Source organism: Dietzia sp. JS16-p6b (assembly GCF_003052165.1).
GTDB lineage: Bacteria > Actinomycetota > Actinomycetes > Mycobacteriales > Mycobacteriaceae > Dietzia.
In genome coordinates this window covers 2905452-2962307 of record NZ_CP024869.1, presented here as the reverse complement: position 1 = coordinate 2962307, position 56856 = coordinate 2905452, and the positions used below count along the sequence as shown (strand labels likewise).

Below are 56856 nucleotides of genomic sequence, written 5' to 3'. Positions count from 1 at the left end.
GGGCGGAGTCGTCATACAGGGCCGTCGCGGACGTGTGGCACTGTTGGGGACATGACGAGAATCGCAGTGGTCGGTGGCGGACGCATCGGCGAGGCCCTCATCGCAGGTCTCCGCAAGTCGGGGACGGAGCAGTCGGACATCGTGGTGATCGAGGCCGTCGAGCCCCGCGCCTCGGAGCTGGCCAAGAAGTACTGCATCCTCTCGACCAGCCTGGACATCGGCTGCGAGGGGGCGGATGTGATCGTGGTGGCCGTCAAGCCGGGTGACGTCCCCGCGGTGGTCGACCGGATCGGCGACGCCATCTCCGACAGCGTCCACGAGTCGATCGTGGTGTCCCTGGCGGCAGGTGTGCCCACATCGGTGCTGGAGAACAAGCTCAGCGCGGGGTCCCCGGTCGTGCGGGTGATGCCCAACACGGCGATGCTCGTGGGGCAGGGCGTCTCGGCCGTGTGTAAGGGGCGCTACGCGCGTGACGAGCACCTGGAGAAGGTGGTCAAGGTCATGGAGAGCGTCGGCGCCGTCGTCGTCGTCGACGAGTCCAAGATGGACGCCGTGACGGCCGTGTCCGGCTCGGGCCCCGCCTACTTCTTCCTCCTCGCCGAGGCGATGGTGGACGCGGCGGTGGAACAGGGCCTGCCCCGTGACGTCGCGCTGCGGCTCGCGACCGGCACCGCCCTCGGCGCCGGTGCGATGCTCACCGCCGGGGGGGACGGCCCCGCCGACCTGCGTGCGGCGGTCTGCTCCCCGGGAGGTACCACGGCGGCGGCGATCCGGCGGCTCGAGGCCGGCGGCGTGAGGTCGGCCGTGGCGGACGCGGTGGAGGCGTCGGCGACCAAGTCGAGAGACCTGGCCCTGGCCGCGCAGAAGGCCGACGACGACGAGCGGGACGACTGAGCCGCCGACGCGCCCGCCACTCCCGTCCCGCCAGGTGAGATGTCAGCCACCTCGGCGGGACGCCGCGTTTAACACAAGCCCTGCTCAGAGCGGGTGAGGCTGCGGTCGGACGGCGTGTCGCCAAAGATATTTGCCCACTCCCGTCGCATTGATCACACCCTTCACGCTAGGCTCATGCTCAGCACGTGCGTGTCAGTACCGCAGGAGGGGAAGCCTGCGGCACGACGCGTGCCATGAAGGGTTGAGAGATGGCGACTACCGACAAGACCGAAGGCGGCGCACAGGCGGCGGGGGGTTCCCAGTTCCTCACCGTTGCCGAGGTGGCAGCGCTGATGCGCGTGTCCAAGATGACGGTCTACCGGCTCGTCCACTCAGGGGAGTTGCCCGCGGTGCGGGTGGGGCGGTCGTTCCGCGTGCATTCCAAGGCGGTCCACGAGTACCTGGACACCTCGTACTTCTCCGCCGGGTGAGACGCCCGCGTCCCGCTGGTGGATCTGGCGCCGGGTCCGTTTTCGCCGCGGCCCCGCCTACGGGTAGTCTGGACGGGTTCCGTACCGGCTTCCGAGCCCGCTTAGACGCCGGAACGCAGTAAGCCCGCTGCAAGGCCCCAGACCAGTAGTCGACAGGTAGGTGACCCCCGTTATGGGTTCTGTGATCAAGAAGCGCCGCAAGCGTATGTCCAAGAAGAAGCACCGCAAGATGCTCCGCCGGACGCGCGTGCAGCGTCGCAAGCTCGGTAAGTGAGTCCGGCGGCGCCTCGGTAGCGCCCGGACTCACACCTGCAGCAGATGCCCGTCACCCAGGATGGTGGCGGGCATCGGTGTGTCCGGGGCCCGGTGGGGTGAGGCGCCCGGAGGTGGGCGTGCCACCGTGCGCGGGGTGCGTGGCGCGCCGTGAGCGGGGTGCGTCGCGAGCGCTGGGCGGGGGCGCGGACCGGGCAACGGAACGCGGGGGTCCCCCGCTACAGTGGTCTGGGTGAACCCCGAAGCGCCAACCCGTCGGCCCGCCCGGGCGGTCGCCGTCGTGGGCGGGAGCAGGTACCTCGGTGCCCACCTCGTGGGGATGCTGCTCCGGACCGAGACCGTCGAGCGCGTGCTGGCGATCGACTCGGTCAAACCGTCGCCGCAGCACCGCCGCCGGATGCGGGACGCCGAGTTCGTCCGGCTCGACCCCCAGTCGCCGCGTCTGCAGAGCATCCTGCGGGACGCCGGCATCGACACCGTGGTCCACGCCGGGCTTCACCACACCGATTTCGCCCCGGGCGGCCGCGCCGCCGTCAAGGAGGCCAACATCATGGGCTCGATGCACGTGATCGCGGCCTGCGGCCGGGCCGCCAGCGTCAAGCGGTTCGTGCTGATCTCCTCGACCACCGTCTACGGCTCCTCGGGTGTGGACCCGGCCATGTTCACCGAGGACATGGCGGCCCGCCGCCAACCCAGCGGAGGCATCCCCCTGGACCACCTGGCGGTCGAGGGGTACGTCCGGGGCATGTCCCGTAAGCGGCCGGACATCGACGTGACCATCCTGCGGATTCCGGCGATCCTCGGCCTTCCCGAGCCCACGGTGTTCGGGGAACTGCTCGCGCCGTCGATCGCCCCCGTCCTGGCGGGGTACGACCCGCGCATCCAGCTGCTGCACCCGCAGGACGCACTCGACGCGCTCCTGCACGCCACCCAGGGTGCCGCGCCGGGGACGTTCAACATCGCCGGAGACGGGGTCCTCACGCTGAGCCAGGCGATCCGGCGGGCCGGGCACGTCCCGCTGCCGGTGCCGCCGCAGACGTTCAAGCTCGCCGTGCGTCTGCTGTCCAGTCAGGGCCTGCGCGACATCGGTTCCTCCCAGCTGCGGTACCTGCGCTTCGGGCGCGCCGTGGACACCACGCGCATGCGCCGGGAGTTCGGCTTCACACCCAGGTACTCCACCGAGGAGGCGCTGCACTCCTACCTCGTGGACTCCGGGACGGAGCCACTGATCACCCGCGCCTCGCTCGAGCGCCAGACCGCCAAGGTCGCCGCCCTGCTCCCGGCCCCGGTGGCCGACCGGCTCCGTTCGGGGGTCGACACCACCCTGTGCGAGCTCGAGGCACTCGGGGCGCTGCCCGACCCGCACGAGGCCGATGCGCACGAGGCCGACGCGCACGAGGCCGACGCTATCCAGGAGGAGGCGCTGTGAGGGGCCCTGAATTCGACCTGAGCCAGCCACTCGGTGGGCCCCGCTGGGGGAGGGTCGCCGCGATTCACGGAGTTCCCGCATCGTGGGCGAGGGTTTCCTCGGTGAGACCACCCCCGGTGATGCCGCCGCCACCGAGATAGGCCGGATCGTCGACCGGTTCCTCACCGCGGTGCGGGACTCCCTCGGCCAGGTCATCGAGGCACTGCCCGTCGACGCCGAGGTCATGGGACCCGTCCGCGAGGCCGCGCGGGGTGTCGACGTGATGCTGGCGACCGGCGACGTCAGCGCGCTGTCGGGGTTGGTCGACACGATCAACGGGATCGGCGAGCTGATCGCCACGCGGCTCACCGGCGGCTACGAGGTCGACGAGTTCGGTTTCGACGAGCACTTCCACGAGAACGTGTGGCTGCCGATGTGGCGTCCGCTGTTCGAACACTGGTTCCGGGTCGAGGTGATCGGCGCCGAGAACGTCCCGGCGGAGGGCGCCGGGCTGATCGTCTCCAACCACGCCGGCGTCCTCCCGCTCGACGCCATGATGACCACCGTCGCCGTCCACGACCACGCGGGACGCGCCCTGCGGCTGCTGGCCGCCGACCTGGCGATGACGCTTCCCGTGTCCGCGCCACTGGCGAGGCGGGCCGGGGCGACCCTGGCCTGCGCCGCCGACGCCGAGCGTCTGCTCGAGAGCGGACACGTGGTCGCCGTGTGGCCCGAGGGCTACAAGGGACTAGGCAAGCCGTTCTCGGACCGGTACCGGCTGCAGCGCTTCGGCCGCGGGGGGGTTCGTCTCCACCGCATTGGACGCCGGCGCGCCGATCATCCCGTGCTCGGTCGTCGGGTCGGAGGAGATCTACCCCAAGATCGGCGAGTTCTCCCCGCTGGCGCGCCTGCTGGGGGTCCCGTACCTGCCCATCACACCGACGTTCCCCCTGCTCGGCCCCCTCGGTGGGATCCCGCTGCCCACCAAGTGGACCATCGAGTTCGGCGAACCCATCGAGACCTCCCACCTCGGGTCGGACGCCGGCGACGACCCGATGATCGTCTTCGAGATCACCGACCAGGTCCGCGAAACCATCCAGAACACCCTGTTCCGCAACCTCGCACGTCGCGGGAGCGTCTTCTTCGGCTGAGCCGCGCGGCCGCGCTCGCCGGCGGGGGTCTGCTGGCGGTTCGGGTCTGGTGGCGGTTCGGGGGCGGTCGGGTCAGAAGATCCGTCGGATCTGGTCGATGGTGCGCACGCCGTACGAGGATTTGACGGCCGCCCGCGCGCCGGCCAGCCCGCCCACCGCGAGCACACCCGGGACCGCCTTCTTGGCGGCCTTGCGCACGGTGCGGAAATCCTTGATGTCCCAGCCGTTCTCCGAGGCGTACTTGCGGAGCCGCCCGTCAGGGTTGATGGCCACCGGGTGGCCGACCATCGTGAGCATGGGCATGTCGTTGAAGCTGTCCGAGTACGCGTAACACTTGGACAGGTCGAAGCCCTCGGCCTCGGCGAGGGTGGAGATGGCGTGCGCCTTGCCGGGCCCGTGCAGGATGTCGCCCACCAACCGGCCCGTGTACACGCCGTCCTCCTCCTCGGCCACCGTGCCCAGCGCACCCGAGAGTCCGAGCCGCGACGCGATCACCCGCGCGAGCATGACCGGCGTCGCGGTGACCAACCAGACCTGCTGACCGGCGTCGAGGTGCATCTGGACCAGCGAGCGGGTGCCGGGCCAGACGCGGTCGAGCATCGAGGTGTCCACGACCTCCTCGCTCAGCGCGGTCAGCTCTGCGACGGTGTGACCCTTGACGAAGTTCAGGGCCTTCTCGCGGCCCGCCGCCACATCCTCGGCGTTCTCCTTGCCGGAGACCCGGAACTTGACCTGCGACCACGCCATCGACGCCACGTCCTGCGCGGTGAAGAACTTGTGCTTGGCCAACCCGCGGGCGAGCAGGATGATCGAGGCGCCCTGGATGAGGGTGTTGTCCACGTCGAAGAACGCCGCCGCCTGCGGGTCGGGGACGAACTGCGTCGCGGCGTGGTCGTCGAGATCCTCGGCGGTGGCGTCGGCGAGCGGCGGGCCCGGCTCGGCCCCGGGTTCGAGCTTGACCGCGTTCCTGGCCGAGGCCTCGCCGGCGACGCGCTGGTCACGGTGGTTGCGACGGCGCCAGATCAGTCGGCCGATGGCACTGGTGACGTCCGCCCGCCCGGGAAGCCGGAGACGGGTGCCACCTGCATCCGGGTCCGGGTCCGACTCCACGATGGGGTCTGAATCCGACGCCGGGTCCGGATTCGAGGCCGGGTCTGAGTCAACGGCGGCGTCGGTGTGGTCGTTCACCGGGTGGACCTCCTAGTGGGGGTGGGACCCCATCCTAGGGGAGCCCGGAGGGGGTCGGGCACTATCAGTGCATGGTGCACACGGTGACCCTGCTTACCCGCGAGGGCTGCGGAAGCTGCGTCCGCGTCCACGGCCAGCTGCTGCCGCTGTGCGCCCGCGCGCGCGCCCGGCTCGAGGTGGTGGACGTGGACCGTGCCGCCGATCCCGAGCTCGCGGTGGAATACGGGGACCGCCTGCCCGTGGTCCTGGTGGACGGTGCGGAGCACTCGTGTTGGGAGGTCGACGACGACGAGCTGAGCGCCGACCTCGCCGCCCCCGAGCCGTTTGGTGGCTGGGACTGAACCCTAGCCCACCGGGCTCGCGCTACTCGTCGGCTCGCAGGGCCCGCAGGATCGTCGCGTGCCGGACCAGGAACGTGCGCTCGTCGAGTTTCTTGCGCCGCAGCCACCCGGTGACCTCGCTGTTGTGCTTGCTCGCGTTGCAGGAGGCGCACGCGGGGACCACGTTCTCCAGCGTGTAGCGACCGCCTCGCGACACGGGCATGACGCAGTCGCGCTGAAGGGCCGGGCCCGGCGAACGGCAGTAGGCGCATCCGGCCCACGCGTGGAGGAGGTCGGCCCACTGCGACGCGGTGAGGTCGTTGTCGACGCGCGAGAGGCGTCGCTGCCGTCGCTTCGCGTACCTGGCGCGGGACGCCCGCCCGGACCCACGTCTCGACGGGGACGCGGTGGTGGAGGACGGGGTCGCGGGGGACCTGCGGCGAGGCGGCACCGCTTGACCGTACGTCGCCTCCGCGTCCCCGGCGGTGGGGTGGCCGCGCGTGCCGCGACATGGGCCAGAGCGGCCGAGGGGCCGCGTCGCTCATGGTGGCCGCACGGCGTCACCCGGGCATAGCATCCGGCCCGGCGACGGTTTTGTCCCGGGGTGCCAAGCGGGTTACGGTGGAGTTCGTTGCGGGTCGAACGCAGGCCCAGGCCACGGCCGTCCCGGCAGGGGTTCCCACGGGGAATCGTCCTGCGTGCAGCCGTGCAGACCGACAGGAGACGACCGACTGTGGACCACTGTTCCGGCTGTGCGTTCAGTGTCGTCCCGCGGTTGACGGTGTCCCGAGTCGATGTGCCCCGAGTTGACGCGACGGTGTCCATTCTGGCATGGGTGCCAACGGCACTCGCGTCCGGGGGTCGGTCGTGAGCATTCTCCTGGTGGGTCTGTCCCATCACAGCGCCCCGGTCGCCCTGTTGGAGTCGGTCGCGGTCGCGGAAGCCGACCGCGACGCCCTCACCGAGAGCCTGATCAGTGGCCGCCACGTCGACGAGGCGATGATCGTCACCACGTGTAACCGCGTCGAGGTCTACGCGGCGGTGGAGGCGTTCCACCCGGCGCTCGACGACGTGGTGGATCTGCTGTCGCGGCACTCGGGCCTCTCGGCCGAGGAACTCAGCCGCCACCTCTACGTCCGCTACTCGGAGTCGGCGGCCGAGCATCTGTTCTCGGTGGCGTCGGGCCTGGACTCGATGGTGGTGGGCGAGCAGCAGATCATCGGGCAGATCCGTACCGCCTACCAGTCCGCGTCCGATATCGGCGCGGCGGGCACGACCTTGCACCGACTCGCTCAGCAGGCCCTCCACGTGGGCAAACGAGTCCACACCGAGACGGGAATCGACTCGGCCGGGTCCTCGGTGGTGTCGGTGGCGCTCGACCGCGCCGCGGAGATCCTCGCCGAGGTGGACACCGCCGGGACCGCTCCCGCGGCGACCGGGTCGCCGTCGCGTCGTCTCGACGGGCGCCGGGCGGTCGTGCTCGGGGCGGGCGCGATGGGCGGACTCGCGGTGGCGCACCTGGGTCGTGCCGGGATCTCTCATATCGACGTCACCAACCGAACGCCGGACCGCGCCGATCGCCTCTCCGAGATCGCCCGGGATTCCGGTACCCCGGCCGCGGCGTTCCCGATGGAGGACCTCGCAGACGGGATCGCCGCGGCGGACATCCTCTTCACCTGTACCGGCGCGGTCGGCGCCGTCGTGACGCTGGGCGACGTGCACACCGCGCTCGCCCGTCGCGGCCCGGGCCGTCCGCTGGTGATCTGCGATCTGGGAATGCCGCGTGACGTCGATCCCTCCGTCTCGGGCCTGCCGGGGGTGACCGTGTTGGGGATCGAGGAACTGAACGCCGACCCGGCCACCTCGGCCGCGGCCGCCGACGCCGACGCCGCCCGCACCATCGTCGACACCGAACTCGCGGCGTACACCCAGGCCGAGCGCATGGCCGGCGTCGGGCCGCTGATCGGCCAGCTCCGCGGTCGCGGCGGCCAGGTGGTCGCCGCCGAGATGCGCCGGTTGGAATCGCGGTTGCCGGACCTCGACGACAGGGTCCGGGACGAGGTGGCCAACACCGTCCGGCGGGTCGTGGACAAGCTTCTGCACCCGCCGACGGTCCGGTTCAAGGAGCTCGCGGCCCAGCCCGACGGCGAGAACCTGGCGGCGGTCGTGCGGACGCTGTTCGACCTCGACAGCGTGGGCCGTCTGGACGAGACCAGCGTGGACGAGGAGGCGTCATGAGCAGGACCCTGAAGGTGGGGACGCGGGGCAGCACCCTCGCGACCACGCAGGCCGGGCACGTCCGGGACGCCCTCATCGCCGCCGGTCACCCCGCGGAACTGGTGATCGTGCGGACCCGGGGTGACGTGGTGATGGCGCCGGTCGAGCGCATCGGGGTGGGCGTCTTCACCATGGAGTTGCGCTCCGCACTCGAGCGCGGTGACTGCGACGTCGCCGTCCACTCGTACAAGGACCTCCCGACGGCGCCCGACGACCGGTTCGCGCCGATCGTCGTGCCACCACGGGTTGACCCCTCGGACGTGCTCATCGCACGCGACGGGCTGACCCTGGCCACGCTGCCCGAGGGCGCGCGCGTCGGGACCTCCGCGCCCCGTCGGCGGTCGCAGCTCGCCGCGCTCCGGCCGGATCTCGACCTGCACCCTCTGCGCGGCAACATCGACACACGCATGTCGTACGTGACCAGCGGCGACCTGGACGCGGTCGTCTTGGCCGCCGCCGGGCTCGACCGGGTCGGCGTGGGCGAGCGGGCCACCCAGCGGTTCGGTGTCGACGAGATGCTCCCCGCCCCGGCCCAGGGCGCCCTCGCCGTCGAATGCCGCGCCGACGACGCCGGCGCCACCGAGGCGATCGCGCTCCTGGACCACCTTCCCTCGAGGATCAGGGTGACCGCCGAGCGCCGTCTCCTCGCCGAACTCGAGGCCGGGTGCACGGCGCCGGTCGGGGCACGCGCCGAGCTCGACGGGGGTGTGCTCACCCTGCACGCCGTCGCCGCGTCGCATGACGGGTCGACGGTCCTGCACGCCGAGGGGACCACCACCACCTCCGACCATCCCGACGGCCCCGTCGCGGCGGCCGACGACCTGGGCCGCCGACTCGCGGCGGACCTGCTCGCCCGGGGCGCACGCGACCTCATGACCGACACGTCCCCCGAGGAACGGGCCCCGCTCGTGCCGAAGGAGTCGACGACCGCGCCACCGACCGTTCCCGAGACCTGATCCATGTCCCCTGAACCTCCCCGTCGCGCGCAGCCAGCGCGCGACACCCACCCCACGGAGAGACGAACAATGACTCGAGCACGCACCACCCGCCCCGGAACCGTCCGCTTCGTCGGCGGCGGCCCAGGCAACGCGGGGATGCTCACCTGCAGGGCCCGGGAGGTCCTCGCGGGGAACGCACTGGTCTTCGCCGACGCCGACGTCTCCCCGGAGGTGCTCGCGCTCGTCGCACGCGACGTCCCGGTTCCGGAGGAACTGCTCGACGCCCGCCGCGCCGAGATGGACGCCGCCGTCGCCGCGGAGGACAAGGCGGAGATCAAACGCCTCAAGACCCTGCCGGCTCCCACCGCCGCGGATGTGCGTCCCGTCCTGGGGGAACCGGCCGCCGTGGCCAAGCAGCTCGTCGCCGAGGCCAAGAAGGGGCGCGACGTGGTGCGGCTGGTCACCGGCGACCCCATGACGACCGACGCCACCGTCACCGAGATCGCCGCGGTCGGACGCACCGTGGTGCCGTTCGAGGTCGTGCCGGGTGTCGCCGAGGCCACCGCGGTCCCCGCGTTCGCGGGCATCGCCCTGGGGTCCGGCTACGTGTTCGCGGACGGCCGCGGCAAGGTCGACTGGGCCTCCCTGGTCAGCTCGCCCGGTCCGATCGTCCTGCGCACCACCGGCCGGCACCTCGCCGAGGCCGCGTCGGGGCTGGCCGAGCAGGGCCTGGGGGCCGGGACCCCGGTCACCGTGACCTGCGCCGGTTCGCTCTGCGCGCAGAAGTCCGCCGACGGCACCCTGGCCACCATGGCCGAGGTCGGTCGCGAGATGGACGGCGACCTCGTGGTGACCATCGGCAAGTCCGCCGGCGAACGCCATCGCCACCAGTGGTGGGAGTCGCGGGCCATGTTCGGCTGGAACGTGCTGGTGCCCCGGACCAAGGCTCAGTCCGCCGAGATGAGCCAGCGCATCGCCGAGCACGGTGCCGTGCCGGTGGAGGTCCCCACCATCGCGGTCGAGCCGCCCCGCAGCCCCGCCCAGATGGAGCGGGCCGTCAAGGGCCTCGTCGACGGCCGCTACCAGTGGGTCGTCTTCACCTCCTCCAACGCGGTCCGCGCGGTGTGGGAGAAGTTCTGCGAGTTCGGCCTCGACGCGCGCGCGTTCTCCGGTGTGAAGATCGCCTGCGTGGGCGAGGGCACCGCGGAACGGGTCCGCGAGCTGGGCATCCAGCCCGAGCTTCTGCCCTCCGGCGAGCAGTCCAGCCTGGGTCTGCTCGAGGTCTTCCCGCCGTACGACGACATCCTGGACCCCGTCAACCGGGTCCTGTTGCCGCGCGCCGACATCGCGACCGAGACCCTCGCCGAGGGGCTGACCGGCCGCGGCTGGGAGATCGAGGACGTCACCGCGTACCGCACGGTCCGCGCGGCCCCTCCGGCGGCGGAGATCCGCGAGATGATCAAGAGCGGCGGGTTCGACGCCGTGTGCTTCACCAGCTCCTCCACGGTCCGCAACCTGGTGGGGATCGCCGGCAAGCCGCACGCCCGGACACTGATCGCGTGCATCGGTCCGCGCACCGCCGAGACCGCCGCCGAGTTCGGGTTGCGCGTGGACGTGCAGCCGGACAACGCGTCGGTGCTGGACCTGGTGGACGCGCTCGCCGCGCACGCCGACCAGCTGCGTGACGCGGGCGAGCTGCCTCCCCCGCGGCGTCGCGCGCGCCGGCGCTGACACCGACCGGCGCCGCGCCGCGTGACAGGCGACTTTCGTACAGTGGAGCCCGTGACCACACCGCGTGAGACCGATCCCGCATCCGTCCCGGCACCGCTGGTGCGCCCGCGACGGCTGCGCTCGACGCCGGCGATGCGCAGGCTCGTCGCCGAGACCACGCTCGCCCCCAGGCAGCTGGTCCTTCCGGCGTTCGTCGCCGACGGGATCGCGGAGCCGAAGCCCATCTCCTCCCTGCCCGGGGTGGTTCAGCACACGGTCGACTCCCTGCGAGCCGAGGCCGTCGCCGCCGCCGAGGCGGGACTCGGCGGGATCATGCTCTTCGGGGTTCCGCACGACGCGGACAAGGACGCCGTCGGCAGCTGCGGCGCCGCGGCCGACGGCATCCTCAACCGGGCGCTGGCGACCGTCCGCGAGGAGGTGGGTGACGACCTCGTGGTGATGGCCGACACCTGTCTGGACGAGTTCACCGACCACGGGCACTGCGGCGTCCTGGGTACCGATCCGCGGGGCGAACAGGTCGTCGACAACGACGCCACCCTGGCGGCATACACCGAACTCGCCGTGGCGCAGGCCGCCGCGGGAGCCCATGTGGTGGGGCCGAGCGGGATGATGGACGGTCAGATCATCGCCATCCGCGAGGCGCTGGACCGCGAGGGCTTCCACGACGTGGCCGTGTTGGCGTACAGCGCCAAGTACGCGAGCGCGTTCTACGGGCCGTTCCGTGAGGCCGTCGGATCCTCGCTGCGCGGTGACCGGCGTACCTATCAGCAGGACCCCGCCAACCTGCGCGAGTCCCTGCGGGAGGTCTGCCTGGACCTGGACGAGGGTGCCGACATGGTCATGGTCAAGCCGGCGATGAGCTATCTCGACGTGCTGCGCCAGACCGCCGAGCTCTCGGACGTCCCCGTCGCCGCCTATCAGGTCTCCGGGGAGTACGCGATGATCTCCGCCGCCGCCGAGCGGGGGTGGATCGATCACGACCCGGCGGTGATGGAGTCGTTGACCTCCATCCGTCGGGCCGGAGCGGACATCGTCCTGACCTACTGGGCGCTGCACGCCGCACGCCTCCTCGCCGACGGGTGGGGCCAGCGGTGACGGGCAGCGGGCCGTGGCGTCCACCCGAACGCACCGACTGGCCCTCCGAGCGCGCCGACGGTCGACCGGAGAGCCCCGCCGGGCCGGTGCCCGACGACGTTCACTCCGCGTGGGGACTGTGGCTCGCCGCGACCGCTTTCGCACTCGTGGGGATGCTGCTCAATGCCGCCACCACGCGCTTCGGTGACCTCCCCCCGGCCACGCGTGACGCCTTCCGCGACGCGGTCGAGACCACTGGGACCGCGGACATCTCCATCGAGGCGTTGTTCGGGTTCGCGCGGGGCGTGGGTGCCGTACTGGCGATGGTCGCGGCCGTGGTGACCGTGTGGCTGGCCTTCCGCTTGCGGGCGGGGAAGGGCTGGGCCCGGACGATGCTGGACATCGTCGCGGTATTCCTCGTGGTGGACGCGGTCTCGGTGGTGATCGGCGTGTTCGGCGGGGTCGCGGTCGCGGGGGAGCGGGGCGAGATCGTCACCTTCCTGGTGATCTCGCTGCAGATTCTCGCGGGACTGTGCGCCGCGACCGCCGTGTGGCGCCAGCACACCGCCGAGGCGATGAAGTTCACGACCGGCGGCGGTGCGCGTGCCGGCGAGTGAACCCGAACGGCCGGGGTCCGAACCCGAGGGGCCCATCCTGTACGCCGAGGACGGGTGGAGTTGGGCCTGGATCTTCGCCGCGCCACTGTTCTGCGCGGGCGCCGCGGCGTTCGAACTGGTCACCGGTGCGCCCGTCCACTGGCTCATGCTCACGGTCTGTGCGATCGCCTCGGCGATGTGCCACGGGGTGATGATCGCCGCCACCCGCGTCCACGGTCGCGTCCGACTCACCCCGACCGTGTACATCCAGGGAACCGAGGAGCTCGAGCTGGCCCGCGTGGAGGAGGTGCTCCCGCTGCCCGGTGACGGCCGCCCCGAGGCCTCATGGGAGACCGCCCGCACGCTCGGGGAGCTGCGGGAGGTCCCGCGCCGACGGCGCTCCGTGGGCCTGCGCCTGGACACCGGTGCCGAAGTGCGGGCCTGGACCCGTGATCCGGTCGCCCTGCACGCCGCCCTCCGCGACGCGGTCCGCTCCGTCGGCACCGGCTCCGGGGGCGCCGGTCCGGGCAGCGCCGCGGATCCGACGTGACCGCCCGGCGCCACGCCGCGCTCGCCGTCCTCGCGGCGGCTCTGGCGGTGGTGTTGTGGTGGCTGTCGCGCGACCTCGTGGCCGTGCGGCCGCCCGTGGTGGACCCCCCGGTCGAGGGAGTGATCATGCGGACCTACACCGAGCCCTGGCTGCTGCTGGCGGCGACGCTGTCGGCCGCGCTCTCGATGGTGTCGACGACACTCGCGGTCCTCGGGCGCGGACACCGGAACAGACGGTGATATATCCACTTCTGCCAGCGGTTTCGTCCCGCAGGACGCACCGGCTGTAACGATCGGATGACGGTTCCCTGAGTCGGTGCGGGTTGGCGCTTCGCGTGGTCGACCACAGGCTACATTTGGACCGGTTCGGACGCTTGTGACGCTCGTGAACTTGAGTGGTCGCGGCGTCCGATTCGTATGGCAGTCATCTACACAACATGGAATCGGGGATCGGTGCAGCCGTCTAGCACTTTCGTTGGCACCACCGCGGTCGTCGGGGCGATCGCACTTCTTGGTACCGGAGTGGCCGCCGCCGCCCCGGTCAAGTGGCAGGACTGTACCGAGATGCTCGGGATCGAGGCCGAGTACATGCCGGCGGGTCTCGAGTGCGGGACGGTCGAGGTCCCCGTCGACTACAGCCAGCCCGACGGCGCCAGGACCGAGGTCGCGCTGACCCGGATCAAGGCCTCGTCCGGGCAGGCCAGGTCGGCCGTGTTCGGCAACCCCGGGGGGCCCGGCAACTACGCGCTCAACTTCTGGAGTCCGCCCCTGGACGGCACCGCGCCGGCCGGCCTGTACGAGAACCATGATCTCGTGGCCGTCCAGCCGCGGGGCCTCTACGGTTCCAACCCGATGACCTGTGACGTCGCCTTTGTCGGCCCCACCTCCGCCAACGCGCTGCATGACGCCTGCTTCGGCACCGATCCGGCCTACATGGCCTCGTTCACCACCGAGAACGCGGCCCGCGACATGAACGCCGTCCGCGAATCGCTCGGGCTCGCGGAGATCGACTACGTGGGCGTGTCCTACGGCACCGCGATCGGCACCGACTTCGCGACCCTGTTCCCCGAGAACACCGGTCGCATGGTGCTGGATTCCAACACGCACCCCGACTGGCGGTGGTCCCAGCAGGCCGAGCAGGGCGCGCTCGCCCAGGAGCGCCGCCTGAACGACATCTTCGCCTGGATCGCCGAGCGCGACGACTACTACGGTCTCGGCGACACCCCCCGCAAGGTCTTCTACTCCTGGAAGTGGGTCACCGACCAGGAGGTCGGGGGGCCCGCCAACCTCACCCCGCCGCCGGCCGAGACCCGCGACCTGCCCGTCGAGCTGCGGGGCACCGCGCTCGAGCGGCCCGCGCTGGACACCCTCAACGGGACCGCGCCCGCCCTGGCCCGCGCCGAGGGTCTCGGACGCGCCCTCGCGCTGCAGGGCCTGACCAACAACGCCACGACCGGGTTGTACGACGCCACGGTGGGGGCGACCTACTCCGAGCAGGCGTGGCCGATGCTCGCGCACATGCTCAAGTACTACAACGACGGCGGCACCATCGCCCGGGTCGACCCGGCGACGGCCGCCCGGATCGTCGCCGCGCAGGAGAGCCGCTCGCCGGTCTTCCGCACCGACATCGAGATGAACGCGATCATCACGTGCAACGAGACCGCCTCGCCGTCCAGCGAGCTGGGAGTCATGGCGGCCAAGGCCGACAGGTACACGGGTGGCAACAGGCTCACCACCCGTGCGGCCGCCGAGGCCGCCGGCGACGACTGCGTCGGTTGGGCACCGGTCGCGCGCACCATCCAGCCGAACGGTGACGCCCTCGACCAGAAGCCGCTCGTCCTGCACTCGGAGAAGGACGCCGTCACCCCGATCGCCGGCGCACACCGGGTCGTCGAGACGCTCGGGGGGACGCTGGTCGTCGTCGGCGGCGGTGATCACGGCACCTTCCGCACCGGTAACGCGGCTGTCGACGCCGTGGTGATGGAGTTCCTCGAGACCGGCGTCGCCACCCCGGGTCGCGTCGAGGGAAAGCCCTCCCCGGAGCCGCTGCCCCGGTGGGGTCAGGCCGAGCGTGCGGCCGCAGCCCAGCAGGGCATGTCCGCCCCCGTCGACGGTGCGGACGACTGGTACGGCACCCACCGCGACGCCGGTGCGGCCGCCGCACCCGCCCCCGTGGCGGGGTCGGTGGGCGCTCCGGTCGCCCCCGTCGCCGCGCCCGCGGTGCCGGCTCCGGTGATCCCGGCACCGGGCCCGCTGCCCACCCCGCAGGACCTGCATGAGCAGGCCGAGAAGGCGCTCCAGGACGTGGCCGGACAGGTCGAGACCGCCGTCAAGGCGGTGTTCGCGCCGCACGCCCAGCCCGCCGCGCCGCAGGGCTGACACCGCGAGGGGGTGCTCGGGAGCGGTCTTTGAGACACTGGACGGGTGACGTCTGCGAGCGATGCCTTCCCGACCCCGTCCGGCCTGTCCGGCACCACCCGATCGGCCGAGCTCTTCGCCGAGGCCCGCGAGCTGATCCCCGGCGGGGTCAACTCCCCGGTCCGCGCCTTCAACTCCGTGGGCGGCACCCCGCGCTTCATCCGTGAAGCGCGGGGTTCGCGCATGACGGACGTCGACGGCAACACCTACATCGACCTGGTGAGCTCGTGGGGGCCGATGATCCACGGCCACGCCCACCCCGCGATCGTCGACGCCGTGCAGTCGACCGCCGCCCGCGGGCTGAGCTTCGGCACCCCGACCGAGGGCGAGATCGAGCTGGCGCGCGAGATCGTGGGTCGGACCTCTGTCGAGGAGGTGCGCCTGGTCAACTCCGGCACAGAGGCCACCATGAGCGCGGTGCGCCTTGCTCGCGGGTTCACCGGCCGGTCCAAGGTGGTCAAGTTCTCCGGCTGCTACCACGGTCATGTGGACGCGCTGCTGGCCGACGCCGGATCGGGTCTCGCGACGTTCGCCCTGCCGGACTCGCCCGGTGTGACCGGAGCGACCGCTCACGACACGATCGTGCTGCCGTACAACGACATCGAGGCGGTCCGCGTGGTGTTCGCCACCCACGGCAGCGAGATCGCCTGCGTGATCACCGAGGCCGCCGCCGGCAACATGGGTACCGTCCCGCCGCTGCCCGGTTTCAACGAGGAGCTGCGCACCCTGTGCTCGGACAACGGCGCGCTGTTGGTGATGGACGAGGTCATGACCGGCTTCCGGGCCGGGGAACGTGGCTGGTGGGGCATCGACGGCGTGGCCGGCGACCTGACCACGTTCGGCAAGGTCATGTCCGGCGGGCTGCCCGCCGCCGCGTTCGGGGGCCGCGCCGACGTGATGTCCTCGCTCGCCCCCGCCGGGCCGGTGTACCAGGCGGGCACGCTGTCGGGGAACCCGGTCGCGGTGGCGGCTGGCCTGGCCTCCCTGCGCCTGGCCGACCACGCCTGCTACTACACGCTGCAGACCAATGCGGATCGCCTCGGGGCGCTGTTGGGCAATGCCCTGCACGCAGCCGGGGTCGCACACACCATCCAGCGCGCTGGGACGATGCTCAGCGTGTTCTTCACCGACCAGCAGGTCAGCGATTACGCCGGGGCCAAGGCCGCTGAGACGTTCCGGTACGCACCGTTCTTCAACACCCTGCTGGATCGGGGCATCTACGCCCCGCCCAGCGCCTTCGAGACCTGGTTCGTCTCCACCGCACTCACCGACGACGACTTCCAGCACATCTCCGAGTCCCTGCCCGTGGCCGCCGAGGCCGCGGCCGCGGCATCCGACCCGGAGGCCACGCGATGAGCCGGGCCGGTGGCGCGCAGCGCGGTCAGGGCATGCGCGGTCGGGGGTTGCGCGGGGTGTTCGACGTCCCGTCGACGGGGCCCACGTCATTGCCGATCCCCCTCCGCGGGGAGCATCCCGCGCCCGCCGAGGCGCCGCCGTCGCTGAACGCTTCCGAGGCCGGTGCCCGCCCCGCGGAGACCTCCGTCCCGCAGCAGCAGGAGGGAGCCGAGGCCTACGGGGCCGCGCCGGGCTCGATCTCCGCTCCGGGTGAACCGCTCTCGGCGTCGTCGTCGACACATCGGGATTCGTCTGCCCGCGGGACCGAGACGCAGACCATCGTCCACCTGGTCCGCCACGGGGAGGTCCACAACCCCGACGGGGTGCTGTATGGCCGCCTGCCGGGTTTCCGGCTCTCCGAGCTGGGGCGGAGTCAGGCCGAGACCGTGGCCCGCACCCTCGGGCAGGGGCACGACATCGTGTCGGTCGTCGCCTCGCCGCTGCAGCGCGCCCAGGAGACCGCCGCCCCACTGGCCGAGGCGTTGGGCCTTCCGGTGGGGATCGACGCGGACATCATCGAGGCCGACAACCGCTTCGAGGGCAACAAGGTCGGCGGTCGGGATGGTGCGCTGCGCAACCCTCGGTACTGGCCGATCCTGGTCAACCCGCTGCGGCCCTCGTGGGGCGAGCCGTACCTGCAGATCGCGCATCGGATGATCGGGGCCGTGTACTCCACGCTCGACTCCGCCCGCGGACACGAGGCGGTCCTGGTGAGCCACCAGCTGCCGGTGTACACCACGCGGAGGTTCCTCGAGGGCCGTCGACTGTGGCACGACCCCCGTTCGCGGCAGTGTTCTCTGGCCTCGATCACCTCCCTGGTCTTCGAGGGGACCACGCTGCGCGAGATCGTCTACTCCGAGCCGGCGGGTGCGTCTGACCCGTCGCAGACGGGAGCCTGATCCATGCGACACCCCAAGGCCGCACTCGGCGCCCTGCTCCTGGCGGGCGCCCTCGTCACCGGTGCTTGCGCGACCAGCACGGACGCGGTGGTGACGGGCCCGGAGACGTTCGAGTTCGTCAGCCCGGACGGCCAGCTGGAGATCCACTACGATCCCCCGTCCGAGCGCAGACCCGTCGCCACGCTCACCGGTCCGGACCTGTTGGACCCGGATCGCACGCTCAACGTCCAGGAGGACTTCGAGGGGCAGGTCGTGATTCTGAACCTGTGGGGCCAGTGGTGCGGCCCGTGTCGCGCTGAGTCCGACGACCTGCAGCGGTTGCAGGACGAGTTCGAGCCCCAGGGCGCGACCGTGTTCGGTATCAACCTCCGCGATCCCAACCGCCAGAAGCCCGTCGACTTCGTCGAGGACAACGGCATCACGTTCCCCTCCATCTGGGATCCCAGCAACGCCGCTGTGGCCGCACTGCGCGGGTTCCCGACGTCCGTGGTGCCGGCCACGATCATCCTGGACAAGCAGCACCGGGTGGCGGCGGTGTACCTGGCGGAGATCACCGATGACAAGCTGCGGGGCACCGTCTCGGCGATCCTGGCCGAGGAGGTCGAGCCGGTGTGACCCCGGAGACGATCCTGCTCGCGCAGAGCGTGGGGGAGACCTTCCAGCAGACCGTGGCCAGTGGTCCGATCCTGTTGGCGCTGGGCGCATGTGTGCTGGCGGGGCTCGTGTCCTTCGCCTCGCCGTGTGTGATCCCACTGGTACCCGGGTACGTCGCGTACCTGGCGAGTGTCGTGGGCGCCGAGCGTCCCCCGGTCACCGTGGCCGCAGCCGAGCGTCAGCGGGCCGCCACGGCGACGATGACTGTCGACGAACGCCGCACTCGTCGCGCCTCCCGCATGCGGGTCGTGATGGCGTCGCTGCTCTTCGTGGGCGGGTTCACCGTGGTGTTCGTGGCGCTCAGCGCCATGGTGTTGGGCACCGTGCAGTACCTGGCACCGCAACAGGAGCTGCTGCAGCGTCTCGGTGGTGTGGTGACGATTCTCATGGGCCTGGTCTTCATCGGCCTCGTGCCGACCCTGCAGCGGGACACGCGCATGCAGCCCAAGTCTCTCTCGACGTGGGTCGGCGCACCGATGTTGGGTGCCGTCTTCGCGCTGGGCTGGACGCCGTGTCTGGGGCCGACCCTGGCGGCGGCGTTGTCCGTGGCCGCGGGGACGGGTGTCGACGCAGCGCGCGGCGTCGTGCTGATCGTGGCCTACTGCCTGGGTCTCGGTCTGCCGTTCGTGTTGGTGGCCTTCGGCTCGACCTGGGCGATGCGTACCGTCGGGTGGCTGCAGAGGCACACCCGCGCCATCCAGGTGTTCGGTGGCGTGATGCTCATCATCGTGGGCCTGCTGCTGCTCTCCGGCGCGTGGGCCCTGTTCATCGACTGGCTCCGCGACTTCGCCATCTCGGATACGACCCTGCCCATCTAGACGGCGACTGACAGTCCCCGGGGTCACGCGGCCTTCGCCCTCTCCCCATCAGCGGCGGCGCCGAACCGTCGGCGGATGCCGTCGTCGAGGTCTCGGAGCAGCGCGAACGGCAGAATCGGCGCTTCGAGGGGTGCCAGCGGCTGCTGTCCCGCCTTGGCCGGTGGTGGTGCCGCGACACGTGGTGTGCCGGAGGGTGGGATCCATCGGACTCCCTGAGGCGCGGTGCGGTCGGGGATCGTCCTCCAGCCGGTCGCGTGGATCATGGCGTGGCAGTCGCCGCTGGCCAGGGCGAGTTGGTCGATGTTCGTCAGCCCGCCGGCTGACCAGGGCGCTGCGCTGTGGTGTGCTTCGCAGTGTCTGGCGTCCTGGTCGCAGTCCGGGTGGGTGCACCCTCCGTATGCGGCGAACAGGGCGAGCCGTTGATAGCGGGAGGCGGTTCTGCGGCTGCGGTAGAGCTTGAGGTCCATCTCCTGGTCGCACAGAGCCAGGAACCAGTGGTTGCCGCGCGCCATGGACAGGGCCTGCAGCACCGGGATGCGGATGCCGCCGTCGCTCTGCCCGCAGCCGGCCAGTGTGGTGAGTTGGTCGAGGTCGACGCGCACGACGATCGCCGCGGGCGCCCCGGTCCGGCGGGCGTCGGCGGACAGGGCCAGCTGCAGCGCGTGAACCATCGCGTCATGCATCCGCTGGCCGTCACTGCGGGTGTCTGGTGCATCGGGGTCGGGCCACAGCCGGCCGGGTTGGCCCCAGCGGGCGTGGACTTCGCGCATGAGAGCCGCCAGCTGCGGGTCCATGGTCATGCTCGCGGTGGCCATGAGGTCCAGTCCCTGGCCTCCGCAGGTCACGGATCTGCGGCGGGCTCGCTCTGCGGCATCGCGTTCGGTGCGGCCCGGGTCGAGAGCGTCGAGCAGCCGGTGGGCGTGGTCCTGCAGCTGCCGGGTGGTGGACTTCTCGGCAGCCTCGATTAACTTCTGCTCCAGGCGATCGCGCACCTCGTCGTCGCACTCATCGGACAGCGCGTCCAAGGCCTTACCGATGACTCGGAGCTGACCGGCGGACACGGCGCCGGAGGCGCTGGCGCGCATACGCGCCGACTCGGCGATACCGGCGTCGTCGAGTCGTCCGCGGGCGTCCCCGGGTGCCAGCCTGAGCCCCCCGGTGAGCATCTGGCGATCGTTGATGAAGCCCATCTCGCGGGCAGTGCTGGTGGCGCGGGCGGCGGCCATGACGCGGGCCTGTGTCGCGCGGATGCGGCGTTGGATCTGCTCGAGCGCCACGAGTTCGGCGTGCAGCTGGGGCGGCGGGGTATCGGTCCAGTCGCGCTGCAGGTGTTGATCGAGCGAGGCGAGTACTACCGCCAACTCTGTCCCCGTCGTCCCACCACTCACCGTCTCGCTCATGTGTTCGATTAGATCACCTGGGTACGACACACTGCGTCGGCGCAGTTCAGGGGTTACATCCGGGGCAGCGGCGTCTACCGGGGCCAGAACGCCACGATCATGGGGGAGATGAGCAACCAGGCCGTCAGCAGGTACATCGTCGCGGCCACCACGATGAAGGCCTCGAAGTGAGACGGTCGGATTACTTGCCCGGGCCACAGCCTCCGCTTGCGAATTCGGCGATTCAGCTCGTCTATCTCCCGCTTCCTCTCGGCCTCTGCCTCGTCCTTAGCGCTCCGAGACGCCCGGTCCTCGGTCGCGCTTCCGGGGTTCAATCAACTCCCCGTGCTCGTCCACCGGTGGTCCTTCCCCTAGATCGCAGATCGCCTAGTGGTACTGCCGGAGCAGCAGGGCGTGGTGTTCGGTCAGCGATTCGTAGACCAGTTCGCCGAACTTCTCGCCGATGGAGGATTCGATCGCGGCTCGCCGTCGTCGCGCCACCGGTGTCCTATCGACTCCCTGCAGCAACCGAATATCCCACCGGGTCCCCCTGTCCCGGCTCGTGTGCCCTTGCCTGGTACGACGGCGCGTGTCAGGCGGGGGGTTCCAGTGCCGGGTTGGTCTCCGGAGTGGCCGCGATGAATGGGGTGGAACCGTCCGTCCGGCCGGGGCGTCAAACAGATCGTGAGGACGATAAGGGGAGCAGTCGCCGCGTTCGCCGCGCTCGCGGTGGTGTCCGCGTGCGGAGTGGGTCAAGACGGCGACACGGCGACGACGAGCTCAGCAGTCGCCGAGGAGCCGGGCAACCCCTGGGACCTGCCGATTGAGCAGCGGCCACCACTTTTCGACCCGTGCGCCGAGATCCCCATCGAAGCGGTGGAGGAGGGCGTCGGCGGGCCGGTTGAAGTTAATGAGCTTCTTGCTCGTCATAAGCCCGGCGAGATTGTGGTGTGTGGTTGGAGAAGCCGAAACGTCCATTTGAACGTTTTGGCAACGTGGAAGCCGAGAGAAGAATATCTTGTCGACCCGAGTTTTGTCGTCATCGATCCGGAGCGTGAACTTTTTGGGCGGAGCAGTCTTCAACTGGTAGAGGCGGGGGACCATTCAGCTAGTACCTGTCTGCAGCTATTCTTCACGCAGGCTGGCACTGTGTGGGTCAAACTAGATTTGGTTAGTGGACTAAATGAATTCAACGGAGTGCCATTCGCTAAAGCCTGCAATGTTCTAGAAAAGGCGATTGTTCCAATCGCTAGACATCTTCCTGAAGGGGACTTTTGATGGTCGTTCACCTTAGTCCAGGCGCGGCGAAGGAATGCGCACGGCTGTGTGAAGAGTTCATATCCACCGTCAGAGACGCCTCAAACGATGATATGGCTGCTGCGCAGACGCCAACCCCCAATTCCTTCGACACCGCCCGCCAGATCGGCGCCGTGTATTCGGTGTTCGTGGGGGAGGATCTTCGGACGCTCCTCAATGGCTTCATCGACCAGGCCAAGGCGATGTCCATGCTCTTCGCTACCGCCGGCGGTTTGATCGAGGCACAGGACGAGGCGGTGGCGGCCGCGCTGGGGAAGGCGGCGCAGGAGCCGGCAGGGTTGCAGAGTCTGGGATTGATGGGCTCGATCGGGGCGACCCTCACGTTGTTGGACGCCGCCGAAGGGCTCGGTGTGCCGCGCGGGTATGACCGCGTGGGTCCCGAGGAGGTGTCCGGAGCCCCACTGGAGAGGCTGGTGTCCGGGGCTCAGGCTCTGGACCCGTCCCAGTTCCACGACGTCCGGGATCGGGTCAGCACCGTCGCGACACGCCTCCGCACAGCGGCGGCTGACCTGCGACGCGGTTTGGGCGACGCGCTGGGCAGCCAATGGCAGGGTGAGTTCGCCAGCCAGGCCAGCACCTCGGTGGGATCGTTCACCGAATCGGTCGACAGACTGGCCACGGTCCTCGAAGTAGTGGCCACCAAGGCGAGCACCGCCGAGGACGGCTTCATCACCACCAAGACCAGAATCGGGGAGGAGTCCGCGACGCTCCAGGCCGCCCAGCTCAACACCCCGGGATACGACGGCGTCCACGGCCCGCCGACCGCTCACACCGCCGCCGTCATGGCGGCAGCCCAGGCCGCCGCGGAAGAGCAGGCACGAGCGACGGTCAACACCGTCTACAGCCCCGCCGTGATGGACGCCAACCTCGCCGACCTGGACATCCCCAGCCCGTACCTGGTGGTCTCGACATCGGCGCTGGGTGGCGCGAACGGTGTCGATCTGCTGTCGGCGTGGAATGTGGACGGAGTGATTCGGCCCTCCGGCCCGGCGGCGCCTACTGCCGCCGCGCTCGCCGCCGCCGGGGGAGGGGGGAGTCCGGGAGGGCTCGTCGCGGTGGGCGGGAGTGCTGGCCATGGGGCGACGACGAGCCTGCCGAACGCCTCCGATGCCGCAACTGAGCAGGCGTTTCTGGCCTCTCGGAGCGCGGCGGTCGATGGCGGGGGCCCAGTAGCGGGCGTCGCCGGTCAATCGGGTGCGAGCGGTGCGACCGCGAGTGGCACGCACGCCGGCGGCATGAACACCTCGACTCATGCGGCTGCCGCACCGTTCGCGCCGGTCGTCGGAGCCAACGGGCAACCCGGTGGAGCCGGGGGCGCCGCAGGGGCGCGAGGTATCCGCAACGGCACCACGCAGCGGGAACGTGGCTACGGCTCGGCCGCCGGGGTGCTCGGCGGAAGCGCCGGAGCCGCGGGAGCAGGAGCCGGGGCGGCAAGGATGGGTGGCGCAGGAACGCTGGCGGGCTTCGGAACCCCGGGCGGCCCCAGGATCAGTGGCCCCGGCGTGGGAGGCCCCACGGCCGCAGCGCCGGGGGCCGGCGGTATGGCGGCGGGTTCGGCATCTACGGGTGCGCCCGCGGGGGCGTTCTCGTCATCGAGCGGTGGGGCCCACGCCAGTCGTGCAGGGATGATGCCCATGGGAATGATGGGCGCCGCGGCGACCGGCCAGAACGAGGGCCGTCGCGGTCACACGCCGGCCGCGTATCTGACCAACGCCACCAACACCTCGGAGATCATCGGGGAACCGGTCAAGGTCGCCCCCGCGGTTCTGGGGAGGACTCCGCCGCCCGAGAACGTCGAAACCGAACAGAAGCAGGAGCAGCCGGTGGTCAGCCGGGTCATCGGACGGCGAGATGCCGGAGACGACAACGCCACGTGACCGCCGGCCATGATGCGGCGCGAAAGAACCCGACAATCGCCCGGGAGGTGTTGCCCCGCCGCCCCGGAATCGACGAGCTGTGTGGTTCGGCACCACCCGGCAGCCCTCACCCGGCAGCCCTCACCCGGCAGCCCTCACCCGGTAGCCCTCACCCCGGCAACCTTCACACGGCAACTCTCACCCGGCGAGCCCCAACGCCTCGAGCAGGCGCATGACGAGTTCGTATCCGATCAACCCGACAAACCAGATGACGCACAAGTACATGCCGTACCTCTTGATGTGGTCTTGTCGCCAGCTGGCGACGAACCGCATCTTGATGTCTCCCCACCGGGAGAACGGAATGTCCTCGCTTCCGTGCTCGAACTCGTTTCCGGGTTCCCGGCTCTCGCCCGTTGCCATCAGTTTCCACCCCTGTTCGTGTTCTTCTCCGGATCACTCGTGTTACCCGGCGTGTCGGCGGCCTCCCCCTGCGTCAGCGTGTCGTAGACCCTGTCCGCGGCGCTCTCGCCGAGCCATGCGCCGACCCCGGCGCCGATCCCGGCCCCGACGAACGTGCCGACCGGCCCGAGGTACGACCCCGCCGCCGCGCCGGCGAGAGCCCCGCCTCCCGCCCCGCCGCCGAAGGCACCGATCGCTTCGGTGATGGCCTCGGGCGCCGACTTCTCTCCCTTGACGTATTCATCGAGGCCCTCGTACACGGTCACTCCCGCCCCGGCGGCACCGGTGAACCTGCCGAGGCCCCGGAGGAGTCCCGCGCTCCGACGCCCGGCGTCGTCCGGCTTCGGGTTCAGCTTGTGCCTACCCCTGGTCTCAGGGTCGTGTTCGTCCGCGAGGGCGAGCGCCCCTCTGTCGACGGCTTCAGCCGCACCGCCGGCGGCCGTTCCCAGGGCCCCTGCCCCGGCAGCCGGAATGGCCCCCCTGTCCACTTCCGGCGGGATGGCCCGGTACATCGTGCCGGCGACCGTGTCGATCTCCCTGCCGTAGTGCTCGTCCAACGACCTGACGGTGGCCAGCGCGTGGCCGAGGGCCTCGACATGCGCGTCGACGACATCCTGGGTGATCTCATCGCGGCCGGGCGCCGGTCCCACCGAATCCTCGCCCACCACGAGACCGGCGGCCTCGGCCTCGGCGATGCGGTCACGAACCGCCTGAACCGCCGGCCCCACCGCGGCGGCGGCGCGGGTGAGGGCGTCCACCAGATCCCCGAGCCCATCCGCGAGTCTGTTGACGTGCATCCTCTCGCGCTCGGCGGCGTCGAGGACTGCATCGGCGGCGACCCCGTCCCAGCCCGCGTCGAGCGCCGAGCGTCCGTCGGCGATGGTCGTTCGGGCCTCGGCGGCGATGGTCTGCCGCTCTGCCACGGCAGACCTCGCCGTCGTCACGCCCGCGGCGTCCCACCGCCTGACCCGGCCGATCGTGTACACCACTCGGTCCCCTCTCGCGCGCCGTCACAGTGTCTGACGGCCCGGAGGCCCCGCACGGTTCCACCAGTCGACGGATCGCGCCGGGCCGGCCCGGCGTCCGGCCGGCCCCGAGGTCCCTACTTCGCGAACCTGCCGGCGAACGTCCGCAGCGGCAGATCCGCGCTGGTGACGATCCCGGGTGGGGCGGCGATGACCGACCGGATGGAGTTGAGGGCGGGTAGCCCGGTCACGGTCATACCGATGGAGGCGAAGTCCTCGGGATCGGAGAGGTCCACTCCGGGGGCGGGGAAGATCATGTGCTTGTTGTAGATCTGCGGATCGCCCTTGATCATCGTGATGTAGCAGCCCTTGATGTCCCACTTCGGCTCGGTGCGCGGGGTCATCTGCCATTCGAGGTGGGTCTCGATCCGCGAGACGCCGTCGACCATTCCGAGGTACTTGATGTAACTCCCGCCGAGGGATCCGGCGGGCAGCTGGTACCACCCCAAGTCCACGTCCTCCGTGCAGGCGCCCAGTTCGCAGTCGAACACCACCTCATCGAGCTCAAGGTCGAACGCGTCGGCCATCATGTGCACCGAGTCGGCGAACACCTCGGTGTACTTCCGAAGCATCCCCGGCAGCGCGGGATCGTCGACGGGCCGGCCGTAGCCGACCTCCTTCCAGGTCTCGGCGGAGTGGTGGCAGGAGACGTCGACGGACTCGATCGTCGTGACGTTCTCGATCTCGGCCACGTCGGCCGAGGCGACGATGCCCAGGATCTGGTTGAGGCCCGGGTTCATGCCGGTGCCGTAGAAGGTCGCCCCGCCGGCCTTCGCGGCCTCGTCCAGGATCTCCCGCCACGACCGGCGCGCCAGCTCCACGTCGAAGTGCACGTCGTGACGTCGCCGTCGGACCCGCTCGAGGGCCCGCTCCACCGCCTCCGACACCGCGACCGGTTCCAGTTCGACGTCCCCGGAATCCTCGCGGGCGAGTTCGACCAGGTCCCCGACGAGCTGGGTGAGTTCAGAGATCTGACCGACCACGTCGACCTCGAGCGCCCCCCTGTCGGCGTCCGGGATGGTCGGCGCCCCCGGCCTGCTCGCGGCGATCAACAGTTCCACGTTCGTGCGCAGGCTGGTCAGGGGCGTCTTGAGCTCGTGACCGGCGTCGGCCACGAGCCTCGATTGTCGCTCCCTGCTCTCCCCCAGCGCGACGAGCATCTGGTTGAAACTCGCGGTGAGTCGAGCGATCTCGTCATCCCCCGCGACCGGGATGGGCCGCAGGTCATCGTCAGAAGAACTCGTCAAGAAGGCGATAGAAGGCGATGCGCTGCGAATCGGGAGCGGCGATACCGTAAAGCACGAGGAAGCGGTCAGCCCATTCGCCGCCAAGCTCTTCAGCAATATCACGGGTAGCCAACGCTATGTCCTGATAGCGGTCCGCCACACCCAGCCGGCCACAGTCGATGAATCCAGAAAAGCGGCCATTTTCCACCATGATATTCGGCAAGCAGGCATCGCCATGGGTCACGACGAGATCCTCGCCGTCGGGCATCCGCGCCTTGAGCCTGGCGAACAGTTCGGCTGGCGCGAGCCCCTGATGCTCTTCGTCCAGATCATCCTGATCGACAAGACCGGCTTCCATCCGAGTACGTGCTCGCTCGATGCGATGTTTCGCTTGGTGGTCGAATGGGCAGGTAGCCGGATCAAGCGTATGCAGCCGCCGCATTGCATCAGCCATGATGGATACTTTCTCGGCAGGAGCAAGGTGAGATGACAGGAGATCCTGCCCCGGCACTTCGCCCAATAGCAGCCAGTCCCTTCCCGCTTCAGTGACAACGTCGAGCACAGCTGCGCAAGGAACGCCCGTCGTGGCCAGCCACGATAGCCGCGCTGCCTCGTCTTGGAGTTCATTCAGGGCACCGGACAGGTCGGTCTTGACAAAAAGAACCGGGCGCCCCTGCGCTGACAGCCGGAACACGGCGGCATCAGAGCAGCCGATTGTCTGTTGTGCCCAGTCATAGCCGAATAGCCTCTCCACCCAAGCGGCCGGAGAACCTGCGTGCAATCCATCTTGTTCAATCATGCGAAACGATCCTCATCCTGTCTCTTGATCAGATCTTGATCCCAAGCTTTTACTTGTACAGCTCGTCCATGCCGAGAGTGATCCCGGCGGCGGTCACGAACTCCAGCAGGACCATGTGATCGCGCTTCTCGTTGGGGTCTTTGCTCAGGGCGGACTGGGTGCTCAGGTAGTGGTTGTCGGGCAGCAGCACGGGGCCGTCGCCGATGGGGGTGTTCTGCTGGTAGTGGTCGGCGAGCTGCACGCTGCCGTCCTCGATGTTGTGGCGGATCTTGAAGTTCACCTTGATGCCGTTCTTCTGCTTGTCGGCCATGATATAGACGTTGTGGCTGTTGTAGTTGTACTCCAGCTTGTGCCCCAGGATGTTGCCGTCCTCCTTGAAGTCGATGCCCTTCAGCTCGATGCGGTTCACCAGGGTGTCGCCCTCGAACTTCACCTCGGCGCGGGTCTTGTAGTTGCCGTCGTCCTTGAAGAAGATGGTGCGCTCCTGGACGTAGCCTTCGGGCATGGCGGACTTGAAGAAGTCGTGCTGCTTCATGTGGTCGGGGTAGCGGCTGAAGCACTGCACGCCGTAGGTCAGGGTGGTCACGAGGGTGGGCCAGGGCACGGGCAGCTTGCCGGTGGTGCAGATGAACTTCAGGGTCAGCTTGCCGTAGGTGGCATCGCCCTCGCCCTCGCCGGACACGCTGAACTTGTGGCCGTTTACGTCGCCGTCCAGCTCGACCAGGATGGGCACCACCCCGGTGAACAGCTCCTCGCCCTTGCTCACCATATGTATATCTCCTTCTTAATTAATTAGGATCCGTGCCCGCTGAACTTCTTCGTCACTTACTTTAGCAAAATTAGTGCCCTTCGGGAAAAAATCCCTGACCAATCCATTCGTATTCTCATTCGACCCACGCTGCCACGGCGAATGATGATCAGAATTCCGGGCCCGGTGGCCTCGCCGATGCGCCGCGCGGTCTCGGCCAGTCGTCCGGCGTCGCGGCCGATGATGGTGACGAGTGCGCCGCGACGGGCCAGTTCCCCGGTCACGCCCGCGCCGATTCCGCTGCCACCGCCGGTGACGAGAATTGATCTTCCCTGGAGGTCCATGGCCCCGAGAGTAGAACACGTTCTCGCCAGGGTGGGGGGCTTCGAGCGGGCCGAGCCCTCACAGAAACCGCTCAGGAGGGCCCGACTAGCCTGGGGGGAAATCGGCGCCGCGACAGGTCGGCGCGCCGCGAACCGCAGATGGACCCCATGTCAGAGCCCAGAACCGCCGCCGCCCGCTCCCCGCTGGCAGGCGTGACCGCTTTCCTGCGCAACTCGTGGCGCACCCTCACCGCCATGCGCACGGCGTTGATCCTGCTGTTCCTGCTCGCCGTGGCGGCGATCCCGGGAGCGCTCCTGCCCCAGCGCAGTCTCAACGAGGGCAACGTCAACGACTACATCGCCGAGGCCGGGTGGTTGGGCGAGTTCTACGACCGACTGCAGCTGTTCGACGTGTTCTCCAGCTGGTGGTTCACCGCCATCTACGTCCTGCTGTTCATCTCGCTCATCGGGTGCCTCACCCCGCGCTGCTTCGAGCTGGTCAGGCAGCTGCGCACGCCCCCGCCGCTCACGCCCCGCAACCTGTCGCGCCTGCCCCACCACGCCGCGTACCGCACCACTGTCACGCCCGAGGAGGCCGCCGACCGGGTGCAGGCCGAGCTCAAGGGGTGGCGGGTGCGGCGCAACGACGGCGACGGCCGCGTCCCCGGCACCATCGAGCTCTCCTCCGAGCGCGGCTACACGCGCGAGGTGGGCAACATCGTCTTCCACTTCGGTCTGCTGGCCCTGCTCATCATGTTCGCGGCGGGCAAGTTCGTCTACGCCGAGGGGATGCGGGTGATCATCGCCAACGCCGAGTCGCCGGCCTTCTGCAACACCACCCCCAGTGCGTACGACACGTTCCGGGCGGGCCTGCTGGTCGACGGAACCGATCTCGAGCAGTTCTGCATCAAGATCGAGGACTTCCGCGCCGACTACCTGCCCAACGGCCAGGCCGAGATGTTCACCTCCAACGTGCGGTTCACCGAGGAGGTCGCGACCACCGATCCGCAGACGTGGGAGCCGTTCGAGATGCGGGTCAACCACCCCCTGCGCATCGGCTCGACCCGCGTCTACCTGCAGGGCCACGGTTTCGCGCCCACCTTCACCGTCACGTTCCCCAACGGTGAGACCCGCACGGACACCCAGCACTGGCAGCCCACCGAGCTGCAGACCTTCTTGTCGTCGGGCATCATGCGGTTCGACCCGCCGGCCGGCATGTACCCCGACCTGCGCGAGCGACGCACCCAGCAGATCGCCGTGCAGGGCCTGTTCGCGCCCACCGCCTCGTTCGACGGAACCCTGCTGAGCTCGCGCTTTCCCAACATGGACGACCCGGCGGTGGCGATCGACGTCTACCAGGGCGACGCCGGGCTCGACACCGGGCGGCCGCAGTCCATCTTCTCGCTGGACTCCGATCTCATCGAGTCGGGTGCGCTCGAACGGCAGGCGCGCGTCAACCTGTTCCCCGGCGAGTCCACCACCCTCCCCGACGGCACCGAGGTCCGGTTCGACGGCGCCGAGGAGTTCATCAACATCCAGGTCTCCGAGGACCCCACGCAGATCTGGGTCGGCGTGGCCGCCGTCGTCATGATGGGCGGGTTGATCCTCAGCCTGATGGTGCGGCGCCGCCGGATCTGGGCGCGCGTGATCGTCGACGACGACGAGGTGACCCGTGTCGACCTGGGTGGCCTCGCCCGGACGGACCGGATGGGCTGGGGCTCGGAGTTCGACGACCTCCGGGACCGGCTGGTCGCAGCGGCGACCGTCACACCCGTGTTGCCCGAGGAGGCCGACTCGGGACACACTGCAACCAGTCGCGGCTCCGCCGGCGACGCTCCGCGGAAGGACGACACCCGGTGAACACTCTGATACTCGCCCAGGGCCTGCCCATCGATGAGACGCTCTCGACGTACAGCGACCTGGCGTTCCGTACCGCGTTCGGTATCTACGTCCTGGCCCTGATCGCCTCCTTGATCTACTACGCGGGGTTCCGCGTGGCGAAGGTCTCCGATCGCGAGCTGGTGGGCGCCGGCGGGCCGGGGTCGACCGCGGCGGGCCCGACGGGGGCCGGGCTGACCGAGTCCACCTCGCTCACCGACACCGGTGACGAGAACCGCGCCTCGGCGGGCAGCATGCGCTGGGCGCGGATCGCGCACCTGTTCGTGATCGTCGGGTTCGTCTTCCAGGCCGCCTCGCTGGTGCTGCGCGGGCTGGCCACCGACCGGTTCCCGTGGGGGAACATGTACGAGTTCATCCTGGGCACCACGCTGTTGGCGATGGGCGCGGGACTGATTTGGCTGCGCAAGCCCGCGCTCCAGGTGGTGTGGCCGTTCATGCTGGTGCCGGTGCTGGTGCTGCTGTTCGTCGGCGGGACACACCTGTACTCCGACGCCGCGCCCGTGGTGCCTGCACTGCGCTCGTACTGGCTCCCGATCCACGTGTCGATCATCGCGCTGGGCTCGGGGATCCTGCTCGTCCCCGGCGTGGTGTCCATCATGTACCTGCTGCGCGTCTGGCAGCCGCAGGGCCGGGAGACGGGTTGGGGAGCGGCCCTGACCCGGCCGCTGCCCGCCGCCGAGACCCTGGACCGTCTGGCGTACCGCACCACGGTGATCGGCTTCCCGATCTTCAGCGTGGGCATCCTGCTCGGCGCGGTCTGGGCGGAGAGCGCGTGGGGCCGGTTCTGGGGCTGGGATCCCAAGGAGACGGCGTCCTTCATCTCCTGGGTGCTCTACGCCGGGTATCTCCACGCCCGCGCGACGAGCGGCTGGGGCCCCAAGAAGGCCGCCTGGATCAACATCGCCGGGTTCGCGGTGCTGGTGTTCAACTTGTTCTTCATCAACATCGTGGTCTCGGGCCTGCACTCCTACGCCGGGCTGAACTGAGGCATCCAGCCCCGCCGTGCCGGGCATCCGCGCGAGCGCCTGCCCACTCCTCGCACAGCCGCCCGTCGCGATGAACTCTCGCCTGCGCATAAGTGACGGCAGGAGTACGTCCAGGGGAGCGGCTGGCACAGGGGGCTGGCACAGGGGTGCGTGCAGCCCCTCACAGCTGCGCGAGCAGGTCCTTCCACACGGGTTTCCAATAGCTGATCGCCTCGGCCGAGTCGAGCTTGGTGTGCGTCAGCCCCACCGAGGCCTTGCCGTTCTTCTTGTCGCTGAAGTTCAGGGCCACGCGCGTGCCGTCGGCCAGCGGGACCCGCCAGTAGCGCCACTTCTCGCTGCTCGACGTGGTCGCGGGGGCCTCGATCCCGACGCCGCCGAACTCCTCGCGGTCGCCCGCGAGCGCCACCCACGCCTGCAGCGCCGTGTCCATGTCCCCGCTGATGGTCCGCGAGGTGGACATCTGGAAGTCGCCGGTGCACGACTGCCCCGGAACCCGCAGTCCGGCGTGCTGCTCGTAGGCGATGGCCGTGCCCTGGGCCCACCACTCGGCGCGCTCGACGGACTCCGGCATCATCTCCAGGGTCGCCTTGGCGATCGCCGAGTGCGGCATCTCCCGCGCGCCGGCCCGCTCCAGCATCTCGACCCACTCCTCCCACGGTCGGCCGGTGGCGGAGGCGATGGCGGAGGTGTTCGAGGGTCTGGTCATGGAATCATGATGCCCCGCCGGCGGCCGATTCGCGGTCAACGGTCGAACCGGACGCCGACGGGGCGGGACGCGTGCCCGCGCGGAGCGAGAGTTCCACCGGCTAGAACTTCACCGCGAGGTCCTGGCTGCCGATCCGCCTCAGCCCCCAGACAAAGGTGAGGATCGGCATGGTGCACCACAGCAGGTTGAGCAGGACGAACTTCACCCACATCTCGACCGGGCTGGACATGTTCTCGAGCTTGTTGGCGATCTCGACCCCGAAGTACACCGCCGGCAACGTGACCTCCACGACCATTCCGGACATGATCAGCCCGAGCTGGTTGACCGTGAAGCGCTTGCCGTTCCGGAAGAATTGAATGATCGCGTAGAGCTCGAACGCGCCCACGACGACCGCGATCCACTCCATGGTGACGACCAGTGGGTCCCCGTTGAGGTAGCGGGCATCGCCTCCCATCAGCACCGGGGCCCACATGTAGGTCCAGAGGGACTGGTTGAGGACCCCTTCCTTGATCTTGTCGAAGAAGAAGAGCCAGGGCAGCTCCCAGATGAATCGCGGTGCCAGAGCGATGAACACCCAGACGATGATCGTCGCGCCGAGGCGCTCTGCCCGCGTGCGCTCCTCCTGGCCCGGAAGCCGCATCCAGGGCAACGCCAGCGCTGTGGCGAAGAGCCCTACGACGCAGAGCACCATGGATGTCGACGTGATCTGCTGGGGAATCCCGACCTTGGTCTCGAGGAACCAGAAGACCGGATGGATCGCGAAGAAGGCGGCGAGGACTCCGAAGAGTCCTCTCTGGAGTGAGGAGAGCCCCTTTCCGTCCTCGCGTGGGCGAAGGACACCGAGCAGTGCCTTCAGTAGTGACGACGAACTCCTGTCGCCCGGTGCAGTGGCGGATTCTGATCGCGATGCGGTGTCGGTGACGGTCGCCGTGGCCGTTGCGGCGACCGAGTCACCCGGGGCCCGGGAGTTCCAGCGAGTCCGCGCGAAGCGTCGCGCGGCGTTGATCACCGTGGAGATCGAGGTGGACGCCACTTCATAGATCTGGGCGAACAGGCTCTTGGGCTGGAGCGTGGCGCCGTGGGGGTGTCCTGGGGACGCGTACTCGTCGCCGGGATATGCAGCTGTCATGGGTGGTTCCTCCGGGGGCCGGGCGTGGCTCGGTGATTCGGCTACGGCGAGTTCGACGCCCCACCGAAATAATTAAGCCACTTAATAGTGAAGTCGCTTCACCGTAGCCGACCGCGTACGGTGGGTCCACCCCCAGGAACGGATTGAGAATGAGTGCCGATCGCGCCCGCGCCGAGCTCGAGTCCGCGGTCACCACCGCGATGCTGCGGGTCTTCGACAAGGTTCAGCGTTCTCGGCGGCTGGCCCGCGACTACGGAACCGGCGATCGACTGACGATGGTGGAGGCCGAGGTCTGTCACCTCGTCGCCGCCGAACGCGCGATCTCGCCCAGCGAGCTCGCCGAGCGGACCGGGGTGAGCAGGTCGGCCGTCTCGCAGGCGTTGAACAGGATGCGCGAGCGTGGCCTCGTCGTCGTCGACCAGCCGGCCGGAAACGCCCGGGCCCGGGAGGTCCGGGTGACCGACGCCGGGGCCCTGGTCGCAGACGGCGTCAACGCCATGTACAGGGAGATGGCTGCCGCTGTCTACGGCGATGCTCCCGATGACCTCGAGGCGCTCCTCGGCCTGTTCACCCGCCTCGACACGTTCTTCGATCAGGTCATGCGCGACTCCTGACCCGAGAGTGCCTGACCGTGTGCTGAACCCGGGGCCGCTGGGCTCGACCGCCACGGGTTCGGGCGCGACGTGCGCTACTCCCGTCAGCACACCCTCTCAGTGGACCCCGAGCGCTCGGAGAGCGGCGGTCACCCCGACGGCGGCGACGACCACCACGACCAGCGGTGCGCGCAACGCGGCCAGGACGGCGGCCGAGGCCACCCCGCCGATGCGGGCCCATCCGGCGAACGCCTGCCCGTCGTAGAGGGTCGCGGTGGCGGCCACGCCGGCGAGCAGCACGATCACCGCCGGGTCGCACCATCGGTGGAGTTGGAGGGAGGCGCGCGTCCTTCCGACGTGGACCCCGGCCAGTCTGATGGCGTACACGCCGACGGCGAGGGCCGCCACGGCGAGGATGAGAGCGGGGTCAGGCATGGTCGCCCCGCCGCCGCACAGCGGTGAGCAGGCCGAACAGTCCCAGGACGGGGGCCAGTCCGGCGGCCACGAACGGGGCGGCAGCTGTGGCGAGCGTCGCGCCGGCGACGGCGGGGGCGGCGGTGCGACGGGTGACGGCGGCGAGGATGATCGCGACGAAGACGGCGGGGAACGCCGCGTCGAGCCCCAGTTGGCCGGGATCGGGCAGGACGTATCCGACGCCGACTCCGATCGCCGCACCGAGGGGCCACGCGACCAGGAGGGCGATGCCCACCGTCCGGAACGCGGCGAAGCGGCGCGACGGGTGCTGCGGGGCCGTGGCCACGGCGACGCTCTCGTCGTTGACCAGGTGGGTCCACAGCAGTCGGGGGGCGCGCTGGTCGGGCAGGAACGCGGACGCCGAGAGGCCGTAGACGGCGTTGCGGAGGCTCACCAGGAGGCCGGCGCCGACCGCGATCCAGAGCAGGCCGCCCGACGCGACGACTCCGACGAACACCAGCTCCGAGGACGCGCTGAGGACGAGGGCTGCGGCGAGGACGACGAGCCACGGGGGTAGGCCTGCCGCTGACGCCGCCGAGCCGTAGGCCATCCCGACCACGGCTATCGCCGTCGCGATCGCCGCGGCGGTCGACACGGGCCTGGTGACTGCAGTGGACGCAGTGGACGCAGAGGGCGACGGTGTTCGCCATAATGGACGCATGGACAGTATGGTGAACGCAGGCGGGACGCCTGTCAAGCTGATCACTCGTTCGTTATAGTAAACGGATGACCCCCCAGCTCGGAGCCAGGATCGGGAGCGCGATCAAGCGGGAGCGCACGTCAGCAGGCCTGTCGGTATCCGAGCTCGCACGACGCTCGGGGTCTCCAAGGCGACCGTGTCCCAACTCGAATCGGGCGGGGGAAACCCCAGCGTGGAGACCCTGTGGGCACTGGGGGATGCGCTCGGCGTGCCCTTCGCCCGTCTCGTGGACGAGGACGTCGAGCCCGTCACGCTGATCCGAGCCGCCGATGCTCCGCTCATCCGTTCGGCCAGCGCGGACTACGTGGCCGCGCTCCTCTCGGCCAGCCCTCCCCATGCACGGCGGGACGTGTACCTGATCCGGGCCGACCCCAGTGGTCCGAAGGTGTCCGCGCCGCATGTCCGGGGCACCGTCGAGCACGTGATCCTGGTGTCGGGGTCCGCGCTCGTGGGCCCGGAGGCGGCTCCGGTCGAGTTGTCACCCGGCGATTACCTCAGCTACCCCGGCGACGCCCCGCACATCTTCGACGCCCAGCACGAGGGAACCACCGCGGTGCTCATCTCCGAGGTCAGATAGGCCAGCCGCCCCGAAGGTGACGCCGGGTATGCCTGCGGCCACGCGGCAGTAGACCGTCTCCGGTCAGCCCTCGGACTCGGCAGACGGCATCGCCGAGGTGGTCGAGGTGGTCGTGGTGGCTGTGGTGGCGACGACGGCGACCTCGGTCAGCGGCGGCAGATCGAAGGCCCAGCCCGCGGTGCCCTCGGGCCGGAGCATCGCACGCTTCGCCGAGTCGTCGAGCTGGACCGCCAGGACGATCTCGTACTCGCGGTCCGGCGACAGACGCGTGGTGGTGGAGGCCGCGGAACCCTCGCAGTCCGAGCTGACCGCCCGGGCATCGCGGGTCGCGCCACCGGACCGGAGCTCGGCGACGTCAGCGGGACCGAGCGAGGACCAACGATCCGGGCCCGACTCGGGGGAGGTGGCGATGCTCAGGGTGAGCTCCACGCCGCAGCCCGGAGTCCGCACCATCCCATCGATCCTCGCCGAACCGAGTTCGACGCCGTCCCGGTTCACCAGGGTGAACCACCGGCCGGGCGTGACGCTGACCGGTCGCCGCGGGCCGGGCTCGACGGTGGGGGACGAGGCGGGGCCGGTGGGCTCGGGCCCGGCGATCGCGTCGGCCTCGGTGGCCTGGCCCGGCAGCGGCTCGACGACGACCGGAGCGGGGAGCTCTACGTCATCGGTCGCGGGAGACCGACCGGGTTCGGCCTCGACGGTCTGACCGGGCTCGGCCTCGACGGGCCGGCCGGGCTCCCCCTCGGTGGCGACTGACTCGCTGACCGCGGCCGCGCGCATCGACATCATCCGGGCGGACTGCTCGGGGAGCGGAGCCGGCCAGGACACGTCGGGCCGGACGGGCGCGCTGGTCACGGGCCGGGAGGCACCGCATTCCGCATGTGCCAGCACCATGTGCAGGACCCAGGGCTGCGACCCCAGGACATCCCCGGACGCCTCCACGTACAGGCGGAGCTGCGACATCGCGTACCCGTTCGACACCACGTGATGGTGCTGGAGGACGCCGTGGTAGGTGTACAGGCCGATGTCTCTGACAAAGGTGGTCTGCCGCCCCGGTGCGGGGATCTGGACACGATCACCGGAGTCGAAGAGGTTGCCGCCGATCGTCACCGGGTCTCCCGCGAGCCCGGCTCGCCCGATCTCGCCCGGAGTGCACGACGCGGTGGCGGTGATGGGGGTCGACGAGGTCCGGACGAGCGGCACTCTCACGAGGAGCGCCAGGGCCGATGCATCGACGTTCCGGACCTGGGACACGGCGTGACTCGCCGCCGCCCCGGCCTCCGGTTGATCGGGAAGCGGTCGGCAGTCGTCCGGCTGACGGTTGTCGCGCCGGGCGCATGTGCGCGTCTCGGCGCTGGCCCGCACCGAGCTCAGGAAGGTGCCCACCGACTCGGTGCTCCAGCTGCTGGGGCTGGCGGAGCGCGCGATCCAGGTGGTGGAGGGCGTGACCTCCCGCTGGACCGAACCGATAGCACTCGCCCCGGAGAGCCACGGCTTGAGTGCGCCGTAGCCGGCGGCGGACCGGGCGAAGTTCCTGCCGCCATCAGGGCTCGCCCCGAACTCGGCGGCTCCCATCGCCCGGTCGGCCCACGCCGCCTCGGTGGGCCGGATGGTGCCCACGGCCAGCGCCGTCGTCATGACCAGGGCGAGGGCCCCGAACATGGCGACGAGCGCGCGCACCGGATGCTGCAGACCGGTCACCGTGCGTCCTCGTCGTCGTCCGCGTCCGCGCCTGCATCCGAGTCGTCGTCCTCGTCGCGCCCGGGCCAGAAGGTCCACAGGACACCGACCGCGGCGAGCAGGGTGATCGAGCCCAGGACCAGCGGGTTGCCGGCCCAGACGATCGCGTTCGCGAGGCCGGGCACCGACCACAGCACCTTGCGCACGCTCTCCACCCGGTACATCCCCGGGTCGGGGTTGGGGTTCGCGTCCCCCTTCATCTGGATGAGCGCCTCACCCGGCGCCTGCGGGTGGACCTCGATCACCCGGTGGGTGACGGGCAGCCGGCCGGGCCTGTCGACGGTGACCACGTCCCCCACCCGGATCTCGTCCGCACCGATCTGCTTGACCACTGCGACCGAGCCCGCGGGGATCGTGGGGGACATGGACCCGGTCTTGAACATGATGAGGGTGATGTTCATCGTCACCGCCGCGAGCACGAGCCCGACCGCCACCACGCCACCCGCGGCGAGCAGGTTGGCCAACCCGCCGGCGAGGTAGGAGCCGACCGACCGACCGGGTGCGCGGTGCGCTCCCACGGGACGGACCGGGGCGCTGCCGTGGGGGGCACTCGTTGCGCTCTGCATGGCTGTCATCTCTCGCGTGTCGTCGGCCGGTCTCGGGTCGGAAGGTCGAGGCGCGGTCAGGCGTCGTCGCTCTGGGCGTCGAAGGTCCAGTACACGGGGGCGGGCGCGATGCCGGCCGAGTCCAGGCCCGCGCTGCCGTCGAGCTGCGCGCGGAAGCACAGCCACGTGTAGGCGTTCTTCTCCACCCGCGTGGTGCGGGTCGTGGGAGCGGCGAGCGTGCCCACCGTCGTGAAGTTGGTGGCGGCCGACGAGCAGGTGGACGGCGGGGTGGAGCCACCACCGAGCTCGGCGATCGAGACGGCGACCTTGCTGGTCAGGGCGTTGGTGGCGACGCTCTGCTGCGAGATCGTGACGTTGGCGCCGAGGTTGCCCTTGTTCTCCCGCAGGCCCACCAGCTGGTAGACGGGCACGCCCGGGACGAGCGCCTTGGAGGCGGGCCCGAACTGCATGGTGCCGGCCTTGTCCTTGGTCACGAACTCGTTCCACCCCTCGGCGGCGTTGAAGTGGGCCTGGATGTTGAAGTCGCTGCCCGTGGTGCCGAACTCGCTCACGCCCCACGCGGTGTCCGACCAGGCCGCCAGCGTCACGGCGGCGCCGACGCCCAGCACCAGACCCGAGGCCATGATGGCGCGGGCCTTCTTGCGGCGGTTCTGCTTCGGCGCGGTCCGGGCGGGGGTGGGCGTGGTGCTCATGGGTGGGCCTTTCTGGCGTAGGTGAGGGTCGTCGCCAACGCAGGTTGTTGACGCATCGCATTTATTATCGTTTACCTACTCGCCAGTAGCAAACGGAAATGTCACTTCTGTCTACAAACTCACATTTCCGCGAATCGCGCCCAAATATCAACGTCAACTGCCGTTATGACGGCACTCTCATGTTCTGGTCGTGAATCGTGATGTGTCCGCGGGGTTACCTGGACGCTAAATCAGGTCTCGGCATGCGCTCAGGTTGAGCACGCTCAGGCGCCGCGGAGCTCCCACATCCGCAGCGCCAAGCGGAGCTCCATCGCGCGATCACCGCGGCGCCATCCGTCGCCGAGAACCGAGTCCAGCCGGTCGAGTCGCTGATAGACGGTGTTGACGTGGATGTAGAGCCGGTCGGCGGTGGCGGAGGGACTGGCGTCGGCGGCGAACCAGGCGCTCAGGGTCTCCATGAGGGCGCTGCCCCGGTCGCGGTCATGATCTCGGACCGGCCCGAGGTTGCGGTCGATGAACTGCGTGACGTCCTCCGCGTCGACCTCGCTGAACAGCAGTCCGTACAGGCCGAGCTCCTCGGTCGCCGCGCCCTCGCCCGCACGCCCCAGAGCGACGAGTAGCTGAGCGGCGCGCCGGGCCCGCTCGACGTGGTCGGCCACGGCGACCAACTCGCCGGCGGGGCCGGAGGCGCCGACCGTCGCCGAGTGCGGGCTGAGCCGGGTCGCCACGTCGCGGGCGGTCGCGCCGGCATCCGACCCGGGTAGGAGCATCACCGCGCGGTCACCGTAGGTGGTCACCAGCCCGCCGTCGGCCCGGGCGAGCGACCGGCACTCGGTCTGTAGAGCCCGGGTCATCCGCGGCTCGGCGGGGGTGATCACCAGCGCGATGAGGTCGGAGTGGACGTCGACGCCCAGCAGCGCGGCCCGCCGGCCGATCGCCTCGAGGTCGTGCTCACCGGGGGAGAGCAGTTCTGCCAGGAGCTCGCCGCGGACGCGGTTGTCGGCCTCGTCCCGCGCGCGGTGGCCCAGCAGGATCAGCGCGATCACCGAACTCACCCGCTCCAGCACCCGTCCGATGGCCGGGACCGAGCCCCGGCTGGCGTAGGTGACGTACCCCAGGTGGTCGGAGCCGGTGACGACGGGGTTGACGACGACGAGGTGGCCGCCGGACTGGCGCGTGACCATCCGCTCGGTGTCCGCGGCGGCCTCCTCCAGCACCCGCCGGAGCAGCTCGGCCGGCGGTCCCTCGGCGGACCGGGCCGCGCCGATCTCCCGGTGGGCCAGGTCGAAGACCGCCGCGGTGCCCCCCTCGATGTCGACCAGCAGGTCCACGATCTCCGGGACGGTGGCCCCGGCCACGACCAGCCGGGTGAGGCGCTCGTGCAGGGCGACGGTCGCGGCCAGTCGCGCGGACCGGGCGCGCTCGGCGTCGAGGGCGTCGCGGGTCTCGTCCAGCTCGCGTCGGCGACGTGAGGCGCGCTCAGCGGCGGACAGCGCCGCGGAGACCTGGTCGGCCAGCAGCGCGACCAGCGTGATCTCGTCCTGGGTGAAGTCGCGCTCGCCGCGGTCGGAGGTGAACAGTGTTCCGGTGAGCCGGCCATGCGTGCGGACGGGCACGCCGAGGATCGCCTTGACGCCCTCCTCGCGGATGATCGGGTCGATCACGTGGGTGTACTGCTCGTCGGCCAGGTAGTTGCGGGTCCAACGGGGTGCCATGGCCTCGGCGACCTGCCCGCCCAGGCCGAGCCCCATGCCCAGACGGATGGTGTCGAACCGGGGGCTGGTGGCGCCCTCGGCCATGCGCATGTAGGTGTCGCCGCGCTCGGGGTCGAGCAGCATCACGTACGCCAGGTCGGTGCCCACGAGTTGGCGGGCCCGACGGATGGCGATGTGCAGCACGGCGTCCTCGTCCTGCGCGGCCGCCAGCTCGGCCGCCGCGTCGAGGACGTCCCGCAGTCCCAGGGCGAGGTCGACGGCCATGGCTAAGGGGGGTTCAGCGCCCGAGGAAGTCGGCTTTGCCGGGCCCGGAGTCGATGAACGACTGCATGCCCACTTCGCGGTCCTCGGTGGCGAACAGCGCCGCGAACAGGGCGCGCTCGATGCTCAGGCCGGTGGCCAGATCCACCTCGATGCCGCGGTCCACGGCCTCCTTGACCGCCCGCAGCGCCATCCGGGGGCCGCCCACGAACTGCCGGGCCCACTCGGTCGCGCGGGCGGTGGCCTGGCCGTCCGGGACCACCTCGTCGACCGCGCGCAGCTCGAGTGCCTCGGCGGCGGTGAGCGTGCGACCGGTCAGGCACAGCTCCTTGGCCACCGCGGGCCCGACCAGGCGCGCGAGCCGCTGGGTGCCGCCGGCGCCGGGGATGATGCCCAGGAGTATCTCGGGCTGGCCGAGTGTGGCCCTCTCTGCGGCGATCCGCCGGTCGCAGCACAGCGCCAGCTCCATGCCGCCGCCGAGTGCTGCGCCGGTGATCGCGGCGACCGTGGGCTGGGGGATCTCCGCGACCGCGGTGAACGCCGACTGCAGCTCGCGGGCCTCGGTGAGCATCTGCGCGTACGGCATCTGCCGCATCTCCTTGATGTCCGCGCCGGCGGCGAAGACCCGGTCGCTTCCGGTGAAGACCACGGCGTCGACGTCGGTGCGCCCCGAGACCTCCTGCGCCACGGCCCGCAGTTCCTCCTGCATGCCGCGGGACAGGGCGTTGACCGGCGGGCGGCTAAGGGTGACCGTCGCCAGTCCGTCAACGACGTCGAGGGATAGGAATTCATACATGCAGGGGCTCCGAACGTAGGGGGAATCTCCATTGTATGTGAACCAGGCCACTCATACCGTCGTGGGGCGAGCTCATCCGAGTGAGGGGGCTCACAGAGACTGAGGAGTTGAACCCATGCCATCGACCGTCCAGGCACGGCCCTGGCGTCCGCCGCTGGGGCCCGAGGGCTTCCAGTGGGAGATCCCGGACCGATTCAACATCGGCGCCGCCTGCACGGACGCCCATGCGCGGCAATCCCCCGCGATCGTGGTGGACCGCGGCGACGACCCGCCGGAGGTCACCACGTTCGGCGAGCTCGGCGACCGCGCCCGCCGCCTCATCACCTTTCTCCGCGACCGCGGGGTCGGCGAGGGCGACCGAGTCGCCGTGATGTGCGCGCAGTCCGCCGAGACCGCCGTGGCCCACGTGGCCGCCTACCTCATGGGCGCGATCGCGGTCCCCCTCTCGGTGAAGTTCGGCCCCGAGGCCGCGCTGTTCCGCATGGGTGACTCCGGGGCCGTGGCCGCGGTGTTCGACGCGGACTGCTATGCGCGCCTGGCCGGCGAACTGGCCGAACTGCCCGAGCTGGCCACGGTGCTGGTCGCCGGCGAGATGGGGCCGGCCGCGGAGGCGGGGGCGCTCACCGCGCTGCCGCTGTCGGTGACGGACTCGGCCGACCTCGCCGTCGTCGTCGCGGACACCGGGCCCGACGACCCGGCCCTGCTGATCTACACCTCCGGGACCACCGGCCAGCCCAAGGGCGCCCTGCACGGGCACCGCGTGGTGCTGGGGCACATGCCCGGGGTGGTCCGCGCGCTCGACGGGTTCCCCGAGCAGGGCGACGTGTTCTGGACCCCCGCCGACTGGGCCTGGGCCGGTGGGTTGCTCGACGTGCTGCTGCCGAGCCTCTACAGCGGTGTACCCGTGGTGGCCTCGGCCCGGCGGCCCAGCCCCGAGACCGTCGAGCACATCCTGCGGCGGCACGGGGTGACCTGCTCGTTCCTGCCGCCGACGATCCTCAAGATGATGCGCGCGTCCGAGGTCGACTACTCGACCACCGGGCTGCGGGCCGTGTTCTCCGGGGGCGAGGCGCTGGGCGAGGCCGTGGCCGAATGGGCGCGCGAGGCGCTGGGGGTGCAGGTCAACGAGATCTACGGGCAGACCGAATGCAATCTGATCGTGGGCACCTGTCATTCGGAGTTCGCGACCCCGCCCGGCTCCATGGGCCGCCCCACCCCCGGCTTCGACCTGGTCCTGATCGACGAGGCGGGCCAGCCGGTCGCGGCGGGTGAGGTCGGCGAGATCTGCGTGCGCCTGCCCAGCCCCAACGCGTTCCTGCGCTACTGGAACGCGCCCGACAAGACCGCGGAGAAGACCGCCGGAGGAGTGCTGCACACCGGGGATCTGGCGAGGGTCGACGAGAGGGGGAGCTTCTGGTTCTCCGGCCGCAACGACGACCTGATCTCCTCGTCCGGCTACCGCGTGGGCCCCGGCGAGATCGAGGACCAGATCCTGCGCCACAGTGGGGTCGAGATGGTGGCCGTGATCGGCGTGCCGGACGAGTTGCGCGGAGAGGCGATCGTCGCGTACGTCGTCCCCGCCGAGGGGACCAGCGGCACCGACGAGTTGGCCCGCGAGATCCAGGCCCTGGTCAAGGAGCGACTCGCCTTCTACCAGTACCCGCGGGAGGTGCGGTTCCTCGACGAGCTCCCCACCACCAACACCGGAAAGATCCGCCGCGCCGCGCTGCGTAACGACCACAACCGACCGACCCCTGAGGATCCCTCATGAACAACCCCGTCGTCATAGGCGTCGTGCTCGCCTATTTCGTGCTCATGTTCGCCATCGGCGCGTGGGCCAACACCAAGATGAAGTCGGCCAAGGAGTTCCTCGTCGCGGGGCAGTCCCTGGGCTTCTTCGTCATGGCCATCGCCAGCTTCTCCTCCATCCAGTCCGGCTGGGGCATGGTCGGCGGAACCGGCCAGACCTACGCCTGGGGCCTGCAGGCGCTCATCGCCGTGGGGCTGCTCGCGCCCTTCGGCTTCGCCGTCGCCTGGTTCCTGCTGGGCAGCCGCCTCAACTGGATCGGCAAGAAGCACCGCGTCTACTCGGTGCCCGACCTCATCCGGGTCCGGTTCCAGGACCGGACCTCACACGCCACCATGTCGGTCGCGATCTTCATCGCCTCGATCGCGTACATGACCGCCCAGGTCACCTCGATCGGCGTGATCATCTCGCTGCTGCTGGGCACCTCGATCCCCACCAGCGTGTGGATCGGATCGATGGTCGTGGCCGCGTACACGATGGCCGGCGGCATGCTCGCGGCCGTGTGGACCGACCTCGTGCAGGGCGTGCTCATGGTGGTCATGTCCGTGGGGCTGTTCTTCTTCGCCGTCCAGGTGGCCGGCGGCTGGCACCCCATGCTCGACACCATCTCGGCAGGCAGCGCGGAGATGCTCTCGATCGACGGCGTCCAGGCGCCGACCTACATCTTCGCCTTCGGGCTGCTGATCTTCGTGGGCGCCGTGGGACAGCCGCAGCTGCTCACCAAGTTCCTCATGCTCCGCGACATGACCCAGCTCAAGTGGGGTGCGGCCGTGGCGGGCATCGCCTACGCCATCACCACTCTGTTCTCCGTCGGCATCGGCCTGGCCACCCGCTCCATGACCCTCACCGGCGACGCGCCCGAGCTCGAGAACATCGACGACACCGCCATCTGGTTCCTCGACTCGGTGACCAACCCGATCGTCGGCGGCATCGCGCTGACCGGCCTGCTGGCGGCCATCATGTCCTCGGCCTCGAGCTTCATCACCATCGGCGCGTCGTCGATGATGCGCGACCTGCCCGGCGCCTTCGGCATCAAGGTGGTCCGCGAGCTGCTGTGGAGCCGGATCGCGAGCCTCACCCTGGTGGTGCTGTCGGTCCTGCTCACCCTGTTCCTCTCGCAGGTGGTGTTCCTGCTCGGCGCGCTGGGCTGGGCCGCCTTCGCCGCCGCGATCGTCGGGCCGGTGGTCATGTCCATCTACTGGCATCGCGCCACGGCCACCGCCGCAACCGTGACAGTGGCGTTCGCGATCCTCGGCAACATGATCATCACCTCCCTGGCCGCGCGGGACATCATCTCCGTTCCCGCGTTCATGCAGGTCGGCGGCATCTCGTTGCTCGTGTCGATCGTGCTGTTCTACGTGGTGTCGCTGATGACCACCAACCGGCACCCCGACGCCACCCTGGAGTTCCTCTACGGCGGCCGGAGCTCCGTGACCGACCCGCGGCTCAGCGGCGGGGCCGCCCCGACTGCGGACACCACCACCGCGGCGTCCTCCCAGGCCGGTTCGACCGCAGCGTCCCGTCGGGCCACCTCCACCGCAGTGTCCTCCCGGGCTGCCTCCACCGAAAGGAACGACCATGTCTGATCACGCTTCTGATCCCGCTGCGCGCGGCCGCGGACTCGAGGGCGCACACGGCCGGGCGCTCGACGGCGGCCTCGACCCCGCCGCCGAGTCGGCCCTGCTCGACCCCGGGGACGCTCCCGAGCCCGACCACAAGCGCGCCGGGATGCTGATCCACGCCTTCGTGGCGGTGGCGGCGTTCGCGCTACTCGGGATGGTCACCGACACGTGGCAGATGGTGTTCATCGCCGTGCCGATCTTCGCGGTGATCATGATGCTGCTCGGCTCCCTGCAGTCCGACGGGTCCTGGGAGAGGGTGTCGACACTCGCGATCGTGGCCTACTGCTCGGGGCTGGGCGTGCTGGTGCTGTGGTCGATCCTCACGGCGGGCGGCGAGGCGATGCTCTGGGGCCTGCCGATGTCCATGGGTGTGATCTTCTATCTTCTCTGGCCCTACACAGCCGTGGGTGCCGGATTGCTCTATGCCCTGGTCTTCGACCGGACGATCGACGAGAAGCGGCTGGCTGCCGCCGTCTGAGGCCGCTGCGGCGGCTGCTGGGCCCGCGCTCCCCGGCAGCCGCGCGCTCCCGGTAGCCGCGCGCGAAGACTGCAGCCGCGCTCCACCCGCAGCCGCACCCTCCCCGCCCTCCCCGCAGCCGCGCGCGAAGACTGCAGCCGCACAGGAAAACTCCCGTGCGGCTGCAGTTCTTGCGCGCGGCTGTCGAGGGTTCGGCCCGCAGATGTGCTGAGAGTGCTTCCGTCGCTGAGTCGGGCGGACGACGATGGGAGCACGCGGCGAAGGGAGCGAGATGAACTCCGAGGAACACGGCCGGCCCGGCGACGGCACGGCCGGCGACCTAGCCGAGGGCCCAGCCGGGGACCCAGGCGAGGAACCAGCCGAGGAGCGCGATGAGACCGAGGCGCAGCGGATCGACCGCAACTGGATCGAGCTGCTGCAGGAGCTGCGCATCGTGCAGACCGGCGGGCAGGTGCTCACCGGCTTCCTGCTGGTGGTGCCGTTCCAGGACCGTTTCGCCGACATCGGAGCCAGCGGCAGAGCCCTCTACCTGGTGGTCCTGACGCTTGCGCTCGCGTCGACGGTGGTGCTGCTGGCTCCGGTGATGATCCACCGCGCGGTGTTCCGCTCCCACCGCAAGGACAGGGTGTTGCAGTTGTCCGCAACACTCGCCCGGGTCGGCCTGGCGATGCTGTCGATCGCGTTGGTGGGCCTCGCCGCGCTGGTGTTCTCGCTGGTGGTCGGGCCGGTGGCGGGGCTCGTGGCCGCGGCGGTGATGGCGGTCCTCGTGACCGCCATGCTGTTCGTCCTGCCCGCCCGGGTCCGCCATCGCGCCGCGACCACCCCGTACTACGCGGGATGAGCACCTGCGTACGCCGATGACACGGCGTCGTCATCTGCGGGTGGGACAATGGGCCATGACCCGGCCCGCGACAGCGCAGGGGAGGTGGCCGTAGCCCATGTCGGCGATGGGGATGTACTCCGGTTCCGTAGACCGGCATCAGAACGCTGCCGCCGAGCAGGCCCGCACCCGACTGGACGCGGCGCTGCGCGAGTGGTCCGGCCAACGTGCGGCGCTGACCGCCGACGGGCTCGGCCGTAATCCGCTGCGCCGGGTGCCGCGCGGGTGGCCGGAGGCGACGGCCACCCGGGTGGAGGTCGCGGCCCGCGAGTCCTGCGTGATGGACGAGCAGGGCGCGCAGACGGAGGCGTCCCGGCTGCTGTGGTCGGCCGTCGCCAAGCTCGTCGGCGCCGCGGTCTCCCTGGCGATCCCGCTGGGGATCGTGCTCGCGCTGGTGGCAGGGTGAGGATCGTGCCCCGTCATCGCGCTGTCCAGCAGGTGGCACCGTGGTGAGGCTCATCGTTCCCGTGGTCATCGGCCTGCTGTTCCTGGCGGTGATCGCGGGCTGGTTCTGGTACACCACCTGGTTGGTGCGCTCGGCGATCGACGAACTCGCCCACCGCCGCCGGCTGCTGGCCGGAGTGGATCCGCTTCAGGTGACGGCCACGAAGGCAGCGGCGTCTGTCGAGGCGGCCCACGACGCGGCGCACAGGGCGCTCTCACTGACGGTCGAGTCCTGGTACGACCTGCGCGAGAGCCGGGCGGTGGGGACCTCACTGGTCGAGAGGTTTCCGAAGATCGAGGAGCGGGCGGCGCGGGACCCGGAGTTCCTGGATGTCCTCGAAGACGCCGACGCGCTGCTCAACGATGCCCGCCCGGGAGCCGACGAGATCGACGAGCTACTCGGGCGGACAGCACGCATGGACGAGCTGACCCTGCGGCTGAGGACCCTGGTTCATCAGTACGACTCCGCCGGGAGGCGCGGGTTCGGGCGCTTCTTCCCGCAAGGTCGGCAGTAGTCCCCATCGAATCCGCCGGCCGTCTCCTGCGTTTCGGTCGTGCTCAGCGCGAAGATTAGCCCCGGTCAGCGCGATAACCACGACCAAAACCTCGGTGAGCGTGACCGGCACGCGGACCCGGGCATGCGTCGGGCGAGTAGGCCGGGCGAGTAGGTCAGGCGAGTAGGTCAGGCGAGTAGGCCGGGCATGTAACGCAACACGGCGAAGAACGCACGTGACCGCAGCGGCGCTCGAGCTGCCTCTAGAGATCCCCGGGCAGCTTGTCTCGGCGGATGTCCCGCCATGAGGACTGCCGCAGCACCCCCTCCTCGGTGAAGCCCTGGTGGCGGACCTCCACCACGAGCTTGGGCAGCACCCAGATGGCGTCGCGGCGGGCGTCGGACGGCAGGTCCTCGAGGAACGGGCTGGTCTTGCGGCGCAGCGGTTCGAGCTCCTCGAGCAGCGCCTTGCCCTGCCGGTCGGAGAAGCCGGTGCCCACGCGGCCGATGTAGGTCAGCCCCGTGTGCGCGGGCAGCCCGAGCAGCAGTGAGCCGAGCGAGCCGGAGCGCCCGCCCTTGCCCGGCCGCCAGCCGCCCACCACGGCCTCGGTGGTGGTGAGCAGCTTCTCCTTGAGCCAGGTCTTGGCCCGCCTTCCCGACTGGTAGTGCGAGTCCCGGCGTTTGGCCACGATGCCCTCCCAGCCGAATTCCTCGGCCTCGTCCAGTGCGCGGTCGCCGGGTCCGTCGAGCACGCCCGGCACGTGGACCCGCTCGACCTCCTCGAGTGCCGGCGTCAACAGGTCTAACACCTCGCGACGCCGCTCCCACCGTTCTCGGCGGAGGTCCACGCCGTCGAGTCCCAGGACGTCAAAGACGAACAAGTGCACCGGGCCGATCGACGAGTCGTCTCCTTCCGCGGCGGCCTGTTTGGCCAGTGCGGAGAACTCGGGCACGCCGTCCGGGCCGGGCACGACCAGCTCGCCGTCGAGCACCGCGGGCTTCCCGATCGCCTGCGCCAGCCCGGGGAAGCCGTCGGCCAGCCAGTCCATCGAGTTGCCGTTGCGGCTCATCACCCTGCTCTGTCGGCCATCGGTCGCCACGGTCACCCGGTAGCCGTCCCACTTGCCCTCGAAGGCCCACGTGTCCTCGGGCAAGGATGTCACCGACCCCGAGGTGGGGATCATCGGCAGAGGGGGAGAGTCGGGGCGATCGGCCATGTCCGAGTCGCGGTTCTGCCCAGCTTCCGAACGGCGGGTAGTCGAGTCGCCCGACTCGCGGGACCGCGACGTGTCTGACCCCCCGGAGCGGTCGTTATCCGAGGGGTACGACGACTTGGGGTTGTCGCGTCCGCCGTAGAACGAGTCCGGCGACTGGTCCTTCATATACTGCACGATCCACTGGTTCTTCTCGGCGTTCGTGCGTATCAACACGTACCGGCCGGAGACCTTCTCACCGTGCAGCCACACGATGATCTCGTCGGGCTTCCACTTCTCGCACTCGTAGGTTCCGCGGTCCCAGATAGTCATGTGGCCGGCGCCGTACTCGCCCTTGGGGATGGTGCCCTCGAACGTCTCGTAGCCGAGCGGGTGGTCCTCGGTGTTGACGGCCAGCCGCCGGTCCTTCGGTTCGGTAGGCAGGTTCTTGGGCACCGCCCACGACGCCAGCACGCCGTGATGTTCGAGCCGCAGGTCGTAGTGCAGGCGGCGGGCGTGGTGCTCCTGGATTACGAAGATCGGGCCGTCGTCGTCGGAGCGGTCGGTCTCGACCTCGCCGTCGAACGGCTCCGGGGTCTTGCGGCGGTCGCGCTTGCGGCGGTACTCCTCGAGGCTGGTCACCACGGCGTCGGCGTCGGTGGGGCCGGTGTCGCAGCCTTCCTCGGCTGCGGCGCGGGTGGAGTCGTCGCTGCCGGAGTCGTCGCTGCCGGAGTCGGAGTCGCCGGAATCGGCGCCGGAAGAATCGGAACTGCCGCGCTCGGGGTCCCCGTCATCCGATGAGGACGACGAGGACTTCTTGCTGCTCGCGGACTTCTTCTCTCGCGATGCCGAGGACTTCTTAGTGGCGGACTTCTTGGTGGCATTCTTCTTCGACCCGCCGCCCTTCTTCGCGGGTCCCTCAAGGCCTTCGAGCAGGTCGCCTTCGGACTCCAGTCGCTTGAGCATCTCGTCCCAGTGCAGGTGCGTGAGCCCGCCGTCACCGAGTTCCTCCCACGAGCGCGGGGCAGCAACCCACGGCTCGGCGCGCCCGCGTAGGGAGTAGGGCGCGACGGTCGTCTTGGCGCCACTGTTTTGGCTCCAGTCCACGAACACCTTGCCGTCGCGGATAGAGCGCTTCATGGTGGCGGTGACCAGGTCCGGGGTCTGCTTGGCCAGCGACTGGGCGATCTGCTTGGCCACCGCGGAGGCGCCCTTGGCGGTGACGGCCTTGTCCAGCCGGGCGTAGAGGTGGATGCCCTTGGATCCGCTGGTCACGGCGTAGGAGGCCAGGCCCGCCTCGGTGAGGAGATCCCGGACGCGCAGGGCGACCTTCGCCGTCGTGTCCAGGTCGACGTCCTGGCCGGGGTCCAGGTCGATGACGATCCGCCTGGTCCGCCCCGGCTCGCCGTCGGTCAGGGTCCACTGCGGCACGTGGAGCTCGAGCGCGGCCTGCTGGGCGAACCACGCCAGCGTGGCGGGGGAGTCGAGCACCGGGTAGGTGACGGTGCGCGAGGAGTGCTCGATCGCCACCCGCGAGACCCAGTCGGGCGTGTGGGAGGGCAGGTTCTTCTCGAAGAAGGACTTGTCCTCGGTGCCGTCGGGCCAGCGCTTGCGCGTCACGGGACGCTGACCGGCGTACGTCATGAGGAGCGGCGCCACCGCGAGGTAGTACTCCAGCACATCGGCTTTGGTGGTGCCGGTGGCCTCGTAGAGCACCTTGTCGGGGTGGGTGAAACGGATCGTCCGCCCGTCGACCTCGACCGACTCCTTGCCGCCCTTGCTCGCCATGGGTCCACTCTGGCACTCGAGTCGGACAATGGCGACCGGCTACGGGGATGCTCTGCGGGCATAGGGCGTCACCCCGAGTCAGCGAGGTAGAACCGGTGTAGATGCCCGCCCGGTGCGACATTCCCCGACCCCGGCTTGAGGTCGGATGGTCAATGCACCGGCGTGATCGACCACGCGAACTACCCTCGGTCCACTTTGGTCAGGATCTCCGCGGCGAGTGAGTGCAGAGGTGTTGCACCGTGGATGCGGCCGGGTACCGTGAGTCGAGAGCGCGGCACCGCGGGTGCCGGGCGAGTCGCAAGGCCAGGTGCACCCGGGGCAGACCGGGACCCTGGCCTTACGCATGTCCGGAGTTCGTCAGGTGCGGGTATCCAGGTCAATCTCGTACAAGCAGTGGTCCAGTTCTCGTCGAAAAGTCGCGTCGCCCTGACGGCTAGCGCGGACTGCGCCGGCCACGAGATCGGCAGACCACAGTTTAGGCTCCTGCCTGCCGGGCACGTGCTCGACGTGGAAGCGCGAACCCTTGGGGAGCGAGAACCGAGCACCGCGGACTGTTGCGACGTCTCGCTCGTGCGCGCACTTGGCGGGTACGGGGGACCGGTGTTCCGATCGCGACGATATGGAAGCCATCCAAAGCAGCGACTGTCGCCGCAGCAGTGGTCCGCTGACTGGCGTCCATCTCGTTCCAATTCAGTGTGGGCGTCTGTCGTCTTCCTCGAAGCATCTGCATGGCCGCACGAACCGTGTCACGGACGCAGTCTTCACACACCGCCGCGGCGAGGACGTAGAACCCGCCGTTCGATGCCTCGCGAAATGACTCATCGGCATAGGCCACTCTCACAGCATTGTCAGACATCGCGGGCAGCGTATGGCGCCAGGCAGACACTCACGGTCTTCGCTACGTGGCGTGCTCCTGTGGCCCCCGCCGGAACTGGTGCGCTGCGCGCAGGGCCGCGTCGACATCCAGCCCGCGCCCACCCAGGAGCGCCTGCGCGGTGTCAGCGCTGAGGTCGGGGCATTCGGCGAGCATTCGGTCGAGGAGGGCCGGGGCGGGTGCCGCGCCGGCGGGGCGGCCGCCGATGGACATCGAGAGTTGCTCGGTGATCTGCTTGAGCACGGCCCGGTCGTCGAGGGCAGGCAGGTTCAGGGCGGTGAAGCCGTCGTCGGCGTCGTAGTCAGCGCGCGTCCACGTGCCGCCGTCGTACCCGTAGATGAACCCGATCCACATGCCCTCGGAGTCGATGCGCTCGAGGTAGTCACCGATCGCCTCGGCCCACCACGCGGGGCATCCCGCCAGGAGGTCGGTCTCGGGCTCCCCGAAGTACTCGGCAGCGGCGCGGAAGTAGGTGGTGGAGTACTCGTGGTCGTGACCCAGGAGCACCGCCCGCCCCTCGCCGGCGAAGCGGATGTCGGCCCAGTTGCCGCCGCCGTCGTCGTAATGCCACGTCGACTCGTTCGCGTAGGCCGATTCCGCCCAGCGCGGCCCGTACGCGGCGAGCACCGCGGCCAGTGCGGACCACCTGGGGGACATTGCGTCGGGATGGGGAAGGTCGACTTCTCTCACGCCACGATTCTGTACGACGGGGGGCGATCCCGGAGCGGCCTGTCACATTTCGCCCGGTGACTTCCGAAGTTGCGGTCGGGGCCTGCCGCAACAATGCGCGCGGCGGTGTGATATGCGGCACACCGCTGCTACCGTCGGTAGGGCAGGCGCCCACCGCGCCGCGTCACCCGCACCCACCCGAAAGGACGCCTACTCATGGGTTCAGACGCCATCGGCTCGCTCGGCTCACTCGCTCTCGGCTCGCTCGCCGCCCCCATCCTGGGATCGCTCGGCCTGGGTTCGCTGCTCCAGGGGGCCAGCAGTGGCAACGGCAGCGGCACCGACTCGCTGACCGGGATGCTGCCCACCGACCTCCTCGGCGGCATCTCCTGACCGGGAGGCCTCTCCCGGCCACCCGGCACGCACGGCCGCGCGCCGCCTGACGCGCCCGCAACAAGTCGCGCCCGCAACAAGTCGCGCACTCCACCTGAGGCACTACACGGACCCCGGACCGCACCCGCGGCCCGGGGTCCGCGCATGTCCGGGCCCGTGCCCATCTACGCGGGCAGCGAGCGGTGACTCGCCTCGGCCACGCAGCGGATCGCGTCGAGGCTGTCGAGATCGCGGAGAAGCGCCTCCCGCCCGAGAGCGGTCCGGTTGGGCACTCCGAGCTTCATCAGCGCGGCCTCCACGTGGGTCCGGGTGGTCCGCACGGAGATCCCCAGGGCAGTGGCGATCTCGTCGTTGGTCCACCCGCGGGACAGCAGACCCACCACATCGAGTTCCCGCGGGGTGAGGTGATCACCGCACTCGGCCTGCTGGATGCGGATCAGGACCCCGTCCCCGGCGGCGTCGGTGGTGACGTGCCACCAGCCCCGTGAGTCGTCGAGGTGCCGGAAGCCCAGCGCCGCCCCGGTGCGCTGGTGCAGAGCCCCGATCCGAGAGAGGTCTCTGGCGGTGAAGGGGCCGGCGGCCACGTCACCCACCCGCACGTCGAGCGTGCCGCGGCCCACCCACACCACGAGGTCCGCGGGGGCGGGAGGGCGAGTCGCCCGGGGATCGGTCAGGGAGGCGATCTCGCTGGCGAGCATTGTCAGCCCGAGCAGGGCCTCGTCACGCAGTGGCCGGCCGTGGGTGGAGCTCAGCGCCAGGAATCCCGGGCGGGGTGAACCGGGGCGGAGCACGCCGAGGGGGAGCGTGAGGCCCTCGTGGAAGCCGTTGGGCTTGAGCGCCTCCCGGTAGGTGCGCGAGGAGCGGAAGTCGTACGGCAGGTCGATGAACCGTCCGGCCACGCGCTGCTCGGTGATGTAACGGTGCGCGGGACACTCCGCCGCGTAGGTGGTGGAGATGAACCGGATGGCGTCGCCGGGGTAGTCGAGGTTCACCAGGACGGGGTGCGCCTGGCCGGTGGTGGCCCGCTGAGGCCCGACGAGCGTGGCGCAGTCGAACCCCAGCCCGTCGCGGACCATGCGCACCGGCTCGTCCAGGGGGGCCTCACCCCGGCCGGCGGCGCGCACGCTGTCGGCGAGACGGACCCACCACGTCATCTCCGGCGTCACGCACACCTCCGATCGTCGCAGGCCGGGGCGGAAAGGGGCATCGGCCATTCGGCCGATGTGACCTGGAGCACATGGTGCCACCATTCGGGCAGTCGGCGTAAGAGGCGCCGGATGCCAACCCCAGGAGGACCCGTGAACGTCGAGGAATACTCAGCACAGGACGCGACGTCGCTCGCCGCGATGGTCGCCGCCGGTGAGGTCACCGCGGACGAATTGGCGACGCTCGCCACCGACGGAATCGCCGCGGTCAACGCGCACATCAACGCCGTGGCGTCGGGGCCGTTCGACACGCCACTCGACCACGCCTCGGAAGGGACCTTCGCGGGGGTGCCGTTCGTGATCAAGGACCTGGTCTGCCATGCCGAGGGCGTGCCCACCCGCATGGGCACGAGGATGTTGGCCGACGGGGTGGTCCCGCCGGCGGACACGCATCTGATGGAGCGGTTCCGGGCTGCCGGCCTGGCGACGGTCGCGGTCTCCACCACGCCGGAGTTCGGCTACAACGCCAACACGGAGGCCCTGGTCTACGGCTCCACCCGGAACCCCTGGGACACCTCGCGGAGCGCGGGCGGCTCGAGCGGCGGGTCCGGGGCGCTGGTGGCTGCCGGGGCGATCCCGATGGCCCACGCCAACGACGGGGGCGGTTCCATCCGGATCCCGGCGGCGGTCAACGGGCTGGTGGGCCTCAAGCCGAGCCGGGGCCGGGTACCGCTCGGCCCGGATCTCGACAGCACCGCGTTGAGCGGCAAGGCCATCGAGTTCGCCGTCACCCGGACCGTCCGGGATGCCGCGGCCCTGCTCGACGAGGTCGCGGTGAGCTACCCGGGCGACCGGTTCATCATCGCCCCGCCGGAACGGCCGTGGGCCCGGGAGGTGGGCGCCGATCCGGGCCGGCTGCGCATTGCGCTGCACACGGACTCGTGGGCGGGCACGGCGGTCGACCCCGAGGTGGTGGCCGCGGTGGAGCAGGTCGCGAGGACGCTCGAGGGGGCCGGCCACCACGTGGAGCGGGCGACGCCCGCCTTCGAGTGGGAGGAGTTCCTGCAGGCCACGGCCAAGGCGTGGGCGGCCTTCCTGGCGGAATCGGTCATGGGGGTGGAGGCGATGAGTGGCACGACCGCGGGCCCGGACAACCTGGAGGCCACCACGTGGGCGTGCGTGCAATTCGGTCGGGGCCTGACCGTCCTGGACATGGCGGCGGCCACCGCGACGTTCACCGCGGTCTCGCGGGAGGTGGGCCGGTTCTTCGGTGACCACGACATCCTGCTCACCCCCACGACCAACCACCCCGCCATGCCGCTGGGCTACCTGGATGCGAACGCCGACCTGGACGACCTCGGGTGGACCCGCAGGATCTTCGACGCGTTCTCGTTCACCCCGCTGTTCAACACCACCGGGACGCCGTCGATCAGCCTGCCGCTGGGGCAGTCTCGGGATGGCCTGCCGATCGGCGTGCAGCTCGCCGGGCCGATGTGCTCGGAGTCGATGCTCCTCCGGGTGGCGGCGCAGCTCGAGGCCGCGATGCCCTGGTCCGCCCGCCGCCCCGGGGTCCACGTCACCACGGTCTGACCCCTCGCCTCATGGTGCTCCGTTTGCGCGGCCGGAGCATCACGGGGCCGGGCCATCCCTACCCGGCGACCCCACCCCCCGGCCCGGCTCCGGGCCGCACCCAGCGCACGCCGGGCAGCCCCTCCGGACCGGAGCCCAGATGCCGGTCCACCACGTCCATCCATGCGCTGACGGCGGGGGAGAGCGGGCGGTCCCGGTGGCGGACCAGGGTGATGGTGCGGGAGCGCTCCGGTACGAGGGGCACAAAGGTCAGGCCGGCGAAGCGCATGAGCGGCAACACGAAGCCCGGGACGGGCGCCACGCCCAGGCCCGAGGCGGCCAGGCCGGCGACGGCGGCCACGTTCTGGGCGCGCACGATCGTGGCGGGGGAGACGGCGGCGTCGTCCAGGGCGGCGGACACCGCCTTGTGCACGCTGGAGGCCGGGCCGAAGGCGATCAGCGGCTCGGACTGCAGATCGCTCCACTCCACGGTCTCGGCACCGGCGAGCCGGTGATCGGGGTGCACGGCCAGGAAGAAGCTGTCCGTGGCGATGGGCCGCGCCACGTACTCCGAGCCGCCGCCCGAGCCGCCGGCCGAGTCGTCGCCCGCGCCGCCGCCCGAGTCGCCTCCGGAGCGGCCGTCCCCCGGATGCGTGGTCAGCGCGAGGTCGGCCCGCCCGCTGCGCAGGTGCTCGGTCACCTGGTCGCTGAGGTTGTCCTCCACGTGCACCGCCACGTCGGGGTGGAGCCGCTGGTAGACGCGGATCATCGGCGGCAGCAGGGTCGCGGCCAGGGACGGCAGCGTGGCGATGGTGATGCTCCCCCTGGTGCCGGCGAGGTAGCCCTCGATGTGGGCCAGCCCGGTGTCGACGTGCTCGATCACACCCTGCGCCACGGTCACCACGGCCTCCCCGTCACTGGTCAGCAGGACGCGGCGGGTGCTGCGCTGGAACAGCGGGGTGCGCAGCCGACGCTCGGCCTCCAGCACGGTGCGGCTGAGCGAGGACTGCGCGACCCCTAGTTCGGCGGCGGCGAGCGTGAAGCTGCGGTGATGGGCGACGGCGACGATGGCCCGGAGGTGATGCACGCCCAGATTCATGCTCATGGCACATGAATCTATCGCCGAATGATGTTGGACTGCATAACGTGAGTCACCTCACACTGTGTGGAGCCGACGAAAGGGGCTCTCGTGCTCGCATGGGCAGGTTTTCTCACCATCGGGGTGATTCTGGCTCTGCTGCTCTCCAACCGCGTGGCGGCGGTGGTGGCGCTGGCGGGGGTGCCGATCGTCTTTGCCCTGATCGCCGGGTTCGGACCGGCGGAGATCGGCGAGTTCGTCGCCGACGGGCTGGGCGGCGTGGTCGGGGTGACGGTGATGTTCGTCTTCGCCATCACCTACTTCGGGGTGATGCGCGACGCCGGGCTCTTCGACCCGCTGATCCGGTGCATCGTCCGCTGGGCGGGCAACGCCCCGGTCACCATCTGCGTGGCCACCACCGCGCTGGCGATGGCCGCCCACCTCGACGGCGCCGGGGCCACCACGTTCCTCATCACCATCCCGGCCATGATCCCGCTCTTCGACCGCCTGGGCATGAGCCGGCTGACGCTGAGCGTGTGCGTGGGCCTGGGCGCCGGGACCATGAACCTGCTCCCCTGGGGCGGGCCCACCGCGCGGGCCGCGGCGACCGCCGGCGTCCCCGCCAACGACCTGTGGGTGCCGCTCATCCCCGCCCAGCTCGCCGGCATGGTGGTCGCCCTGGCCATCGCCTGGTTCCTCGGCGCCCGGGAGGCCCGGCGGATCGGGGCCCTGCAGTTCGAGCCGGCCACGACCGCGCCGGCCGCGGCGACCACCACCACAACCACGACGACGACGACAACGCCCGCCGGCCCCCCGACCACGGGCGACACCCCGCCCGCCGATGAGCCGGCCCCGGAGGACCAGGCCGAGCCCGCCGGCGTCGACGAGCTCACCGAGGAGGAGCGCGCGCTGCGCCGCCCCCGCCTGATGTGGTTCAACGCGGCGCTGACGATCGCGGTGCTGGCCGCGCTCATCGTGGGCGTGGCCCCGCCGGAGCTGATCTTCCTCGTCGGCGTCGTGGTGGCGCTGGTCGTCAACTACCCGGGACTCAAGAGCCAGACCGCCCGCATCGAGGCCCACGCCACCGGCGCGATGCTCATGGCGACCACCCTGCTCGCCGCGGGATCGTTCCTCGGGATCCTCGAGGGGTCGGGGATGATCACGGCCATGGCCGACGCGGCGACGTCCGTGATCCCCTCCTCCGCCGCGCCGGGCCTGCCGGTGATCATCGGCATCCTCGGCGTCCCGCTGAGCCTGCTGTTCGGGCCGGACGCGTTCTACTTCGGGGTCCTTCCCGTCCTCAACGCCCTCGGGGAGCAGTACGGGGTGTCCTCCATCGAGATGACGCAGGCCGCGCTGCTCGGCCAGGAGACGGTCGGCTTCCCGATCAGCCCCCTCACCGGC

The 56856-nt window shown here is 70.3% G+C and carries 53 protein-coding genes and 4 pseudogenes (1 of these 57 cut by a window edge); 33 read left to right on the top strand and 24 right to left on the bottom strand.

Translation table 11 applies throughout. The features are described 5' to 3' along the window. Positions 1–51: 51 nt before the first annotated feature. The 5 genes and pseudogenes from proC to CT688_RS13640 all read left to right on the top strand — a co-directional run bounded on the left by proC (position 52) and on the right by CT688_RS13640 (position 4196). Entirely contained in the window at positions 52–894 is an 843-nt protein-coding gene (proC, locus tag CT688_RS13660) for a pyrroline-5-carboxylate reductase (protein WP_107757339.1), read from the top strand. 248 nt (positions 895–1142) lie between these two features. Further along, complete coding sequence (locus CT688_RS13655) at positions 1143–1364, top strand: helix-turn-helix domain-containing protein (RefSeq protein WP_017837771.1); 222 nt, start codon at positions 1143–1145, stop codon at positions 1362–1364. Between the two features lie 172 nt (positions 1365–1536). After that, complete coding sequence (locus CT688_RS13650; protein WP_003855542.1) at positions 1537–1638, top strand: 30S ribosomal protein bS22; 102 nt, start codon at positions 1537–1539, stop codon at positions 1636–1638. A 231-nt stretch (positions 1639–1869) separates the two neighbouring features. Further along, positions 1870–3066 carry an NAD-dependent epimerase/dehydratase family protein gene (locus CT688_RS13645; protein ID WP_231750348.1) on the top strand — a complete coding sequence of 399 codons (1197 nt, stop codon included), beginning with the start codon at positions 1870–1872 and terminating at the stop codon, positions 3064–3066. Next, positions 3063–4196: pseudogene (locus CT688_RS13640) on the top strand (lysophospholipid acyltransferase family protein). Before CT688_RS13645 ends, CT688_RS13640 begins: the two are co-directional and overlap by 4 nt. Positions 4197–4268: 72 nt before the next feature. On the opposite strand, the gene CT688_RS13635 reads toward CT688_RS13640, so the two are convergent. Further along, positions 4269–5384 carry an HAD family phosphatase gene (locus CT688_RS13635; RefSeq protein ID WP_107757337.1) on the bottom strand — a complete coding sequence of 372 codons (1116 nt, stop codon included), beginning with the start codon at positions 5382–5384 and terminating at the stop codon, positions 4269–4271. A gap of 71 nt (positions 5385–5455) precedes the next feature. Here CT688_RS13635 and CT688_RS13630 point away from each other — a divergent pair, with 71 nt between their 5' ends. Further along, positions 5456–5725: a glutaredoxin family protein gene (locus tag CT688_RS13630; RefSeq protein ID WP_107757336.1), complete on the top strand. Its 270-nt coding sequence runs from the start codon at positions 5456–5458 to the stop codon at positions 5723–5725. Between the two features lie 22 nt (positions 5726–5747). Here the strand turns inward: CT688_RS13630 and CT688_RS13625 are convergent, their stop codons facing one another. Next, positions 5748–6155: an HNH endonuclease gene (locus CT688_RS13625; protein WP_107757335.1), complete on the bottom strand. Its 408-nt coding sequence runs from the start codon at positions 6153–6155 to the stop codon at positions 5748–5750. Between the two features lie 416 nt (positions 6156–6571). On the opposite strand from CT688_RS13625, the gene CT688_RS13620 reads away from it, so the two are divergent. From CT688_RS13620 to CT688_RS13565, 12 genes are all read left to right on the top strand, one after another. Further along, positions 6572–7942 (top strand): glutamyl-tRNA reductase, encoded by a 1371-nt coding sequence (locus CT688_RS13620; protein WP_197431429.1) that lies wholly within the window; start codon positions 6572–6574, stop codon positions 7940–7942. After that, positions 7939–8937, top strand: coding sequence for a hydroxymethylbilane synthase (hemC, locus tag CT688_RS13615; RefSeq protein ID WP_107757333.1), 999 nt, complete (start codon positions 7939–7941; stop codon positions 8935–8937). Before CT688_RS13620 ends, hemC begins: the two co-directional genes overlap by 4 nt. 69 nt (positions 8938–9006) lie before the next feature. Continuing rightward, entirely contained in the window at positions 9007–10650 is a 1644-nt protein-coding gene (locus CT688_RS13610) for a bifunctional uroporphyrinogen-III C-methyltransferase/uroporphyrinogen-III synthase (RefSeq protein ID WP_107757332.1), read from the top strand. A gap of 51 nt (positions 10651–10701) precedes the next feature. Next, positions 10702–11745 carry a porphobilinogen synthase gene (gene hemB, locus CT688_RS13605; RefSeq protein WP_107757331.1) on the top strand — a complete coding sequence of 348 codons (1044 nt, stop codon included), beginning with the start codon at positions 10702–10704 and terminating at the stop codon, positions 11743–11745. After that, positions 11742–12341, top strand: coding sequence for a hypothetical protein (locus tag CT688_RS13600; RefSeq protein WP_107757330.1), 600 nt, complete (start codon positions 11742–11744; stop codon positions 12339–12341). The genes hemB and CT688_RS13600 overlap by 4 nt, the downstream gene beginning before the upstream one ends. Then, positions 12328–12870, top strand: coding sequence for a hypothetical protein (locus tag CT688_RS13595; protein ID WP_107758215.1), 543 nt, complete (start codon positions 12328–12330; stop codon positions 12868–12870). The genes CT688_RS13600 and CT688_RS13595 overlap by 14 nt, the downstream gene beginning before the upstream one ends. After that, positions 12867–13109 (top strand): hypothetical protein, encoded by a 243-nt coding sequence (locus tag CT688_RS13590; RefSeq protein WP_107757329.1) that lies wholly within the window; start codon positions 12867–12869, stop codon positions 13107–13109. The genes CT688_RS13595 and CT688_RS13590 overlap by 4 nt, the downstream gene beginning before the upstream one ends. A 324-nt stretch (positions 13110–13433) precedes the next feature. Next, the gene (locus CT688_RS13585) at positions 13434–15248 is read left to right on the top strand and encodes an alpha/beta fold hydrolase (RefSeq protein ID WP_234414834.1); all 1815 of its coding nucleotides are present in this window, start codon (positions 13434–13436) and stop codon (positions 15246–15248) included. 45 nt (positions 15249–15293) lie between these two features. After that, complete coding sequence (gene hemL, locus CT688_RS13580) at positions 15294–16643, top strand: glutamate-1-semialdehyde 2,1-aminomutase (RefSeq protein ID WP_370446311.1); 1350 nt, start codon at positions 15294–15296, stop codon at positions 16641–16643. Positions 16644–16960: 317 nt separating this feature from the next. Further along, positions 16961–17581: a histidine phosphatase family protein gene (locus CT688_RS13575; RefSeq protein WP_182612683.1), complete on the top strand. Its 621-nt coding sequence runs from the start codon at positions 16961–16963 to the stop codon at positions 17579–17581. A 3-nt stretch (positions 17582–17584) separates the two neighbouring features. After that, on the top strand, positions 17585–18196 hold the full coding sequence (locus CT688_RS13570) for a TlpA disulfide reductase family protein (RefSeq protein WP_107757326.1): 612 nt from the start codon (positions 17585–17587) through the stop codon (positions 18194–18196). Then, positions 18193–19053, top strand: coding sequence for a cytochrome c biogenesis CcdA family protein (locus CT688_RS13565; protein ID WP_107757325.1), 861 nt, complete (start codon positions 18193–18195; stop codon positions 19051–19053). The genes CT688_RS13570 and CT688_RS13565 overlap by 4 nt, the downstream gene beginning before the upstream one ends. Positions 19054–19076: 23 nt before the next feature. Here the strand turns inward: CT688_RS13565 and CT688_RS13560 are convergent, their stop codons facing one another. Together CT688_RS13560 and CT688_RS13555 are read right to left on the bottom strand one after the other, a co-directional pair. Beyond that, positions 19077–20453, bottom strand: coding sequence for an HNH endonuclease signature motif containing protein (locus CT688_RS13560; RefSeq protein ID WP_107757324.1), 1377 nt, complete (start codon positions 20451–20453; stop codon positions 19077–19079). Positions 20454–20527: 74 nt separating this feature from the next. Continuing rightward, positions 20528–20767 carry a hypothetical protein gene (locus CT688_RS13555; protein WP_107757323.1) on the bottom strand — a complete coding sequence of 80 codons (240 nt, stop codon included), beginning with the start codon at positions 20765–20767 and terminating at the stop codon, positions 20528–20530. Between the two features lie 307 nt (positions 20768–21074). On the opposite strand from CT688_RS13555, the gene CT688_RS13550 reads away from it, so the two are divergent. Both CT688_RS13550 and CT688_RS18015 read left to right on the top strand, forming a co-directional pair. Continuing rightward, on the top strand, positions 21075–21710 hold the full coding sequence (locus CT688_RS13550; protein WP_107757322.1) for a DUF3558 family protein: 636 nt from the start codon (positions 21075–21077) through the stop codon (positions 21708–21710). A 92-nt stretch (positions 21711–21802) separates the two neighbouring features. Next, a complete protein-coding gene (locus tag CT688_RS18015) occupies positions 21803–23626 on the top strand; it encodes a WXG100 family type VII secretion target (protein WP_156607269.1) in 1824 nt (607 codons plus the stop codon). Positions 23627–23803: 177 nt separating this feature from the next. Here CT688_RS18015 and CT688_RS13535 read toward each other — a convergent pair whose 3' ends face one another. From CT688_RS13535 to CT688_RS17810, 7 genes and pseudogenes are all read right to left on the bottom strand, one after another. Beyond that, positions 23804–24025, bottom strand: a complete 222-nt coding sequence (locus tag CT688_RS13535) for a hypothetical protein (RefSeq protein WP_107757320.1) — start codon at positions 24023–24025, stop codon at positions 23804–23806. Further along, the gene (locus tag CT688_RS13530) at positions 24025–25053 is read right to left on the bottom strand and encodes a hypothetical protein (protein WP_197431428.1); all 1029 of its coding nucleotides are present in this window, start codon (positions 25051–25053) and stop codon (positions 24025–24027) included. The genes CT688_RS13535 and CT688_RS13530 overlap by 1 nt, the downstream gene beginning before the upstream one ends. Before the next feature lie 113 nt (positions 25054–25166). Further along, positions 25167–26336 (bottom strand): histidine kinase dimerization/phospho-acceptor domain-containing protein, encoded by a 1170-nt coding sequence (locus tag CT688_RS17820; protein ID WP_234414833.1) that lies wholly within the window; start codon positions 26334–26336, stop codon positions 25167–25169. Continuing rightward, positions 26320–27114 (bottom strand): aminoglycoside O-phosphotransferase APH(3')-IIa, encoded by a 795-nt coding sequence (locus CT688_RS13515; RefSeq protein ID WP_000572405.1) that lies wholly within the window; start codon positions 27112–27114, stop codon positions 26320–26322. Before CT688_RS13515 ends, CT688_RS17820 begins: the two co-directional genes overlap by 17 nt. A gap of 49 nt (positions 27115–27163) precedes the next feature. Beyond that, positions 27164–27883 (bottom strand): enhanced green fluorescent protein, encoded by a 720-nt coding sequence (locus tag CT688_RS13510; protein WP_031943942.1) that lies wholly within the window; start codon positions 27881–27883, stop codon positions 27164–27166. An 18-nt stretch (positions 27884–27901) separates the two neighbouring features. Then, a pseudogene (locus tag CT688_RS17815) lies at positions 27902–28033 on the bottom strand (IS30 family transposase); the annotation flags it as partial. Positions 28034–28056: 23 nt separating this feature from the next. Next, positions 28057–28206 (bottom strand): annotated as a pseudogene (locus CT688_RS17810) (SDR family NAD(P)-dependent oxidoreductase); the annotation flags it as partial. Between the two features lie 147 nt (positions 28207–28353). Between CT688_RS17810 and CT688_RS13495 the strand changes: the two are divergent. Next, positions 28354–30045: a cytochrome c biogenesis protein ResB gene (locus CT688_RS13495; protein ID WP_107758213.1), complete on the top strand. Its 1692-nt coding sequence runs from the start codon at positions 28354–28356 to the stop codon at positions 30043–30045. Next, the gene (gene ccsB / locus CT688_RS13490) at positions 30042–31070 is read left to right on the top strand and encodes a c-type cytochrome biogenesis protein CcsB (RefSeq protein WP_107757318.1); all 1029 of its coding nucleotides are present in this window, start codon (positions 30042–30044) and stop codon (positions 31068–31070) included. Before CT688_RS13495 ends, ccsB begins: the two co-directional genes overlap by 4 nt. A gap of 160 nt (positions 31071–31230) precedes the next feature. Here the strand turns inward: ccsB and CT688_RS13485 are convergent, their stop codons facing one another. Next, the gene (locus tag CT688_RS13485; RefSeq protein ID WP_107757317.1) at positions 31231–31776 is read right to left on the bottom strand and encodes a hypothetical protein; all 546 of its coding nucleotides are present in this window, start codon (positions 31774–31776) and stop codon (positions 31231–31233) included. Positions 31777–31876: 100 nt separating this feature from the next. Next, positions 31877–32905: a hypothetical protein gene (locus CT688_RS13480; RefSeq protein WP_107757316.1), complete on the bottom strand. Its 1029-nt coding sequence runs from the start codon at positions 32903–32905 to the stop codon at positions 31877–31879. A gap of 149 nt (positions 32906–33054) precedes the next feature. On the opposite strand from CT688_RS13480, the gene CT688_RS13475 reads away from it, so the two are divergent. Then, positions 33055–33519 carry a MarR family winged helix-turn-helix transcriptional regulator gene (locus CT688_RS13475; RefSeq protein ID WP_107757315.1) on the top strand — a complete coding sequence of 155 codons (465 nt, stop codon included), beginning with the start codon at positions 33055–33057 and terminating at the stop codon, positions 33517–33519. 96 nt (positions 33520–33615) lie between these two features. Here CT688_RS13475 and CT688_RS13470 read toward each other — a convergent pair whose 3' ends face one another. Beyond that, complete coding sequence (locus CT688_RS13470; protein ID WP_107757314.1) at positions 33616–33933, bottom strand: AzlD domain-containing protein; 318 nt, start codon at positions 33931–33933, stop codon at positions 33616–33618. After that, positions 33926–34567: an AzlC family ABC transporter permease gene (locus CT688_RS13465; protein ID WP_159078013.1), complete on the bottom strand. Its 642-nt coding sequence runs from the start codon at positions 34565–34567 to the stop codon at positions 33926–33928. Before CT688_RS13465 ends, CT688_RS13470 begins: the two co-directional genes overlap by 8 nt. Positions 34568–34698: 131 nt before the next feature. Between CT688_RS13465 and CT688_RS13460 the strand changes: the two are divergent. Then, a pseudogene (locus CT688_RS13460) lies at positions 34699–35249 on the top strand (helix-turn-helix domain-containing protein). 63 nt (positions 35250–35312) lie between these two features. On the opposite strand, the gene CT688_RS13455 reads toward CT688_RS13460, so the two are convergent. The 5 genes from CT688_RS13455 to CT688_RS13435 all read right to left on the bottom strand — a co-directional run bounded on the left by CT688_RS13455 (position 35313) and on the right by CT688_RS13435 (position 41019). Beyond that, the gene (locus tag CT688_RS13455) at positions 35313–36950 is read right to left on the bottom strand and encodes a hypothetical protein (RefSeq protein ID WP_107757312.1); all 1638 of its coding nucleotides are present in this window, start codon (positions 36948–36950) and stop codon (positions 35313–35315) included. Then, positions 36947–37555, bottom strand: coding sequence for a signal peptidase I (locus CT688_RS13450; RefSeq protein ID WP_197431427.1), 609 nt, complete (start codon positions 37553–37555; stop codon positions 36947–36949). Before CT688_RS13450 ends, CT688_RS13455 begins: the two co-directional genes overlap by 4 nt. 56 nt (positions 37556–37611) lie before the next feature. Beyond that, entirely contained in the window at positions 37612–38247 is a 636-nt protein-coding gene (locus tag CT688_RS17525) for a SipW-dependent-type signal peptide-containing protein (RefSeq protein WP_197431426.1), read from the bottom strand. A 263-nt stretch (positions 38248–38510) separates the two neighbouring features. Beyond that, positions 38511–40226 (bottom strand): helix-turn-helix domain-containing protein, encoded by a 1716-nt coding sequence (locus tag CT688_RS13440; RefSeq protein WP_107757310.1) that lies wholly within the window; start codon positions 40224–40226, stop codon positions 38511–38513. A gap of 13 nt (positions 40227–40239) precedes the next feature. Further along, positions 40240–41019, bottom strand: a complete 780-nt coding sequence (locus CT688_RS13435; RefSeq protein WP_107757309.1) for an enoyl-CoA hydratase/isomerase family protein — start codon at positions 41017–41019, stop codon at positions 40240–40242. A 115-nt stretch (positions 41020–41134) separates the two neighbouring features. Here CT688_RS13435 and CT688_RS13430 point away from each other — a divergent pair, with 115 nt between their 5' ends. The 6 genes from CT688_RS13430 to CT688_RS13405 all read left to right on the top strand — a co-directional run bounded on the left by CT688_RS13430 (position 41135) and on the right by CT688_RS13405 (position 46765). Then, a complete protein-coding gene (locus tag CT688_RS13430; RefSeq protein WP_107757308.1) occupies positions 41135–42790 on the top strand; it encodes an AMP-binding protein in 1656 nt (551 codons plus the stop codon). Beyond that, entirely contained in the window at positions 42787–44412 is a 1626-nt protein-coding gene (locus CT688_RS13425) for a sodium:solute symporter (RefSeq protein ID WP_107757307.1), read from the top strand. The genes CT688_RS13430 and CT688_RS13425 overlap by 4 nt, the downstream gene beginning before the upstream one ends. After that, entirely contained in the window at positions 44405–44926 is a 522-nt protein-coding gene (locus tag CT688_RS13420) for a hypothetical protein (RefSeq protein ID WP_231750346.1), read from the top strand. Before CT688_RS13425 ends, CT688_RS13420 begins: the two co-directional genes overlap by 8 nt. Before the next feature lie 271 nt (positions 44927–45197). After that, a complete protein-coding gene (locus tag CT688_RS13415; RefSeq protein ID WP_231750345.1) occupies positions 45198–45767 on the top strand; it encodes a DUF6328 family protein in 570 nt (189 codons plus the stop codon). A 97-nt stretch (positions 45768–45864) separates the two neighbouring features. After that, on the top strand, positions 45865–46212 hold the full coding sequence (locus CT688_RS13410) for a hypothetical protein (RefSeq protein ID WP_107757306.1): 348 nt from the start codon (positions 45865–45867) through the stop codon (positions 46210–46212). Positions 46213–46252: 40 nt separating this feature from the next. Next, positions 46253–46765: a hypothetical protein gene (locus tag CT688_RS13405; RefSeq protein WP_107757305.1), complete on the top strand. Its 513-nt coding sequence runs from the start codon at positions 46253–46255 to the stop codon at positions 46763–46765. Between the two features lie 241 nt (positions 46766–47006). Here CT688_RS13405 and CT688_RS13400 read toward each other — a convergent pair whose 3' ends face one another. Together CT688_RS13400 and CT688_RS13390 are read right to left on the bottom strand one after the other, a co-directional pair. Continuing rightward, on the bottom strand, positions 47007–49724 hold the full coding sequence (locus tag CT688_RS13400; protein ID WP_107757304.1) for an ATP-dependent DNA ligase: 2718 nt from the start codon (positions 49722–49724) through the stop codon (positions 47007–47009). Positions 49725–50622: 898 nt separating this feature from the next. Beyond that, on the bottom strand, positions 50623–51288 hold the full coding sequence (locus CT688_RS13390; protein ID WP_231750344.1) for a hypothetical protein: 666 nt from the start codon (positions 51286–51288) through the stop codon (positions 50623–50625). Between the two features lie 195 nt (positions 51289–51483). On the opposite strand from CT688_RS13390, the gene CT688_RS17520 reads away from it, so the two are divergent. Further along, complete coding sequence (locus CT688_RS17520) at positions 51484–51660, top strand: hypothetical protein (RefSeq protein ID WP_176475023.1); 177 nt, start codon at positions 51484–51486, stop codon at positions 51658–51660. Positions 51661–51824: 164 nt separating this feature from the next. On the opposite strand, the gene CT688_RS13385 is transcribed toward CT688_RS17520, so the two are convergent. Beyond that, entirely contained in the window at positions 51825–52874 is a 1050-nt protein-coding gene (locus CT688_RS13385) for a helix-turn-helix transcriptional regulator (protein WP_231750343.1), read from the bottom strand. A gap of 84 nt (positions 52875–52958) precedes the next feature. Between CT688_RS13385 and CT688_RS13380 the strand changes: the two genes are divergently transcribed. Beyond that, positions 52959–54395 carry an amidase gene (locus tag CT688_RS13380; protein ID WP_107757301.1) on the top strand — a complete coding sequence of 479 codons (1437 nt, stop codon included), beginning with the start codon at positions 52959–52961 and terminating at the stop codon, positions 54393–54395. 58 nt (positions 54396–54453) lie between these two features. On the opposite strand, the gene CT688_RS13375 is transcribed toward CT688_RS13380, so the two are convergent. Then, on the bottom strand, positions 54454–55479 hold the full coding sequence (locus CT688_RS13375; RefSeq protein WP_107757300.1) for a LysR family transcriptional regulator: 1026 nt from the start codon (positions 55477–55479) through the stop codon (positions 54454–54456). 84 nt (positions 55480–55563) lie between these two features. Here CT688_RS13375 and CT688_RS13370 point away from each other — a divergent pair, with 84 nt between their 5' ends. Then, a protein-coding gene (locus CT688_RS13370) for a CitMHS family transporter (RefSeq protein WP_107757299.1) crosses the window boundary here: on the top strand, positions 55564–56856 show its 5' portion. The gene runs 144 nt beyond the window's last position; 1293 of the gene's 1437 nt are visible here — the first part of the coding sequence; its start codon is at positions 55564–55566; its stop codon lies beyond the right edge, outside the window.

Excerpts from the sequence above, each read along its gene's own strand:
- proC (WP_107757339.1), top strand. The coding sequence starts at position 52 with ATGACGAGAATCGCAGTGGTCGGTGGCGGACGCATCGGCGAGGCCCTC.
- CT688_RS13655 (WP_017837771.1), top strand. The coding sequence starts at position 1,143 with ATGGCGACTACCGACAAGACCGAAGGCGGCGCACAGGCGGCGGGGGGT.
- CT688_RS13650 (WP_003855542.1), top strand. The coding sequence starts at position 1,537 with ATGGGTTCTGTGATCAAGAAGCGCCGCAAGCGTATGTCCAAGAAGAAG.
- CT688_RS13630 (WP_107757336.1), top strand. The coding sequence starts at position 5,456 with ATGGTGCACACGGTGACCCTGCTTACCCGCGAGGGCTGCGGAAGCTGC.
- hemC (WP_107757333.1), top strand. The coding sequence starts at position 7,939 with ATGAGCAGGACCCTGAAGGTGGGGACGCGGGGCAGCACCCTCGCGACC.
- CT688_RS13610 (WP_107757332.1), top strand. The coding sequence starts at position 9,007 with ATGACTCGAGCACGCACCACCCGCCCCGGAACCGTCCGCTTCGTCGGC.
- CT688_RS13585 (WP_234414834.1), top strand. The coding sequence starts at position 13,434 with ATGCTCGGGATCGAGGCCGAGTACATGCCGGCGGGTCTCGAGTGCGGG.
- CT688_RS13570 (WP_107757326.1), top strand. The coding sequence starts at position 17,585 with ATGCGACACCCCAAGGCCGCACTCGGCGCCCTGCTCCTGGCGGGCGCC.
- CT688_RS13560 (WP_107757324.1), bottom strand. The coding sequence starts at position 20,453 with ATGAGCGAGACGGTGAGTGGTGGGACGACGGGGACAGAGTTGGCGGTA.
- CT688_RS13550 (WP_107757322.1), top strand. The coding sequence starts at position 21,075 with ATGGGGTGGAACCGTCCGTCCGGCCGGGGCGTCAAACAGATCGTGAGG.
- CT688_RS18015 (WP_156607269.1), top strand. The coding sequence starts at position 21,803 with ATGGCTGCTGCGCAGACGCCAACCCCCAATTCCTTCGACACCGCCCGC.
- CT688_RS13535 (WP_107757320.1), bottom strand. The coding sequence starts at position 24,025 with ATGGCAACGGGCGAGAGCCGGGAACCCGGAAACGAGTTCGAGCACGGA.
- CT688_RS13515 (WP_000572405.1), bottom strand. The coding sequence starts at position 27,114 with ATGATTGAACAAGATGGATTGCACGCAGGTTCTCCGGCCGCTTGGGTG.
- CT688_RS13510 (WP_031943942.1), bottom strand. The coding sequence starts at position 27,883 with ATGGTGAGCAAGGGCGAGGAGCTGTTCACCGGGGTGGTGCCCATCCTG.
- CT688_RS13495 (WP_107758213.1), top strand. The coding sequence starts at position 28,354 with ATGTCAGAGCCCAGAACCGCCGCCGCCCGCTCCCCGCTGGCAGGCGTG.
- CT688_RS13485 (WP_107757317.1), bottom strand. The coding sequence starts at position 31,776 with ATGACCAGACCCTCGAACACCTCCGCCATCGCCTCCGCCACCGGCCGA.
- CT688_RS13480 (WP_107757316.1), bottom strand. The coding sequence starts at position 32,905 with ATGACAGCTGCATATCCCGGCGACGAGTACGCGTCCCCAGGACACCCC.
- CT688_RS13475 (WP_107757315.1), top strand. The coding sequence starts at position 33,055 with ATGAGTGCCGATCGCGCCCGCGCCGAGCTCGAGTCCGCGGTCACCACC.
- CT688_RS13470 (WP_107757314.1), bottom strand. The coding sequence starts at position 33,933 with ATGCCTGACCCCGCTCTCATCCTCGCCGTGGCGGCCCTCGCCGTCGGC.
- CT688_RS13450 (WP_197431427.1), bottom strand. The coding sequence starts at position 37,555 with ATGCAGAGCGCAACGAGTGCCCCCCACGGCAGCGCCCCGGTCCGTCCC.
- CT688_RS17525 (WP_197431426.1), bottom strand. The coding sequence starts at position 38,247 with ATGAGCACCACGCCCACCCCCGCCCGGACCGCGCCGAAGCAGAACCGC.
- CT688_RS13440 (WP_107757310.1), bottom strand. The coding sequence starts at position 40,226 with ATGGCCGTCGACCTCGCCCTGGGACTGCGGGACGTCCTCGACGCGGCG.
- CT688_RS13435 (WP_107757309.1), bottom strand. The coding sequence starts at position 41,019 with ATGTATGAATTCCTATCCCTCGACGTCGTTGACGGACTGGCGACGGTC.
- CT688_RS13430 (WP_107757308.1), top strand. The coding sequence starts at position 41,135 with ATGCCATCGACCGTCCAGGCACGGCCCTGGCGTCCGCCGCTGGGGCCC.
- CT688_RS13425 (WP_107757307.1), top strand. The coding sequence starts at position 42,787 with ATGAACAACCCCGTCGTCATAGGCGTCGTGCTCGCCTATTTCGTGCTC.
- CT688_RS13420 (WP_231750346.1), top strand. The coding sequence starts at position 44,405 with ATGTCTGATCACGCTTCTGATCCCGCTGCGCGCGGCCGCGGACTCGAG.
- CT688_RS13415 (WP_231750345.1), top strand. The coding sequence starts at position 45,198 with ATGAACTCCGAGGAACACGGCCGGCCCGGCGACGGCACGGCCGGCGAC.
- CT688_RS13410 (WP_107757306.1), top strand. The coding sequence starts at position 45,865 with ATGTCGGCGATGGGGATGTACTCCGGTTCCGTAGACCGGCATCAGAAC.
- CT688_RS13400 (WP_107757304.1), bottom strand. The coding sequence starts at position 49,724 with ATGGCGAGCAAGGGCGGCAAGGAGTCGGTCGAGGTCGACGGGCGGACG.
- CT688_RS17520 (WP_176475023.1), top strand. The coding sequence starts at position 51,484 with ATGGGTTCAGACGCCATCGGCTCGCTCGGCTCACTCGCTCTCGGCTCG.
- CT688_RS13385 (WP_231750343.1), bottom strand. The coding sequence starts at position 52,874 with ATGGCCGATGCCCCTTTCCGCCCCGGCCTGCGACGATCGGAGGTGTGC.
- CT688_RS13375 (WP_107757300.1), bottom strand. The coding sequence starts at position 55,479 with ATGAGCATGAATCTGGGCGTGCATCACCTCCGGGCCATCGTCGCCGTC.